Origin of the sequence: Shewanella chilikensis (genome assembly GCF_002836945.1) — a bacterium.
Taxonomy (GTDB): Bacteria; Pseudomonadota; Gammaproteobacteria; order Enterobacterales; family Shewanellaceae; genus Shewanella; species Shewanella chilikensis.
Genome location: NZ_NIJM01000035.1, coordinates 1 through 43,225, shown reverse-complemented (window position 1 = coordinate 43,225; position 43,225 = coordinate 1). Strand labels below are relative to the sequence as shown.

Genomic DNA, 43,225 nt, shown 5'->3' with positions numbered 1-43,225 from the left:
TTGCGGATACGAATTGTCTTCCTAAGACCGCTTGGCCTCCGACTTAGCGAGATCAGCACATCCTGCACCTCCTGCGGGCAGCGGGTGATCTCTTCGATACGCACCAGCTTGCCCTGCTCCATCGCCTGATAGACGGGGCTTTTCAGCAGGGCTTCCAGACTGGGGCCACCGGACAGCAACAGGGCAAAGTTCCAGCTGTACTTGAGCTGCTCCTCCGTAGTGCCTGCTGTGCCCTGAATGAGATACTCACTGCTGCCGCTGATGGCGGCGCTCAATAGCTCAGAAAGCATCGACTTGGCAGTACCGGGTTCACCGACCAGCATCAGGCCGTTGTTGCCCATCAGGCTGACAATGGCCCGCTCCACCAGGGCATCTTCCCCGTAGTATTTGCGGCTGATATCAAGCGCCGCATCGCCGCAGATAAAACGTCGCACCGCCCCGGCCGACATGGCCCAACCCGGTGGAATAACCCCCTTGTCGGCCGCCATCAAGCGTTGCAGTTCATCCCGATAACGCTGCTCGGCATGAGCCCGAATGACTTGTTCCATCCTGTTTGCTTCTCCTTATTGGCTGTCACTGCCAAGGCAGCAGCCTAATCCATCCGTTATCGACCTTTACCAGGGCAGTTTCGATTCCCAGTCAGGATCTGCCACACACTTGTCGCCGACTTCACGATAGTCAACGGCGATGGCATTGAGCAGGTTGACCGGCACCTCGGCCAACGGCAGTTGACGGTAGCGGGCATAACGGCCGCGGGGATTGGTCCGCTCCATGACCTTAATGTCATAGATGGCGGCGGCCTCGTTTTCTTCCGGCACGCAGTTACCGCTGAAGCCGAACTCCACTCTCAGCCCCAGGGTATCGAAACGCTTGAAGTAGTGATCAAAGAAACCGCCGTCTTCCGCTTCACCGCGCTGATAACCTTTCTTGGTCAACAGGCCACGCAGGGTATAGCAGTCGGTCATCCGGCCGCGCAGGTCATTGAGTGCCTCCTGGTCTTCAGTTAGCGTCACTTCGGCACTTCGCAGTTGCTCGAACAGCGGCTTGACCTTGTAATCCTTGAGATGTGAACGCCAGGCATCCAGCGCTGCCTCCGGTAACAGGTTACCGCTCACCAGGCGTATACTCGCCGCAGCGGGCAGTTGCAGCTCTTCATCGTCAATATCGATAAAGGCGCCGTCTTCCGTGGGTCTGAAGGTTTGCCATTGACCATCAATCTCCACCTGCCAGAGGGTGCGCTGCAACAGGCGATACATGACCGGATGCTGATGCAGGTATTGCTGCCAGTCTGCGGCGAGCCAATGCCGCTCTGTGACCATGGCCTCATACAATCTGGCACTTTGCTGTTCAACCACCTGCTTGAGTTCTTTCTTGCAGTTGCTGAACCATTTTTTCACTTCGGCAATATCGCCTTCGTTGTCTGTCTGCCGAGGTTGTGGCAGGCTCTTGAGCAGCTTGCCCTCTTCGTTGAGCAATCTCAGCTTGAGGTCGTCCCCGAGTGCCAGCGCCAAAGTACGGCTGCCGAATTCAAACGGGCTGGGCTGGGTCAGATGTTCGAGCCCGGCCGTCTGCACAGTGCGATCCGCCAGCTCATCCTGAGTCCAGCCGTTACGGGCCGCAATTTGACTGACTTGCGCCCGTGCCAACTCCTGCACCGAGTTGGTACGATAACGCCGCGAAATACTCAGCAGAAACTGAATCGCCACAGGATCGTCCGAGTTGGCCAAGGCCTGCAACATGGCCTCTATCTGTGCCCGCCGCTCATAGCGCTTCTTCATAAAGGGTTGGATCATGCCCAGCAGGGTTTGCGCATCGCCGCCAGCGATCAGGGCCAACATCCCCTTGTCTTTGATGGCCGAGCCCTGGAGCTCATTCTTTTTCTCGGCAAAGCAGGCCTGAAACGCATCCTCAAGGGTCTTGTGTTGATACTCCTGACCCCAGTCGTATTTGGCCCAATGCTGATAAGATTGAAAGGTCTGCTGCTGATGCGCCTTGGCATATTCCAATGCCTCATCATCCGAAGGACCACTTGTATCCTGGGCGATAAATGCCGCCAGAATAAAATGCCCCAGGCGCTGACGGCTTTCACTATCCAGCAGCGACAGATAGTGACTCAGCAATGGGTTGCCCTGAGGCTGCTTGAGTTTCACCGCCAAGACTACCCACCAGAACACAAGTTCGGGTTCGACCGGGCTGCCGTCTTCAAAACGGCATGCGAGCAGCGATTCACGCGGGAACCAATCCATGGACTTGGGTGGCGCCTTTTTAAGGCCGGCCTTGGCTTCAGCCAGCAGCGCTTCCTTGCCGAGAAACTGGCTGATATCGGCGCCGGTTTGCAACAAGGCTTCCAGCAACACTACCCGGGTTGGCATATCTTTCTCTTTATTCAGCGCCTGGCTCAATGCCTCCTGCGCCGAAGCCGCCTTGAGGCGACCCAGCCAAGTGGCGGCCAGCACCCGGTTATCCTTGCTGCCGGAGGCCAGCTCGGGAGTGATAAGGCTGATATCGGCGCCGTGGCGTTCGGCGCAGTACTGAGCCGCCGCCTGTATAGCTTTGCGGCCATTGAAGGCATGTTCATGAACCTTCCTTTGCCAGTGTTGCGGCAGCTTGGGAAATTCGGCCAGAATCGCCAAGGTCTGTATCAATACCTGATTGGCATCGTGTCGATAGGTTCCATTGAGCACCCGGCCATTGAGACCATGCTCTATATAGTCGGGGTTTTCGGCAAAGAAGGGCCAGATCAGCAGTTGTTCACAGGCGGCCGGCAACCAGTCATCTTCCCGGCCTTCGTAGCCAAACAGGGCTTCAATCAAGGCCGCGGCGGGTTGATTCTCTTGGTTGCACAGGCTCAAGAGTTGTCGTAAATCCGTCATCCCCTGCAGACTTCTCAGAATATGTTCCTGACCCAGCATATGCTCCCAGGAATGGCAGGAGAGCTCATGGCGTTCCATCCGCAAAATCAGCCTTAGACAGGCCTTGGGGTGTTCGTCGAGATCGGCGTGGCTGATCAGAGAATAAAACCCTGGCAGAGATGATTGCCGGCCTCTTTCGAGGTCCATCAGCGCCGCTTGCAGCTTGGTACTGCTGATCTGCTGCCACTGCTGCAGACTTTTCCGGTAGTCGGCCAAAAAACTTTTTAGGTAGCTGGGGGCATCTGGGTGCTCCGCTGCAGCAATATCTTCTTCGAACTCTTTGATCTCTTTAGCCAACTGCTTTTCACACAGACCGAGCCATTCTTCAGGCACTTTGACGTTATTATCAATGGCCGCAACGGCCGGAATGTCCCAGCTGAACGGCTCACTCTGTTGCTGCCGGGTCGTGTTATCCAGCATTTTCGCCAGTGCCGTTTTCACCGTGGCGGATTTCTCTTCACTGTGCCAGCGCTGCAGCAAGGGGGTCGCTTCAGGATAGCGGCCGGCCACAACCAGCCAGTGGCCACGGGTAGCAGCCTTGGCCGCCGGAAATTCCCGCTCCAGAAACGCCAGCAGCTCTTGTTGCGAGCTTTTTTTCAGCAGTTTCAGGGCCTCTTCACGGACAGTCGCCGAACCATCGGCGGCCAACGCCATGACCAGCGGCAGCTGCGCCGGTGACAGGGTCTGACAGGCTTTATTAAGCAAAGCACAAAAGGTTTCACGGCCGCTGAAATGCAACTGTTTCAACAGCTGCAGATATTCAGGATCTTCACTGAGCTTGAGCCAGTCGGTTCTCTTCCTCAGCGCGGTGCGGAAAGTATCGTGATAATAAGAGTCAGAACCTTCAAGAATAAAGGCTTCCAGCTCATGGGGCGGGTGTTCATATTGCGCAACCAGCGAGGCCAGATAGTCACGACTGGGCAGATCTTTGCCCGCCAAACGGCAACCGTAATACTCTTCCGCCAACTCTTTGAACAGCATCAGCACGCCATTGAGCCAGCCGCTCGAGCTGTTTTGCACGCCGTAGATGCTTATGTCGGGGTTGCAGGCATGACACACCAAGCCGAGACGGCGCATAACGGCCGCTTCATTACAGGCACCGGTTGCCACAAACCGGTTAATGGCATCACGGGCCTGAACCAAGCGTTCATCATTTTGTCCGTAACCATAGGACACACCCGGCCGCGCCAGTGTTTCTCCGGCACTGAGCTGCTGGAGCTGCGACAGACACGCCACAGGTTCACCGCTCAAAATATACTGACTGACGGCTTGTGCCAAACCGGTTTGCTGCTCGTCGATAATCCGGCAAGCGTCTAGCAGTAACTTGTCTGTATTGGGGCGGGTGAGGGCTTCAAGCTTGTTTTTTAATACGTCCAACATCTCTCATATTCCTTGAGTCATTAGCAAATATCTCTTCCTTCCCCCAATAGCAGACATTCAGTAAACACCTGCTTAAGCCGGCGGCCGAGCCTCCTTTTCGGACGAGGAAGGGCAATTCTAACGGAAACGCAAAAATAATATCGCTTATAAAACACTCAGTTACAGTTCGATGCCACCAAGTGTGATCTGCCCTCCCCCGGGATGACGCCATATTACCCATAGAGTGCAATTGATTGGCCAACAGCAAAATCAGTGATATCCGGCAAGGGGTCATGGTCAATGTCTCAAACCTTGTTTGAAAAACAAGCTAGCTAAAGATTGCAAACAAAAGTTACCAATGGTAACTTTGCGCTTGTTACTATAAGTAACTTATTCAGCAAAGTGTCGGTGAATGTTGTTTCAAGGGTATCTGTTTCAAGAGCATCCGTTTCGAGGCCGTCCGTTTCAAGGACAGGCAAAGCAGCCGACCGGCACAGCTTGGTATTTTTTTGCCGTTGCGCCCTAGCCGTAAACGGCCAATAACAACAACAGGAGTTTTAGTGTGGAAAGGTTAACCAAGTGCACTCTGGACAATGCCGATGAACTGGCCAAACCCATATTGCAGGAGATCAAGAGTCGTTACGGCATGATCCCCAACTTCTATTCGGCTCTGGGCATAAATGGTGCGGTCATGAAGGGCTATCTGGAGTTTGAGGCCAATCTGGAAGAACACAGTCTGCTGAGCCTGGCCCAACGGGAGATGATCTCTCTGGCGGTTGCCAACTATAATGGCTGCGAATACTGTGTCAGCGGCCATAGTTTTTCCGGGAAACGTGCCGGACTCAGCCCCGATGCCTGTATCAAGGCGCAGCAAGGCAAGGCCGATAACAACGAAGATCAGTTGCTGCTGGATGTCGCCCTGGCACTACTGCAACACAGAGGCAAGTTGCCTGACTCCTTGCTAACGGCCTGTCTGGATGCCGGGATCAGTGAGGCCAAGGTGATGCAGGTCTGCGCCTGGAGTGGTCTGAATAACTTCAGCAACTGGGTCAACAATACAGTGCAGCCGAAAATCGACTTTCCAAAGGTTCCACTGCAACCCTATACTGAGTGACAAAAGAGAAGCGACAATGCGATGCATTGCCGCTTTTTCAATTTAAATTCAACCAGCTATCTGTGGGGGATACGTGAAGAAGAGAATGTTCAAAGATCAACGCCGGGAACAGTTGCTCGAAGTTGCCTGTGAGATTGTCCGCGAAGCCGGTACCGATGCGCTGACCTTGAACACTCTGGCTCAAAGAGCAGGAGTAACCAAGCCTTTGACCTATCGCCACTTCACCACCCGACAAGGATTGTTGGCACAGATGTACCGCCACTACGACAGTCAATTTGTCGAGGCGGTGAAACAAGCCGAAGCGGAGCAAAAAACCTCACTGGCAGAGCTATGCACTCTGGTCTGCCGTGCCTATCTGGACTGCGCCGTACGCTGCGGCCCCGAGTATGAGGCGATAGTTGCGGCGCTGCGCGGCTATCCCGAGTATCAGAATATCACCACAGATATTCGCGACTTCTTCACCGATTTCTACAGCGAACTCTTTGCCGATTACCTCAATTTGCCAACCCCACAAAGTAAACTGCTGTGCTGGGCCATACATGGCGCCATCAATGAAGTCGCCAGTGCCGTGGCCTGCGGCCATGCCACACCACAAGAAACAATAACCAGGCTAAGCCAACTGCTGCAACGCATGCTCGGCGCCGATAAGATCTGAACCCTGTAATTGGTGTTCAAAGCCGCAGCAAAAAGCAGTTCCCCGGCATACTTTCCTTTTAAAAGCGGGCATCCCTGCCCTGGCCTACCGTAAAGCGGCAGGCCTTAGACGCAGGCCAGGTAGGCAGTCCGGCCATAACCCAAAGCGGCTCTCATCTTCCACTCAAGGCGCGTCATCGTCCCATCAATCCAAGGTTTCCAGCTCCTCGTCGCTCTTGAGATACAGGGCTCGATACAGGGTTGGCAATACCAGCAGAGTCAATGCGGTTGAGCTCAGCAGGCCACCTATCACCACCACGGCCAGCGGCTTTTGGATCTCACTACCGGCACCGGTTGACATCAAGATGGGGATTAGCCCCAGCGCCGAAGTCAGCGCCGTCATCAACACAGGGCGCAGACGGCCGACAGTGCCTTCAAACACCGCCTGATCCAACGACTCGCCGCTGTTGCGCCTCTGGTTGATTGAATCCACCAGCACCACGCCATTGAGCACCGCCACCCCAAACAGAGTGATAAAGCCAATAGAGCTGGGCACAGATAGATAGGTACCGCTGAGCCAGAGCGCCAGCACGCCGCCAATCAATGCCAATGGCACATTGGCCATGATCAGTGCCACCTGCTTGATAGAGCCAAAAGAGAAGTACAGCAACAAGGCAATCAGCGCTACAGAGATAGGCACCACCATACTCAACCTTTGTTGGGCCCGCTGCTGGTTCTCATACTGACCGCCCACCATCACGGTATAGCCGGGCGGTAGTTGTACTTCGGGCACCAGGTTGTAGATATCTTGCACCACGGAACCCATGTCCCGGCCGGAGACGTTAGCCTGCACCACCACTCGCCGCTGCACATCGTCACGGCGAATATTGGGCGGCGCCATCTCTATGCTGACATCGGCCACTTCGCCCAAACGCACCTGAGCCCCATTGGTGGCCACCAGACGCAGATCGGCTATCGCATCCGGACTCTGGCGGAAACGGCTGGCCAAACGCAGGTTGATATCGTAGCGGGCGTTGCCGTCGATCACCTGACCGGCACTGCTGCCGCCTATGCCTGTGCTCACCAGCGACATCACTTCATCGACGCTGATGCCGTAACGTCCCAGAATCGCGTTGTTGGGCCGCACCACCAATTGCGCCTCGCCGGTGATCTGCTCAAGAGACACATCCACGGCGCCGGGCACCTGGGCCACCAGTTTAGACAGTTGCTCGCCTTTTTCCGCCAGCACATCGAGATCCGGACCAAACAGCTTGATGGCCAACTGTGCCTTGACCCCGGACAGGAGTTCATCGACCCGGGTCGCGATCGGTTGGGAAAAGGTCAACAACAATCCGGGGAAGACACTGAGTTTCTGCTCCATCAGGCGTTGCAGTTCGGCGCGGCTGTCTGCAGAAGCCCACTCATCCAACGGCTTGAGACCGATATAGATTTCAATATTGCTCACAGGCTCAGGGTCACCGCCCAGCTCAGGAGCCCCTATGCGTGACAGGGCATACTCCACCTCGGGAAACTCCAGCAGCAGAGCCTCAAGTTTGGGCGCCACATCCAAAGAAGTCTCCAAACTCGCGGTGGGTGCCAGGGTGACCCGCAAGTTGATGGTGCCCTCTTCCAGTTCAGGCACAAATTCCGTACCCAACCTTGGTAGCAGTGACAGGCTCATGCCCAACATGACTACTGCCACCAGCCCCACTTTGCCAGGCGAGGTCAATACCTTTTGCAGCAGCGGGCGGTAGGCCCGCTCAAGCGGTGCCAATACTGGGCTTTGCCGGAAAGTCACCCCCTTGCGGAACAGATAAACGGCCAGCGCCGGCACTACCAGCAGTGCCACCAACAGCGCCGAGATCATCGCAAGGATGATGCTCACCGCCATCGGCTGAAACAGCTTGCCTTCGACCCCTTGCAGGGCAAACAGCGGCGCAAACACCACTATGATGATCGCCGTGGCAAAGAACACCGGGCTGCACACCTCTTTGGCGGCCTGCCATACCCGCATGGCAATCGAGCCTCTGTGTTGGTCTTCTTCGCCATGATAAGGGTCTTCCTCGCCATCGCTGCGCTGCCGCGCCTGGTCTTGGTGGCGCCTATCCGGTTCACTCAGATGTTTGAAGATGTTCTCCACCATCACCACAGAGCCATCCACCAGCATACCTATGGCAATCGCCAAACCACCGAGCGACATCAGGTTGGCCGACATTCCCAGATAGCTCATCACCAGCAATGCCAGCAAAATGGAGACAGGAATCGACAGCAATACCAGCAAGGTGGCCCGTACGTTGACCAGAAACAGTGCCAGGATCACCACGATAAACATAAAGGCCAGCAACAGGGCATCACGCACTGTGGTCACCGCCTTGGTTACCAAGTCTGCCTGATCGTAGAACACCTCGAAGGTGACCCCCTCGGGCAGCGCCTGGCTGATCAACTGCTCACGCTCGGCGATATCATCAATGGTGGCCTTGGTGTTGGCGCCCATCCTCTTAAGCACCACCCCGGCAACCACTTCGCCCAGAGCCTTGGCTTCGCCGTGGTCGTCCCGACGGGTCATGGTGACGGCGCCGACCCGGATTTCACTGCCAAAACCCACCTCGGCCAAGTCAGCAACTGTAACCGGCGTGCCCTGGTATTCACTCACCGGAATGCGGCCTATGGCGTCCAGCCCGGCCTGGCCCGCAGGCAACAGACCATAGCCGCGTACCACGAGTTGCTCCTGACCATTGGGCATAAACCAACCGCCGGCATTGCGGTTGTTGGCATTCAGCGCCTGCTCCAGCTGTGACATCGACAGGCCATAGGCCAACAGCCGATTGGGATCGACCCTGACCTGATACTGACGCACATCACCACCGAAAGAGAGCACATCGGTCACGCCGCCAACCGGCATCAGCAGCAACTTCACCAGATAATCGTTGAGACTGCGCAACTCATCGGCGCCGATATTACTGTCCGGCTCGGCTCGCAGAATATACTGATAAATCTGCCCAAGACCCGAGGTGTTGGGGCCGATTTCCGGCACCCCAACTCCGTCCGGGATCATCTCCTTGGCGGTGGCCAGCTGTTCAAACACCTGCTGGCGGGCAAAGTAGATATCTGTGCCTTCCTCAAACACCACAGTCACTATGGAAAGTCCGGTGCGGGAGAGTGAACGTACTTCTGTCACTGCAGGCAGTGAGTACATGCTGGACTCCACCGGATAAGAGATGAGTTTTTCCACCTCTTCGGCCGCCAGCCCCTCGGCCTCGGTATTGACAGTAACCTGCACATTGGTCACATCGGGAAAGGCATCCAGATTAAGCTTTGGCAGGGCAAACACCCCCACCACCAAAACAACAATCAAGGCCAGCAACACCAGAAAGCGGTTGCGGATAGCCCAATCTATTAACGATTGCAGCATAGTGCTTTCCTCAATGGTTGTGGATGTCGAAGCCGGACTTGGCCAACTCGGATGCCAGGAAGAAGGCGCCGGCGGTAACGACCCGGGTTCCGGGCTCTATGCCGGATACCAGGTTCATGCCGCGCTCACTGGCCAGCAGTTGCACCTCTTTGGCCTCAAAACCATCATCATCTTCGATAAACACCTGCCAGTCGCCATCGCCACTGCGGCTCAATGCCGCATCCGGCAGCATCACACCTTCGCCGCGGGGATCGGGCAAAAACAGTTCGGCAAACTGACCTGCATGCCAACGCACCTGAGTGTTATCCAGCCGCGCCAGCACCCGCTCGGTGCGGGTCACGTTGGACAACTCATGGGAGCGCCCTATCACGCTGGCGCTGACACTGCGATCGCCAATCCGCACCAGAGTCTCGCTGCCTTCACTCAAGCCTTCGGCCTGCGCCGGAGTCAACTCGGCGGCCACCCACAGCGAACGCTCATCGGTCAGTTGCAGCAGTTGGCTACCGGCGCCGAGCAACTGTCCGAGGCGCACCTCATCCTGCTGCACCCGACCATCTATGGGTGCCAACAGCTGATACTGGCCTATCTCCTGGGGACGGCTTTCCAGCGCCTTTATCTGTTGATCCGTCATCTGCAGCGACTTGAGAATGGCGCGTTTTAGACTGACATCGACCTGGGTCTGCAACCTGCGACTGGCACTGACGGCACTCTCGCTCATGCGACTGACCCGGCTCCACTCGGCGGCGGCATTGATATAGTCGGCCTGAGCCTGGGCCACGGCGGCGCCACCCAAGGTCAGCAAGGGCTCACCCGCCTTTACCTCTTGCCCCGGCACCACATGCCGTTCCAACACCCGCACTTCCAGCTGCGGCGTCAGCACCACAGTACGCTCGCGATCCACCAGCAAGGTGGCATTGGCGAAAGCGTTGAGGCTAAAGCCACCGACGCTGACCTCTTGGATCTGAATGCCAGCCAGTTGGCGTTGTTCACTTGAGAGCTGCAGCGCCTGATGCTCATCTTCATGTCCATCTTCGGCGGCGACAGTCAGGGGGCTGGACAGCCCCAACATCAGCGCCAGTAAAGCGGCCTGCAGCCGTGGGTATTGTAGAGTCTTGTTCATTGTCCGGAACCTTAGTCTGTATGGGGCTGTCATTGGACATTCTCCTGGGATACGGCTATTTTCGGCAGTGCGCCGGGCAGTTGCCCCGAAGCGCCCATCCACTCGAGCCAACTTTGATAGAGGGCGGCTTCCAGTTCGAGACCGGCTTGAAAACTGCTGGCCAATTGCCGCCGACTGGTCAAGTAATCGCTGGTGCTGAGATCACCGCTGCGCCAGCGTTGCCCCAAAAGCTCGGCCGCCTTGCGACCGGCCACCAAGGCTTGCTGTTGCCAGTCGAGCCAACTCTGCTTCAATCTGGGTAAGCTGTAGTTGAACTGTTGCTGTTGCTGTTTGAGCGCCATCTCAATGCTTTGGTACTGGGCGCTGGCGGCGGTGACCGCCTCCATTGCCGCCTTAATCGACTCGCTGTAGTCGTTACGCAACTGCAGCGGCACAGAGACCCCAATCCCCAGCTTGTTGTCGGAACCTTCCCTCTCGGCGTTAAGGCTGATATTGGGGTCGGCCGCCGCCTGGGCCTTGGCTTGATTGACTTGCAGCCGCGCCAACTCCAGTTGCAACCCGGCGCTGGTCAGTGTCGGCATGGGCACCTCGGTTGCGGGCAACTCTAGCCGGTCGGCGAAGCTGCCAAAGGGCAGCTCTGCCCGGCCAAAACGCGCCAGAATACGGGTATCGGCATCCAGCAGCGCCTTCTGGGCCAGCGCCAATTCACTGATGGCACTGGCCTGTTCCAACTCCATCAGATTCAGTTCCGTCTGGGACAAATCACCGACCTCGGCTCTTTGCCTGGCTATCTGCAACTGCTGCTCACCATAGTTTTGCTGCGCCCGCACGAACATCAACTTCTTCTGTGCCAGGCTCTGATCGACCAGGGCCTGCAACACCTCGGCATACAAGCGGGAACGTTCGATAGCGATATCACTCTCCAGCAACATCAACTGTGTCAGTGCCAATGCGCTGGCCGCGGCGCGCTTATCGCCCCAGTCAATGGTTTGGCTGAGTGACAGGCTGTAGGTGTCATCTTCCGGGGCATTTTGATAACTCAAGCCCAGCTCTGGGTTGTAGATGGCGCGATCGGCGCCCTTTGCCAGATACTGGGCCTCGCGGATCCTCGCTTCCTGAGCCTGAAACTCGGGTAAGGTTTTCATTCGCTGCATCAGTTGCTCGAGCCAAGCCAATGACACTTCAGACTCGGTGCCGCCAACGAGATAGGAAGTATCCGGCTTATCGGCGGCAAAAGCCGGTTGTGAGGCTAGCGCTCCCAGCCCCAATAGACTCATGGAGACTATAAATTTCAACATAAACTTTCCTTGGGAAAGACCTATATAGCCGCAATAAAATCATGTGGCCAAAGGGTAAACATTAGAGTTAAATCTAAAGTCAATGGTTAATGCTTTGCTTGTTGAATCGAATACTGATCTAGAGTGCTGCGGCTATATCAGCCAAAGCGCATGAGATGAATTAAATAGTCAGGATTAAAGCGGTTAAAGGCTCTGACTGCAGACAGCTCAAGGCAAGCGCCATGGAATACAGGCAAACTGTGCCTGGACACCACAAACACTGAAATCAGTCAATCAAGCTATTGGGGGGCGGTAATCCGGGGTGGAGAAATAGGGTTGGAAAGCGGGCTCCAGACTCTGGGGCCTGGGATGCATCAAGGGAGTCGGGCTCTGCGCCAGAGTCACAGGCAAAGACAGGTGACCACCATGACATTGACAGTCGAGACAGAGATCAAACTGTTGGGATTCAGTATGAGAATGCAGATGACTGTGAGTAACACTGGAAATATCCATCCCGGATGATGTCTCTGACTCACAGGTACAATCGATACACTGGCTGATCACTGTGACTTCGGTGACAAACTTGAGATGAGGATGGTTACTCTCTTCCTCAGCCGGATTGCCCAGATGCAACTGATGCGCGCCAAGATTAGCGGCGCAAAATTGCAGCACCACCAAGGCGATAAGCATATGAGTCAATTTTCGGACAAATACAGTCAAGGATAATTCCGGTTAAGGGTAAAATGGCCCGTGCCCAAATAGACCTACAGGCCAAGATAAAGTTCAGTTATTTAAACACGCAATGCTTGGCGTAATCGGCCGCTTCATTGGCGCTCCAATCACCCTTGGGCTTTTCATCCATCTGCTTACACCAGGCTTCACTGCCCACTTCAGGGGCACAAGCGCTCAATCCAGCGGCAAAAGCCAGCGCCAGAGATGCTGCAAAAATTTTGGATAATGACATCGAAATTTCCTTATCTGAGTTACCTAATCGCCACAGAATAGCAGAATAACCGACTTTACCCTATAGGCGGTTTTGACAACTAGCAGGCCGAACGCTTGGCTATCCAACGAATAGCCTCGTCTTTATGTTCCAGCGGATACCAGGCCAGTTCAGCGCTGACAAAGGGCCCCAACAAGCGTACCGCATTGCCGACCCAGTCAGGGCCACCAACAAATACCAAAGCATCAAATGGAGGCAGTTGCACTTCACCGGCTCCCGAGAGTGAGGCCATCTCCCAGCCTTCCAACAATACATCTGCCTCTATGTAAAGACAGACCTGGCCCCACTCCTGACGGTAACTCTTGATGGCGGGACGCAGATATGTGCGGTAATCCTCGGCAGTGATACGGCCACTGGCAAATAAGCTGATCACGCCTTTGGCAATATCCGGAATTTGACACAACATAAGCAAAGCTCCATTGAACCTTCGATACCTGCTTATGGCACGGTATCTGATGACTATGGGTTATCCCGTACAGGAAGTTTAGTCTTACAAGACTCTACGCATTGTGGAGGAAGTAAACGCTTCCATGGGATGGTAATATAGCGACTGCCTCAAAAAACAGCTATTTTGCCATGATAAAGATCTCAAACCGTGTCCAAGTTTCAGAAAATGAAATCGAATGGCAATTTGTCCGTTCCAGTGGCGCCGGGGGCCAGCACCTGAATAAGGTCTCCACTGCGGCGCAGCTCATCTTCGACATCAAGACCTCATCGCTGCCGGACTTCTACAAGGAAAAGCTGCTAACCAAGACAGATCACCGCATTACTCAAAGCGGCAAGATCATTATCAAATGCCAACAAAGCCGCAGCCAGGACACCAACCGCCAAACTGCACTACAACAGTTTATCGAACTGGTCGCTTCGGTGAGCGAAGTGGCCAAGAAACGTATTCCTACCAAGGCCACCCGCGCCAGCCAAAGGCGCCGGGTCGACAGCAAAAAGCAGCGTGGTGAAGTGAAATCGCTGCGGCAGAACAAGATCCGCTTCTGATAAGACCAGTCTTGCCGCCGGAATAGACAATAATTGCTGGCAACTGAAAGGAATGTGCAGCGATTGTGCGGCTATTGGTCGACAAATTCGACAGCTTTTGCTGAAATCAGGGAGGCACAAATTCAGGTGCGGACTCTCCCTCAAGGCAAGGAAAACAATATGAGCAATCAGGCAAAAATACTCTTGGTGAATGGCCCCAATCTCAACCTGCTTGGTCGCAGAGAGCCGGAACATTACGGCCAGCTGACGCTGGAGCAACTGGTGCAGGGATTGCAGGACAAGGCGCTTGCCGCCGGAGTAAAACTGGAACATATTCAGTCCAATGCCGAATACCAGCTCATAGAAGCTATCCACAACACAGATGCCGGATTTGTGATCATCAACCCGGCCGCCTTTACCCACACCAGCGTGGCACTCAGAGATGCGCTGTTGGGGGTCGCCATTCCTTTCATTGAAGTGCACCTTTCCAATGTGCATGCCAGGGAGCCGTTTCGCCATCATTCCTTTTTTTCCGACAAGGCCAAGGGAGTGATAGTTGGACTGGGGCCAAAGGGTTATGAATTTGCCCTGGAAGCCGCCATAGAAGCTCTCAAACAAGGCTGAGCAGAGGAAGGTCCTGTCACCCTTTAGTACCGAGAATGACGATGGACATACGTAAAATCAAAAAACTGATCGAATTGGTGCAGGAATCCGGCATCAATGAGCTGGAAATTACCGAAGGCCAGGAAGCCGTGCGTATCCGCCGTTTTGGCCCACAACACCCCCAGGCCAGTTTCAGTATTGGTAATGACAGCGTGCAAGTGCTGGCGCCTGTGGCCGGTACCTTTTTACGCAGCGCCGGCGACCATGCCCAGCCACTGGTAGAGGTGGGCACAGAAGTTGAGCCGGGCACAGTACTGGGCTATGTGCAGGCGATGAAAGCCCTTAATCCGGTCAAGGCAGAACAGAGCGGCACAGTTAAAGCCATACTGGCACAAAATGGTGAAGCGGTAGGACTACAGCAAACCCTGTTTGTGTTGGACTAACTTTCCTCAATTTCAGCTTCACCCCATATTGCGGCTGAGTTGGCGCCGCTGCGTATATAAGGACTCCAACTGAGAGCTGATCTCCAACAATTGCTGCCGCTGCAGTTGCTGAGATTCGCTCAAAGCCTCGACGGACATCTCGGCCGCCAGTTTGGGAGCCAAATGCAGTATCTGCTGCTCAGCCTGAGTGACTGATTCTTGCTGTACTTCCTTGATAAACAAGAGCCTGAAGCAATCAAAAAATACAGATAACAACAGACCATCATCTATCTGTGTTTGGCTAAAACGGGGATCATCAGGCCGATAACTGATGGCTGCTACCAAGTTACACAGGGTGGTCAAAGAGGTAGCCCCACCGGACAACTCACAAACCGCAGGGCGGGTTGCCAGGGCCTTAGCCAAATGCTCTGCAAACTCGGCCTTCTGCCACTGGGCTCCCAAAGCATGAATAACACTCACCCCAGACTCCTCTTACCGAAACAATCTTGCAGGCATAGGTATGAGATTAAAATCCTCTGTCAGCTGCAGCAAAAAGTCCCTGGCCAGCAATGCAACTGCAAAATAAAACTCAGTTTGCGCATGCTCGGCAGCCAACTCAAGGCAGCGCTCCGCCCAAGGAAGAAGATGTTGTTGCAGTAATACCTGAGTAAAACGCACTAATCTCTGATTATCCGGCTCTGCAGCCAAGCGTCCAAAACTGGCATCCAACACGCTAAAGAACAGGCCGATATGATCGACAGGATCCCTTGCAGGTAGCTGCAAACTGACATCATGAGCCTGATAAAAATCCATCAACGCCAGAGTGCTTCTGTCGTTCAACACTTGTTCTTCACCCAAATAAACAGAACCATAAGGTACGGCTTTAGGTTCACCGGGACCGAAGAACAGTTGTCCATAGTCAAGTTGCAGATCCAGAAATTGAGTCTCGTCCCATTGCTGCAAATAGTTGGCCAGCGCTTCCCTACCGATCCGGTTACCGTCTCGACCAGCCAGTTCAGGCCAAGTCTCGGCAACTTGGTTGACCTTTAATTCGGTGATCAACTCAGATTTAGGGTAACCGTAAAGCAGATGATGCAGAAGACGTGCCATCCCTTGATATTGAATTAAAACTATATTAGACAAAGACTTAGACATCTTATCTCCTGATGGACAAAACAGGCGCCCATGGGCGCCTGTTTTCCAGTTACACCTCAGTAGGGTTAAGCACCTTGCCGGCACCACTTCCCGCAGGTTGACCATGGCGGTTTGCCTTAATGATCAGGTTAGGGGAAGTAATCGATTCACTGGGCAAGGGGGCGATATGACCATCACCGTCACCATACTTGGCGCGCAAGTTGTCCATGGTATCAAAGTCCAGCGCTCGCATTGGGCAGGACTCAACGCAGACAGGTTGGCGCCCTTCAGCCAAGCGTTCATGACAACCATCGCATTTGGTCATCACTTTACGCTCTCTGTCTATCTGTGGTGCGTCATACGGACAAGCTCTGGCACAGCTTTCACAGCCAATACACAGAGACTCTTCGACATGTACCAAACCATCTTCACGACGCTTGTGCATAGCACCGGTTGGACAGGCTTTGACGCACACAGGTTCACTGCAATGGTTACAGCCAATGGACATATAATAAGCAAATACATCCTGACTATAGGTCTGGGTATTGGGATCCACAGACCAGCTACCACCACAATATTCATAAACCCGGCGCCAGGTAACGCCTTTCAGGCTGGGGACGCCGTTTGCCAAAGGTTTATTATTGGCGCGCAGCAAATCCCCCTGACGGTCTTTGCAAGATACATGACAGGCCTTGCAACCAGTGCACTTGGTGGTATCGACATAAAAGCCGTATTGAGTAGATTGATTCATTTACAAGTGCTCCCTTACGCTTTTTTGATGAGCTGAACACGGTTGGTGTGTTGAGGGTTCCCCTTGGCCACCGGGCTTGGGATATAACGAGTCAGAGTATTGATGGCCCCACCGACATCGATCACTTTTCCGGACAGTCCAATACGGCCGTTGGCATCAGCCAGGTACCAGGCCCCTTGCCCCAATGCCACAACGCCTGGCGCCACTCGAGGAGTGACCCGAACCTTGACCTCAATGGATCCCCGCTCGTTGTACATCTCGACCACATCACCGGCTGTCAACTGATAGGCGGCAGCGTCGATGGGGTTAATCCACACGGCATCTTCCACAGCCTCACGTAACCAAGGCACGTTGTGGTAGCTGGAGTGGGTGCGCCCCTTGGTGTGATAACCGGCAAGTTGCAGCGGGAAGCCTGCATCTATGGCGTCCTGATCCTCATAACCATCCCAAGTCACCGTGTACTGAGGAATGGCTGTAATGGAGTCACCTTTTACCTTGTTCTGCTCCCAGTTTTTGGCGCGCCAAGCCAGCTCTGCAGAATAGATCTCTATCTTGCCTGAAGGCGTAGATAGCGCTTTACCACCATTGACATAGCTATCCAAAGCAACATATTTGTCACCCATATTCTTGCGGAATACCCCTATCTTCTGGGCTTCTTTATAGCTGGCTGGGAATGCCGGACTGACACCTAGGTTAGCGCTGGCACTCTTGGTTTTCTGATAAAGTTCTTCCAACCAATCAGCTTCGGTTTTGCCTTCAGTGAACAGCTGACCAACACCCATTTTCTCTGCGATCATGGCAGCGGCTTCATACATGGACTTGCAATCCCACATAGGTTTTACTGCAGCAGACATGGCGGTCAAATACCCAAGCGAACCTGAGGCATATGAGTCATTCACCAAGTCATTGGACTCCAGCCAACTGGTATCGGGCAGTATGATATCGGCAAACTTGGCCCCTGGAGTCATCCAGCAATCGCAGGAAACGATAAACAAGTCTTCAGCATCACGTAAAATACGCGCTGTGTTATTGATTTCAGCGTGCTGGTTCAGCAAAGAACTATCCGAGGCACTGAACACAAAGTGAATATTGCTGCCCAGTTTCTCATCAGGATCCGCAGTTCCGCGAATACCGTGAGTGCGTGCGGTAAAATTCTCACCGTTTTCAATCGCTTCGGTCCAAGTAAAGAAGGAGATAGCTTCCTTAACCGGGTTGGAACCCGTGGGAATACCAGCACGTGACATGCTGCTCATATAAGGCAGTTCACCATTGGACGCCCCCAGAGTACCCAGCTTACCTGTCAGTACAGAAAGCATATACAGGGCACGCATGCTCTGTTCACCGTTGGCCTGGCGGTTAACCCCGGCGCCGGCCACGATATAGGGAGCCTTGGCATTCATCAGATCTTCGGCCACCTGACGGATATAAGCAGCGCTGATGCCGGTAATTTTCTCGGCCCATTCAGGCGTGCGCGCGCCTTGAGCGGCAAACTTACCAACCCCCATGATGTAATCATGGTAGTTATCGCTGCTGTCCATACAGGCCGCATATTCTTGCTTCCTGGCATCTCCACTGGCAGCGAACAATGCTTTTTGTTTCTCAATGGAGGCCGCGTCATACCCCACTGCATATTCATTGATAAAACCAAGTGAATTGGCATCTACCCAACCAGTGCTGATCATCTCGAAAGCAACAGCTTCGGCAAACGCTGCATCGGTTCCGGGACGAATAGGCAACCACATGGACTCTTTGCCCAACATAGAGTCGGTATAGCGAGGATCTATCATCACCACTTTAAGGCCATTATTCTTCATCAAGGCCTGCAGGTAGTCGTACCCTTCACCCGATCCGGATTGACGAATTTCACTGGGGTTGTAACCAAAGCCCATGAAAAAGTCACTGTGTTCCAGAGTTATGGTCGACGAGCCTTGAGTACTTCCGGTCCCGAAAGTGTGTTTGGCCGCTTCCATCTGCTGAGCCCAAGAGTAGTTGCCATAAGCGTTAAGGCAACCACCTACCAGGTTAAACAAACGGTTAAAACAGGCATTGGAAGCAAAACCATAATAAGCGCCTGAGCCATAGCTACGGAATACAGCCTTGTTACCATATTGGTTAATCACCCGCTGCAAATTATCTGCGATGGTTTGAGTTGCTTCATCCCAAGTGATCGGAACAAACTTGGCTTCTCCCCTTTCACCCACTCGCTTCATTGGTGTTTTCAGGCGATCCGGTGCATATGCACGTTGGCGCAACGAACGACCACGGGCACAGGCACGAATTTGATGAAGACCGTAGACATCTTCTACCTCATGATCTGTTTCTACCCGGGTAATAATGCCATCACGACTGAACACTTTAATCGGACAGTTGGAGCCACAGTTAACCAAGCAGGATGACCAGTTGATCTGCTCTTCACTGACAGGTGGCTTTGGCGGGACAACATTGGCGTCATCAGAGCTGGAATTACAGCCAGACACTGTTGCAGCGCAACCCAGGGCGGCACTCATTTTCAAGAAACTTCTGCGTTCCATTATATTTATCCTCACGATTTAAGTTTGCTCAAGGCAACAGGTAGCTGAAAGAGAACATCAGCTGGTGGGCGTTATAGTTATGATTCAATACGCCCAAAGTAGTCAGGCCGGTGACGGCATCAATACCGACATCGCTGCCATCGGTATCGAAGTAACGCTCGTACCGGTACGACACTTTCAGAGCCATGGCATCATTCAAGTGGTAGCGGCCGTATAGCTCAACACTGTGGTTAAAACTGTAATAGTCATCGTACTGAGCGCTTCCAATACAGGTTTCCCCCTCTGAATCGGCAAATTGATAGTCAGCCCCCAAGGTCAGGCGCTCGTCCAGCAAACCGCTGTAGGCGATGCCTGCCCCTAGGTTAATAAAGCTGTCATCAATGTCGCTGTACCAAGTCGCGCTTTGGTCGCCACTCTGTTTCGATGCGATCCACTGCTGGCCGACGAAACCGTAAACACTCAGTTGTTTGCTCAACTGCATTGTCAGGTTCAGGTCATAGCCATAATCGCGGGATTCAGTAAGACCAATGACTGTTTCTTGATAATCATCAAAGGCATAGTGACTGTTCAGGTCAAGCGTCATCCAGCTCAGCGGTGTGTACTGCAACCCAAGTTCCATTGCGGTCCGGCGTCGATCAGCCAAGTGATACTTACGCAACAGGCTCTGGGTTTCACTGGAGGTCAGCTCGGCCGCCTCATAGCGGCTGCCATCCCGTTCACCAAAACTGGCTTTCAGATCAAGCTTCAGCGGAGTGAAAAGCTGCATGCCCAGCTTGGCCCACAGGTTATGGTCGCGGGTTTCTTCCCGCTCACCATAGCTGCGCTCAAGCTGTTTGAAGTCGTAACCTGTCTGGAGTCGGTAACCCGGTGCCAAACGGTAGCTGGCATTGAGTTTCAGAGCATGACGTTCAGTATCCAGCAAAGGATTTTGCCGGATAGCGCCACTGACGGGATTGAATTCAAGCTGAACAAATTCGGCAACAGTAGAATCATTGTCGCGCTTGCGGTAATCCAATTGTCCACCCAGGCGCAAACGACTATTGACCAAGCTGCTGATGGCCAAGTTTGCATCCAGGGTATCTACCTGACCATCCCAGCTTTGCAGCGGGTTTCCCGTCATCTGGATCAAGCCTTCGTCCTGGATCATCCGTCCGGCAATTGCCCGGCCGCTGATTACCGTGTTGCTCAGCCGGTACTGACCGTTCAGTGTCAGTTGATGGGCCTGATTGTCCGGTGCAGCGCTGTAAACATCACTGGCATAAGGCAGAATTAAGTTGTTGATGTCATTCTTGTATTGACTACCTTGATACGCCAATTCAGTAAACCAATCATCGCCGCTGAGCTGTAACCCGGCCCGCAACTTGTCGTTGCTCTCATCCACCGGCAAAGCGAAGTTGACCGGCCTTGGTGTCATCAAACTGGCACTGCGGTGGCCCTGTTTTTCCTCTCTGTCATAGCGAACATAGCTGCTCAGGTCACCGATTTGGGCCAATTGGCCGAAGTCATAGCGAAAGCCTATTCCAGCCTGTTGCCGCTCCAGTTCCAGATCCAGGTAACGCAGGGTATTATCGGGTTGCAGCATACCCTGGTTATGCCAAAGCCCGGTGCCGACGTTGCCGTTCTCATAACGGGTCAAACTGCGATAATCCAGCGTCATCTGATACTGGCCGGGGCGGCCGCTTTTAAGGCTGACAAAGCCGTTATCCTGACCCAAATTATGGGCCCGCAGTTGGCTGCGATACCCGTTTTCGGTGCGGTAACCAAGGGCAGCATCGACACTGGCAACGACACCATCATGATCATCACCAAAAGCATTACCGCTGTGGATATCATCGCTGTCGTTGTACCCGGCATTCACTGTAGCCTCACCGGCCAAGCCTGGCGTCAGCTGACATTGTCGACATTGAAACGCGGCAGTATTGACCTTGTCTGTATTGGCGCGGCTAACCCCAAAGTCTGCAGCCACAACAGTTCCTGAAGCACCCAGCAGTGCCAAAGTCAACAGATTCAAAGGAAATCTCATCTTCAACACTCCTGATTAACGGGACAGCACACTGCCGGCGGGATGGTTGGAACCATGGATTTGGCTATGGCAGTTCAAGCAGCTTTTGCCGGCACCAAAAGCACTGATACCACTCTGGGATACCGCCCGCGCGGCATGACCATCGTCGGCATGGCATTGTTGGCATAACTGGGGTACCCGGGCTTTCAGCAAGGCTTCGTTCACACTGCCGTGGGCGTTGTGGCAGTTGGCGCAGTTTTCCACCACAGGAGCATGCTCCCACAATACAGGGCCACGCTTGTCGGCATGACATTCATAGCAAGTGGTATTGATACTGCTCTGTTTCAGTGCACTTTCGGTCAAGGAACCATGAGGGTTGTGGCAATCGATACAGGTCATCTGATCCCACTTGAGAGGGTGGGATGAACGCTTGCTCATATCGGCCTTGGCACGGGTATGGCAGCTGGTGCAGGCCTCGTTGATCCGTAAAGGATTCAGCATAGGGTCTTCAGCGGTATGCACCTGATGGCAATCGGCACAGGCTACCTGTTCCAGATTATGCAAACTGTTGTGCCAAGCCATCTGTTCCGTATTCTGGTGACAATCAAGGCAAACACTATTCTGACTTTCAGCTGAGAGCTTGGACTCCGGGCCGAAGCTAATCATAGGTTCTTTACCGCCACGGTTATGTTTTCCCATGGGGCCATGGCAAGCCTCACACTGCAGCCCGGCCATAGGTAAGCGACTATTGTTCATTTCGCCATGGGTTCCTTTAAACAGGGCCATGACTTTAGGATCTTTTTTGTGGCACATCAGACAGGAATCAGCACCTTTTGGGGAATATTTCCCTTCACTGAACTTTTCAGCCAATTGCTGTTCAAGTTCAGCTGCAGTTAAATTATCCCACGGGGTAGCCTGAACCAAGGAAGTTAAAAGCAACAAGACAGCGCTCAGTGTATATAGGCAAAAGTTCCAGCCTTTATTGATAAAATTAATCATTCTCCGGCCTTATCATCTATTTTTTAAACAGGAGACAGCTTTCTCCTAAACACAATTCTAAGGCATCTATTTTGCGAATTATTAAATGTTATATTTCCACATATTAAATTTGGGATAGACATATAAAACAACACAACAACATGACGCGGATCACTCAAAAGCACATAATAAACAATAAATGTCAATAAATTGACCAAAAATAACGTTTTGAACAACAAGAAAAAAATAAAAATCGTTAATTAAAAGGATTAAATCCGAAACAAACATGGCAACAAAAAGGCAACAAAGAAATAGATGCATGATAATCGCATGATTGATATAAATCACAATTCAAATACACTCAAAGAATATGCATCATTAAAACATAAACAACGAATATGAAAATGAAAATCATATAGAACATATATTGTTTCAATTATTGATAAGTATTTTATTATTTAATAAATAACTTTATTTTCAGGATTGGGAATAAGAAAGGCTTTAACAAGCTCCATCATCACTCTGAGTTAACTTGCCGGATTGGATGCAAAGCATGCAAATAAGAGATATTACTTCCGTGAGTATTGAACGCATCTAAGGAAGCTGCGAACAGGTTCAATATGTGCCCTGCGTCGACCAGCAAACCTGGATGCAAGGCATGGTTCGCAGCAAAGACCTGGAACCAACAGTACAACACTCACATCTCTACATAACAAGCCTAACGACAAACACCGCTCAACATCAGATTATCATTAACCAGGAAGCCTCCAAACTGAGTCACAACAGCATTGCCCCTGGAACAAACGCTTCATCATTCTGCGGCCTTTAGACAGGCTTACACCAAGTACTTAAATAAACATGATGGCCTACTTCCTGTCCAAATCCAATCTCAGCATAGTTGCCTAGAAGGGAAGCGGACCATCACATTAAGGAGGAAACACTCTGCTCTGCAGAGCACAACCTGATTAACGCGAGTGAGCAGCCATGCCTGAGCCCCTGATACTCAGACACTCGGAGGCATGGCTGTACGGGAGAATGGTCGCTATCAGGCGCCGAACTTATCAATAGCAGCCCGGGTCATGCCGGCAAAGTCAATCACCTCAAATTCACCCATATCGGCTATCAGGTTCAGGTGGGTGTGAATATTCACCTTTTGCAGATTCCCCAAGTGGCTTTTACCGCCCATAAATAAAAATGGGACAAAGCCGTACATTTCATCCTCGGCCAATTTTCCCAGCTTGGCGATGGCCCTCTCAAGCATGGGCTTATCCTTTTCGTCTTTAGATTCCAAAAAGCTCTTTTGTGTCATACAAAGGCACCAGCGTATGGCTTCATTGGCTTTGCCCGCAGCAATCTGTTCTGGTGCATTGGTGGCGCTGGTGTTAATCCACTGTACGGATGACCTCACCTTAAGGTTGTTACCACCCTTTTCACCCCAGAGTATCAAGTCACCCCAGGCATTGCGGGCAATCACATGGTAGATATCCTGTTCAATAAATACAGTCGGCTCCAGTATTCGCTCCAGGACATCTTCATAGTCTGCCGGGTTCACCAACCAGAGGCCGCCGTCAGCATAGGCCGAAAAGCCGACCGTTTCCCATATCGCCAGTAACAAGTCCGGCAGTACTCCGCGATAGCGCGCCAGCTCCTCGGGGGTTGGAAAGCGTTGATAGCAAGGCTCGCCGAACTTACGCTCGACAAAATAAGACATAAAAAACTGGAGTTTTTCCGTAACTTCTTCACTGTATTCCGGTGTGTCCATCTCTTCCTCACTCTAATTGACCGGGCAGCGCTTGAGCTGCACCTGAAGTTTAATCTTTTGCGCCGCTTCCGGGCCATAACGTTGCAGGGCTTTTTCCATCGCCTCGTCAAGTTGCGCCACACGGCTTTTAGCGCCTGTTTGCCCCTTGGGCCGTTGGGCCCATTGGCTACCAATGGAGGAGTTGACCCGGCTGTTACCCATACGACTGATGTTATCGCCGTAGCCGGCCGCCACCATATCCGGGTCGTGCAGCGCCGCCAAATCCTGCATGATTTCCGTTGCCCGCTTTTCAGCTCGCCGCTCCAATGATTCCAGGAACTCAATATCTTTAAGCTCCCTCTCAGTCAGGTTTTTCTGGTATGACTCAAACAATGACCCAGTCGTTTCTTCCTTAAATGTCTCTCTGAATTTCTTTTGGCTAAGGTGGGCATCGCCGCGCTGCATGTCGCGATAGCGTTAACGATTCTCAAGATATTCGGCCAGGGTCAGGTCATTGAGACCGGCCTCTTGATGTTTGAGCTGATTGGCATAGTGCCTTTCCAAGTCCTCCCGGGAGCCGGGGAATTTGTTAATCATATTATCGGATGGGCGAAAACAGGGCACTGCCACGGGCGGGCGCATTCGCACCAAAGATGGATGCACGCCATCGTCTTCCTGGTGCTCATCTTCCTTGACTTTGTTCTTTTTCTTGTTCTTGTCTTTGTCTTTATTTTTGAGCCTGAGACCATAATTGGGGGTGGTCCCTTCGTCAAGCGGGGGTCAGGTTATCCTGAACATAACTCTGCTCTTTATGGTGGTTACGGCGTTGTTTGTTGGCTTTGGCAATATCCATCAATAGGTTGGATGTTTCTTCGACCAGTTTGCCACCTTTACTGGTGGTGGTCCCGCCAAGGAGCACAGCGCCGGCTGCCGGACCACCGACACCACCAAACAGGGAGCCGACAAAAGTACCGGCGCTGACAATACCGTAGTCGGCGACCCATTGCGTGCCTGAGTAAAACACAATTTCGGTGGATTTATCCTGTGGCAGGGCCAACAGGTAGCGTTCCGGCAGCGACGCCAGTAATGACCGGGTTTCGGCATCGCTGAGCAGTAATATCAACATCTCCATGGCTTCACTGGCCAACTCAAGACCGGCTTCGCCCCTTTGTTGCCACTGTTGCAGTTTCTGCTCCAGCTCATCAATATCACCGGTCGCGATGGCCTCAACCAATGCCGACAAAGTAATGCCTGCCGCATCCATCAACTCACCGAACTCGCCCAGGTCAGGGACATATTCGACAACGCCCCGAGCCGTACCGGTTTTGGCTGACTGATAAACGCGCCAGTACTGAGTCAAACCAGGCAGAGATTCAAACGCTTGCTGTTGCTGACGCAGCTCCGCCAGGTGCGCATCAATCGCATCCCGGAGAGAGGCTTTCATCTCTGGCAGCTTCCCCTCTTCTTTGGCTTGCGCCAAGGCCTGCTCACTTTGGGTTGCCAGTTCAGCAGCCATGCTGTCCAAGGCTGAGTCAAGTTGTTCGTAAAGTGCAGGCAAGGCTTGCTCGGCTTGCGCCTGGTCAGCTTCGCTGCCAAACACGACCCAGGCATGCCCCTTGGGGCAGTTATCCAGCCGGGTTTTACCCTGTTTGTCCAGATTACCTTCGATGATGGTGCCATCTTCAAATTCAACCCGATAAGGCACCTGGATTACTGGCGTACATTCAGCATCATCATAGGTCAGACCCAGCAGCAACTCCCGTCTGGCCTGGCCGAACTTGGGGCTGATAAGCATCGGCAAAGGTTTATCCGGGGCAATTTGAGTCACGCGGGTATCCGGGGTGTAATTAGGTTCAATTGCCGGATGCAAACTGCCATTGGGCTGTTGAAAGTGAGCACTGCTGCCGGCCGTGGCAAAACGTTGCTGAATATGTTTAACGGCTGTGGCAGGAATATCACCACCGCTTACCGGCAAGCTGAAATCATTCTGTTGCTTGGTATACAAAGGCAATTTGGGGCTGTCGGAAAGTAGTAAGGCATCGCCATTTTCCAACTGCTGTTTAACGTGGGATAAACTGCGACCTGGCGGTACCAAGGCTTTCAGGTCATCATCTGACCATTGCCGCCAGGCTGACTCTATTTGCGGTGCATCGCTGAGGTACAACTCGTGAATACTGGCAAGGCGGGCACTTCACATACTACTCTCCTTAGTAAACCCTTTTACCCTGTCCCTGGTGGAGGGAAAATCGCCACCATCATAAATCGTGATAATGTATTTGGCGATAGCCTATTACGACAAAGAGTCTCGTGCGCTATTTCGCAATGATATTTAATCCATGCACACTTACTTTAATCCGTACGCCCACAAAAAAGGCGTCCCATGGACGCCTTTTCGATTGGTTGCAGTGGCAATTACTTTTTGCCCAGCATACCGAAACGCTTGTTGAACTTGTCGATACGACCACCGGTATCAACAACTTTCTGAGTACCAGTGTAGAAAGGGTGACATGCACCGCAAACGTCCAAGTGCAGAGCTTTGCCTGCAGTAGAGTTTACTTTGATGACGTTGCCACAAGTACAAGTTGCAGTGATTTCTGCGTATTCAGGATGGATACCTGGTTTCATTGGGGTTACCTCAAGTTAAGGCCATGTCGCTCTTCCAACCCGAAGTCGGACACCACATGCGGTTAATATCAAAAGTTCAGGGCGCAGAATAGTACAGTATCTACCCAGCGCTGACAAGTAGGCGACTACATCTGCTCGAACTTTTCTTTGGCGACCGTCTTATCTCCATAGGACTGCAGCAAGCTACTACTGGGGCAGTGCAACTTGGCATCACTGCGAAGGTTGCGAATATCACCGCGGCTGAAGGCCTTGGGATTGGCGTCAAAAATAGCCAGCATGGCGCCGTAGACATGGGTATGGCTGCTCTGTGCATAACGGCTGGCCACCCGCCAAAGGGTTTCAGTACCATCAAAATCCAGCATGCATCCCGGCTCACGCGTCTCAATTGGCAGAGCCTTCACCTGAAGGCCCGGCGCTGCAACGGCTTGAGATGCCGAGGGCACACCAAGGCTTTGAGGCTCACTCTGGGGTTGACCGGCGACTGCTTGAACCCTTTGAGCTTGAACGGCTGACGATGGCACGACTTTGCTTGATAAGACTGTGGCTGGCACTTCAGCCCTCGGTGACTCACTCGGCATCTGCTCACCAAAGACCCGGGCACGATTGGAACGCAGCGCCACAGGCACCGAGGTATCGAACAAGGGCAAGCGTTTGAGTTCATGCCAGCGATTGATTCGGTATTCCCGCACCAATAATTCGGCCTGCTTGTCGGTCACTTCATCTATCCCCAGCAGCAGCACCATGTAGCGATTAATGGGTTGCACCATGAGTTTTTCTGATGCACCTCGCTGCCTGACAATAAACTCAAGCCGGGTCATATCCTCACTGTCGGCCACCACGTTGACCTTGAGCATGGGCAAGTGCCCAAGCTCAAACATTCTTTGATTGATACTGACATGGGCGGTTTCTGCTCTGGCAACAGACGTTAGCAAAATGAGTACAAGCATCAGTAAACCCGCTCTCATCCCTATCCTCTCTGTTTGATTTTGAATTACCCAGTTTAGACTATCCGGCTTAGGTTCTCTGGCTTAGGTTCTCTGGCTTAAGTTCTTTGGTTTGGATTCATTAAGTCAGCAGATTCAAGCTGCGGTTTTTGCGGCTTTTTGTTTCCGGGGCTGGTTCTCTCATTCTAGCCTGAGTAAACTGACGGGCAACATGTGCCGTGATCATTTGCGAAAATTCTGACTATGCCGCAGTTTGTCGAAGTTGCCCTTCCCGTTCCCATGCGGCAGAACTTCAGTTACCTGATGCCCAAAGCCTGCCCCTGGCCACTCGAGCCGGGGATGCGGGTGCGGGTGCCTTTTGGCCGCCAGCAACTCATAGGCCTGGTGACAGGCCTGAGTGATGAGTGCGAACTCGAGCCCAAACAGCTCAAGCCGGTATATCAAGTGCTGGACAGCGCGCCTTTGCTGCCACCGGCGCTTTACCAACTGACCCTCTGGGCCGCCAGATATTATTTCTGCAGCCAGGGGCAGATGTTGACCCAGGCCCTGCCGGTGGCGCTGCGCAAGGGTGCCGATGCCGCACCGGAGAAAATCAGTTATCTGTGTCTGACCAGTGCGGGCCAGGAGGCCACGCTGGAGTCGCTGAAACGCGCTCCCGCCCAGCGCAAACTGCTGCAACAGCTCAAACAGGGGGAACTGACCTCTGAAGAGGTCAATGCGCTGGAGCTGAGCAAGAGTGCCATCAAGGGACTGCTGGACAAGGGCTGGGCCGAGCAACGAGAGCGGTCAGTCAGCGCCAATCTTGAATGGCGGCAACAGCTAGAGCTGGGGGAAGAGCCTCACAGACTCAACCCGGAGCAAGCCGTGGCGGTCGCCAGCCTCAATGCCCAGAGCGGCTATCAGTGCAGCTTGCTGGAAGGGATCACAGGCTCAGGCAAGACAGAGGTCTATCTGGCGGTACTGGAAACCATACTCAAGGCTGGCAAGCAGGCGCTGATCCTGGTGCCGGAAATCGGCCTGACGCCGCAAACCATCAACAGGTTCAAACGCAGATTCAAAGTCACGGTTGCCGTGATCCATTCAGGCCTGACCGACAAGCAGCGCCTCGACGCCTGGCGTTTGGCCCGCAGCGGCGAGGCAGCTATCATAATCGGCACTCGCTCGGCGCTGTTCACCCCCATGGCCTGGCCCGGGATCATCATTCTCGATGAGGAACACGACAGCAGTTTCAAACAGCAGGAAGGAGTGGGTTATCACGCCCGGGATCTGGCCGTCATGCGTGGCCACCTGGAGCAGGTTCCTGTGCTGCTGGGCAGCGCGACGCCGTCGCTGGAGAGCCTGCAAAACGCTCTCAGCGGCCGCTATCAACATCTGCAATTGGGAGAGCGGGCCGGCAATGCCCTCAAGGTGCGCCAGGGACTGATAGATATCCGCAACCAACCGCTGCAGGCGGGCATGTCGCAACCGCTGCTGAACGAGATGCGCCTGCATCTGCAGGCCGGCAACCAGGTGTTGCTGTTTCTCAATCGCCGCGGCTTTGCCCCTGCCCTGCTGTGCCACGAATGTGGCCATCTGCACGAGTGCGACCGCTGTGATGCGTTTTTCACCCTGCACCAATCCCTCGGCGAAATTCGCTGCCACCACTGCGGCAACCAGTATGCAATTCCACGCCAGTGCCACAACTGCGGCAGCACCATGTTACAGGGTCAGGGTATAGGCACGGAGCAATTGGAGGCGGCGCTCAGCAAGGAGTTTCCCGAGTATCCCGTGGTGCGAATCGACCGGGATACCACCAGCCGCAAAGGCTCGCTGGAACAGCACTTAAGCGCCATTCATCGCGGCGAATACAAGATATTGGTAGGCACCCAGATGTTGGCCAAGGGACATCACTTTCCCGATGTCACCCTGGTGGGGCTGCTGGATGTGGATGGCGCCCTGTTCAGCGCGGACTTTCGGGCCCCTGAGCGCTTCGGCCAGCTCTATACCCAAGTAGCCGGTCGCGCCGGTCGCGCCAGCAAGCCAGGCACTGTGCTGCTACAGACTCATCAGAGCGACAACCCCTTGCTCAGAGACCTGCTTCACAGAGGCTATGGCGAGTTTGCCCGCAGCCAGCTCAATGAACGCCAGCAGGCACTGTTGCCACCGGCCTGGCATATGGTACTGATCCGCGCCGAATCCCACCGCGCCGAGGATGCCGATGCCTTTCTGGCAGCCTTCGCCGCCATGTTACCCATGGACAAGGATTTTGAAGTGATAGGCCCACTGCCGGCGCCGCTGGATCGCAAGGCCGGCAAGTATCGGCGCCAGTTGTTGGCCCAGGCCAAGGACAGACGCAGGCTGCAACAGGTGTTTGAACAGCTGCTGCCCCAGGCCGAACAGCTGCCCGAGGCCAAGCGCTGCCGCTGGAGTCTGGATCGAGATCCTCAGGATCTGCTGTAACTGATAAGAGTCCGCAGGATCTGCTGTCACTCCCTTGAACAGCTTTAATCCGGCTCAGAATTGACCATGAGGCCCCTGTTTATCCTGCGGCTTGCGCAGCAGCTTATAGGTCAACCAACTGCCGAGTGCCAATACCAGAGTGATCACCGGCGCCGCCATCAACGCCATGGTCAACAGCTTGCTGATCCGCTCCGGCAGAAACGGCATCATATAGCCCAGCGATACCAACAGCCCCACCCAGAAGAAGGCACTCAGAGCCGCAAAAAAATAGAAGGTCTTGATACAGGCCATGCGCACGCCCATCACCAAAGGCAGCAGCGAACGCACCAGCGGCAGGAAACGGGCACAGAAGAGTGCCACCAGCCCATGACGCCCAAGGAGTTTATCCACTGCCGCCAGGCTGTCGGGCGGCACCTTGTAGACCCAGCCCTGCACCCTGGGCAGACGATTGAGCAGCCGCCCCTGAACAAATGCCAAATAGCTGCCGCCTGCGGCCGCTACAAACAGCAACAGATACACCAGCAAGGGGTTAAGGATCCCCATGGCCGCCAGGGTACCTGAAAGAATAACCACACTGTCGCAAGGCAAGGGGGCCGCCGGCAGCAAGGCGCTCTCCAGAAAGATAAAGCTGAAGATGCAAACATAGATACTCAGGGCGATACCCGGAGCATGCAGCGCGGCAAAATCCTGCTGCCAAATGGCTTGTAACACTGTAGCGATGGAGTCCAGCATCTATATCTCCATTGAAACTATCGACGCATGCCGATGGCAAAATCGGCACTTAGGGGAAGACAGGATCGACATCATACTCCCCAAAAATAAAGATCAGCGATTCTTAAACAAAGATTCATCCATCTTTATCAATAACAGTGATCTTAAAAGGTCACAGGCAACAGCAAACCCAGGCAACAACAAAATTTGCTGATAAAACCATACAGGTGATAGCAATGTTACCGCCGAAAGCGCTAGAATGTGCGGTTATTCCCCTTTTAATCTTTATCAGTCAGTGTCGATAAAACGCCAATGAAATCACATATCCAATCTTTGCTTGAACAGACAGTAGCCACTTTGAAACAACAGGGGTTGATCCCCGAAGAGACTGCGCCAAGGATTCAGGTAGACCGAACCAAGGATAAGAGTCACGGCGACTTGGCCACCAACCTGGCCATGATGCTGACCAAAGCTGCCGGCAAGCCACCTCGGGAGCTGGCACAACTGATCATCGACAATCTGCCTGCCTCCGGCCATGTGGCCAAGGTAGAGATAGCCGGCCCCGGCTTTATCAACTTCTTTATTGATGACAATGCCCTGGCCAAACAGCTGCAGGCGGCACTGGCCGACGAGCATCTGGGAGTGAGTCTGCCCAAGTCGCAAACCGTGGTAGTGGACTACTCCTCCCCTAACCTCGCCAAAGAGATGCATGTGGGCCACCTGCGCTCCACCATCATTGGCGACAGCGTTGTGCGGGCGCTGGAGTTTCTCGGTCACAAGGTGATCCGCCAAAACCACGTCGGCGACTGGGGTACCCAGTTCGGCATGTTGCTGGCCTATATGGAAGAGCTGCGGGCACAAAATGGCGAAAACGCCAACCTGGAGCTGTCGGATCTGGAAAGCTTCTATCGCGCCGCCAAACTGCGTTTCGACGAGTCGGCCGAATTTGCCACCCGCGCCCGCCAGTTGGTGGTCGAGCTGCAATCCGGTGACGAGTACTGCAACAAGCTGTGGCGTGAGTTCAACGATATCTCCCTGAGCCACTGCCATGACGTATATCAGCGCCTGGGCGTCAGCCTGACCCGCGCCGATGTCCATGGTGAAAGCGCTTACAACGACGATCTGGAACAGGTGGTCAAAGATCTGGATGCCCAAGGCTTGCTATCTGAAAGTAACGGCGCCAAGGTGGTATTCCAGGAAGAATTCCGTAACAAAGACGGTGAAGCCCTGCCGGTGATCATTCAGAAGGCCGACGGCGGCTATCTCTATGCCACCACAGACCTGGCGGCCATGCGCTATCGCTCGGGTACCCTGCATGCCGATCGCGCTCTCTACTTCGTGGATCTGCGCCAGGCGCTGCACTTCCAGCAAGTGTTCAGCCTGGCCCGCACCGCAGGTTTTGTGCGCCCGGAAATGACACTGGAACACATGGGCTTTGGCACCATGAACGGTGAAGACGGCCGCCCATTCAAGACCCGCAGCGGCGGGGTGGTGAAACTGGTGGACCTGCTCGATGAAGCCAATGTCAGGGCGCTGGAGCTGGTACGCAGCAAGAACCCCGACATGGACGAAGCCACCCTGGCCGAAATCGCCCGAGTGGTGGGTATCGCCTCAGTGAAATACGCCGATCTGTCAAAGAACCGCGCCAGCGACTATATCTTCAGCTTCGATCAGATGCTGAGCTTTGAAGGCAACACAGCGCCATACCTGCTGTACGCCTACACCCGGGTAGCCGGGATCTTCAAGCGGGCCGAAGGTGTGGATCTGAGCAATGCCGTTATCGCTCTGGAACACGACAAGGAAAAAGAGCTGGGCAACAAACTGGCCCAATTCGGTGAAATCCTTGCCCGTATGGTCGACAAGGGCCAACCCCATGTGCTTTGTGGTTATCTGTTTGAACTGGCCGGTGCCTTCTCCAGCTTCTACGAAGCCTGCCCTGTGTTGGCGGCCGATAACGAAACCCAGAAGCACAGCCGTCTGCTGCTGTCTCAGTTGACCGCCAAGACCCTCAAGCAGGGCCTGTCACTGCTGGGTATCGAGACCCTGGAGCGCATGTAATCCATGGGACGCGATTACGCCAATAGCAAGCCCAAGCCCCGCAAGCCAGCCAAGCGGGGCGCTCGCAAGCAGCCGCAGCCCAGGCAAGGCTTTCCTGTGCTGTTGCTTGTGGTGGTAGTTACCGTGGTGGCCGGCTTTGGCTATTTCCTCTGGAGCCTGAAGAGCAGCGCCCCCGAGGCCGAAGTGGTTCAGCCTCAGCCACAGACTAAGCCGGTTCCCCAGAAGAAAGACCCCAACGCCCTACCGCCCAAGCCCAAAGAGGAGTGGACCTACCTCAAGGAGCTGGAAAACAAGCAGGTAGAAGTGGATCTGCCGGAAGAGAGCAACAAGCCATCTCGCCCTTATCAGATGCAATGCGGTTCTTTCCGGGTGCAGTCCCAGGCCGACGAGATGAAAGCCGTGATCGCCTTCCAGGGGCTAGAAGCCCAGGTGCGCAAGGTACAAGGTACCAGCGGTGTCTGGTACAAGGTGGTACTCGGCCCTTATGACAGCAAGCGCGATGCCGAGCGGCAGCGCCACGTGCTGCAAAGAGCCGGTCTCAACGGCTGTATGATCTGGTTCTGGGAAGATTAAACTCCCCTCCTCAATTTAAAGGCTGCAAACAATAAGATTTGCAGCCTTTTTGTTTTTCAGCACGAAAGCCGCTGCCGGGCACTTGATATTCCCGCCCCCAACCCCATATAGAAAACTATCACCTCATTAGTTGGCCTTGCTGTGCCCCAATGGGCCGTTTCATGCAGCAGACCCTGGGGATTTGACCCATGACGGACGCGCCGTCCGCCCGAGAAGAGGATCTATCGTGACCACTATCGTATCTGTACGCCGTAATAATCAGGTTGTTGTCGCCGGCGACGGCCAAGTGTCTCTGGGCAACACTGTGATGAAAGGCAATGCCCGCAAAGTACGCCGCCTGTACCACAATAAAGTATTGGCCGGTTTTGCCGGTGGCACCGCCGATGCCTTTACCCTGTTTGAACGCTTCGAGGCCAAACTGGAGATGCATCAGGGGCATTTGATGAAGTCGGCGGTCGAACTGGCCAAAGACTGGCGCAGCGACAGAGCCTTGAGAAAACTCGAAGCCATGTTGGTGGTGGCCGATCATGAAAGCTCACTTATCATCACAGGTAACGGCGATGTGGTGCAACCGGAGCATGATCTTATCGCCATAGGCTCTGGTGGCAACTATGCCCAGGCCGCAGCGTTGGCGCTGCTGGAGAACACCGAACTGGGTGCCCGTGATATTGCCGAGAAGGCGCTGACCATAGCCGGTGATATCTGCGTATTTACCAACCAGTTCAAGACTATAGAAGAACTGAATTACTGATCCCGAGCGTGAGGAAGCATTATGTCTGAAATGACACCCCGCGAAATCGTCCACGAACTGGACGCGCACATCATAGGCCAACAGAAGGCCAAACGCTCTGTCGCAGTAGCCCTGCGTAACCGCTGGCGCCGCATGCAGCTGGATGCCGGCTTGCGCCAGGAAGTGACCCCGAAGAATATTCTGATGATAGGCCCAACCGGTGTCGGTAAGACAGAGATCGCCCGCCGTCTGGCCAAGCTGGCCAATGCGCCTTTCATCAAGGTTGAAGCGACCAAGTTCACCGAAGTAGGCTATGTGGGTAAGGAAGTGGAGCAGATCATCCGCGATCTCACCGACGCCGCGGTCAAACTGACCCGCGAGCAGCAGATGAAGAAGTGCCGCTCCCTCGCCGAAGAAGCCGCCGAGGAGCGAGTTCTCGATGCCCTGCTGCCCAAGCCAAAGAACGATTGGGATCAGGAAACCGAGGACAAGTCCCACACCCGCCAGGTGTTCCGCAAGAAACTGCGTGAAGGCCAGTTGGACGACAAAGAGATCGAAATCGATGTCTCGGCGCCGCAAATTGGCGTCGAAATCATGTCGCCTCCCGGCATGGAAGAGATGACCAACCAGCTGCAGAGCCTGTTCCAGAACATGGGTCAGGGCCAGAGCAAGCGCAAGAAACTCAAGATCAAGGATGCCTACAAGCAACTGGTCGAAGAGGAAGCCGCTAAGCTGGTCAACCAGGAAGATCTCAAAGAGCAGGCCATTGAGCTGGTCGAGCAACACGGCATAGTGTTCCTCGATGAGATAGACAAAATCTGTAAGCGCGGCGAAACCTCAGGCCCGGACGTGTCCCGCGAAGGGGTACAGCGTGATCTATTGCCGTTGGTGGAAGGCTGCACAGTCAACACCAAGCACGGCATGGTGAAGACAGACCACATTCTGTTTATCGCCTCCGGCGCCTTCCAGATGAGTAAGCCATCGGATCTGATCCCCGAGCTGCAGGGCCGTCTGCCGATTCGGGTCGAGCTGGATGCCCTGACCGCCTCCGACTTCAAACGGATCCTCACCGAGCCCCACGCCTCGCTCACCGAGCAGTATGTGGCCTTGATGGGCACCGAAGGAGTCAGCATCGAATTTACCGAGTCAGGTATCGACCGTATCGCCCAGGCCGCCTGGCAAGTCAACGAGCGTACCGAAAACATCGGCGCCCGTCGTCTGCACACTGTGATGGAGAGGCTGATGGAAGACATCTCTTTCGAGGCCAGCGACAAGTCCGGCAGCAAGTTTGTTATCGATGCCGAATATGTCGATGCTCACCTGGACAACCTGGTTCAGGATGAAGATCTGAGTCGCTTCATTCTGTAAGCCGGTCTTAACACTGAAAATCAAAAAAGCCGCCTTAACAAAGGCGGCTTTCAATACAACCCAAATGGGTTACTTACCTTTTCCTCTGCGGCTTAACTCGGGTGTTACTGTGATGAGTTCAGAGCAGATATTGCTGCCGGCTTCACATACCTTGTATTCAAAGCTTTCGGCACTGCTGTTGAAACGCTCCTTGTAACTGCCTCTATCTCGGGTACTGTCGATCAGTTGACCATCGCGATAAATATCGATAGCCCGGGCTGACGAGCCACTCCAAGTCAAGTTGACATTCACCTTGCTACCATCTGTACTGCCTGCACCACTGAGGCTGATGGCCGCGGCAACACTCACCTGCTTGCTGATGCTGTGGCTGGCGCCGCTGTTATCTGTCACTGTCAGCGTCACTTCATAGCTGCCGCCTGTGGCATAACTGTGGCTTGGATTGGCCTGTGATGAAATATTGCCATCACCGAAGTCCCAAGCCCAAGCAACCACTGCCCCATCGTTATCACCGGACGCATCGACGAAGTTCACGTCCAGATGATTAACCTGGAAGCTGAACTCGGCGGTAGGCAGCTCATTCACAGGGGCCGCTTCTACTGTCAGGGTCACCAGGGCCTCACCGTTGGCAGCCTGGCTATCGACTGCGCTGGCCGTCACTGTATGCTGGCCTACGCTGAGGCTGTTGATGCTGAAAGACGCGCCTTGACCAATCAGGCCATCCAGATCGGATGTCCATTCCAGGGTATTGGCCACATCACCATCTTCGGCATCGTTGGCGGAACCCACAAAGACCACTGTGTCACCCTCGATAAAACTGCTGCCCCCCACTGGAGCACTAATACCAACAACCGGAGCTGCGTTAACAGGTGTACTACCAATACCGTCGTGGGTAAAAGTCAAACTCCATTTGTTCAGTCGACCTGCGTCACCGCTCCATTCATCCCTAATGACCAACTGCCAAACACCTGTGGCTACTTCTCCATTAAACTCAACAGGATAGAATGTTTTAATCAGATCGCGGTAGTTATCGTTCGGACCGCGCACATCGAAGATCTCAACCGTAGTACCATTCGGGGACACCAAATGGATCAACAAGTCATTGTTGAAGCCATGCATAATATCCACAAACAGGCTCATGTCCTTGATCTTCACACCGAGGGGAACATTAATCTCAGCTACCACACTTCCCATATCAGGGATGGATTGAACCCTGGTGTCCTCATAGGAAACAACGGTGCCGTCACTAACAACATACAGAAAGAACTCGCGACTACTCGTAACCCCCTGACTGTCAGAGGCTGTCACTGTAATCTGGTGAGTGCCCTGGCTCAAATCTGAGCGGGAGAAGTTGCCACCCGTGCCAATCTGGCCATCGAGACTGGAGGTCCACACCAGTGAGGCGCGGACATCACCATCTTCGGAGTCGGTTGCATCGGCAACAAAGTTGATCACATCACCCGGAAGATACAGAGCGTTTTGCAGATTCGCGCCAATGGACACTGTAGGTGGCAGGTTGGTGCCCGGCTGAGATCCACCTGTGACATCCATGCTCCAGCTGTTGAGAGTACCGGTATCACGGAATCCTGAATCTGTGATATGAAGAATCCAATCACCTGAAGCCTCTTCCAGATCAAAGTCTTCCACCGCATAACTGGCTACCAGGTTATCGGCACTGCCGCCGGTGCGATTATGCAGGGGAACTGTGCGGCCACTGGGGGAGGCGAGAGTGACAGTGAGGTCGCCTATGTAGGTGTGGGTTATATCCACATTCACCACCAGATCGGTCAGGGTCAGACTCATCGGCACATTGATAACACTGCTTACACCATCAACATTATCATCGGGAATCGCTACCGGATTGTCATTGCTGTAAGTAGTGCTGAAGGTACCTGCAGGGTACACCAGCAGACTGACATCGATGCTCTTGTGGATATCACCGTCAACGGCATTGATGGTGATGATGTGATTGCCCAGGGTAGTATTGGCATCGGTGGATACCGTCATTGTGGTGCGACCATCGGCCGGCACAGTGCTGCTGGAGAAGGTCACGGCCGCATTCAGTCCAGCCGGTACCTCAGCGCTGAAACTGGCGTTGCCGTTATATCCGCCCACGGCGTTCATGTCGATATCAAAGGTTACAGACGAATCTTGGTTCACAGTGCGACTGGCAGGACTCACCAACAGATAATAACCAGGGCCACCGGCACCGGCCATGTTCAAAGCACTCTCCAGGTTCAAGCGCTTACCTGTCACGGTTTTGCCTTCCAATGCGGCAATGGGGTCGCCAGAAGACATTAGGATATTCTTGACATCGGCCGTAGTCAGAGTCGGATCGGCGGCCAAAATCAAGGCCGCGGCGCCAGCCACATGGGGGGTTGCCATGGAAGTACCGCTCAGGGTGTTATAGTCATTGCCCGGAATAGTGGAGTAGACGTCAGAGCCGGGGGCCCCCATATCCACTGTGTTCAGACCCCACTGAGAGAAGTAAGACATTTCATCATCGCGAGTAGTAGAGGCAATGGCCATCACATTGGGTACATCATGGTTGGCCGGCCAGCTGTCATTGACATCATTATCAATAGCATCATTACCGGCAGCAGCGACAAACAGAATATCGGCATTGTTGGCGGCCGTAATAGCATCCTCCAAAGCCTGGCTGAACGCCCCGCCGCCCCAGGAGTTGTTCAATACTCGGATATTCACGCCACGGTTTTTCAAATCAACCATGTAATCAATACACTGAATACCATCGGCCGTAGTACCGCCTTGGCTACCCAGGAAAGAACAACCTACCATGGCAGTATTCCAGTTGACCCCAACGACTCCAGAGCCATTGTTGCCGGTTGCCCCTATGGTTCCCGCAACATGCGTACCATGGTAATGAGTGTCCTGCGGATTACCGTTATCATTGATGGCTGAAATACCGTGAATATCATCAATATAACCGTTGCCATCGTCGTCAATGCCATTATTGGGGACTTCATTGGGATTCACCCAAATATTGTCGCGCAAATCCGGGTGTGTGTAGTCAAAACCTGTATCTATCACCCCAACGACTACCTCTCGCGAGCCCATTTCCATCTCCCAGGCCTGCTCCGCATTGATTTTTGGCATACCCCACAACTGGCCGTAGCTTGGATCGTTGGGGATAACCGAAGGATAAAATCTGTGGTTGAGTTCAGCGTATTCGATGTGGGGGTTGTGCTTGAGCCGTTCCACCATAGCGCGGGCATCCAGCCCCCGGGGAACCGTGAGTTCAGCCAATCGACCTTTGGCAATATGGCGAAAACGATCATCAACGCCATCATTGTTTTTATCTTTGAATGAGGCTCCGAATTGAGCCATTAACTGCTTACGGTCCGCTTTCTTTGCGGTTTCTTTGAATTTAACAATAACAGAGGCATTATCGAAATCTTGTTTGGGTTCCAGCTTCTTGGCGGCAAGCGACGGAACCGTGACTGCCATCAGGGAAGTAGAGAGCATGGCCAAAGTCAATCGGCTCAAGCGAGTGTGCGGCTTTCTCATTTGTAGTCTCCTGTGATTAAGAGTGCTCGCTATAATCGTTATGTATGCGAACACATACAATCTAGACACAGAATAAACAAATTTCAAACAAAAAAATAAACTTTTTTAACATTGGCAATTTCACGCCATCACTCCAAGAAAAGTGGATTATCAGCAGCCAAAAGCCGCTAAGGATCACCAGGATAAAGAAAAGAAGCACGCTAAGATCCGCTTAAGAACAGAAAGGAATGTTATAAAATGTATCTAAAAAAATACAATGCGAGGGCAAAATATATTTAGCAGGAACAAGAAGTTAACAGGGCCAAACGAGTTCGAATCTGGCTCCACCCAATGGACTGTCACCGACATTAATTTGCCCCCGGCCATTTTCGGCCAGTCGGCGGGCTATGGCCAACCCCAAACCTATACCACCAGTGGCTCGGGTTCGACTGGGATCGAGACGGATGAAAGGTTCAAAAATCCGTTCTCTTTCTGCAATCGGTACCCCGGGGCCATCATCGTCCACTATGATATTCACCTGCCCTTGTTCAAGCTGACAACTGATCCGAACCTCTCGATGACAGTGTCTCAATGCATTGGAGAGCAAGTTGTTGATTGCCCATTCCAAATGCTTCTTACTGGCGATGACGGATATTTCAGGATCAACTGGCGTTAAGGTGATCTTTTTCTCGGGGAATAAGGGATGCTGCCTTGCTACCAGCGTCTGTAACAAGGGGGCCAGCGACAAAGATTCTGTCGGCGCTCGCCTCGGACTTCCTTCCGCTTTAATCAGCTTGACGATTTCACGGATCAGCTCATCCAACTCTTCCAGGCCCCGCAGAACCCTGTCTTCCAATTGCGGCCTTTCGTCCACCTCGGCTTCTATAAGCATATCGAAAGCCAGTTGCACCCTCGCCAGCGGGGCCCTAAATTCGTGCGCCACCGCCTGCATGAGATCGCTTTGCATCTTTATCGAACGTTGTAAGGCTTGATTTACCCTGGTTTGGCTGTGACGACTATAGAGCAGCAGCAGAATAGCCGCTGCCGCTATCAGCGCCACGATCCAAATATTGCGGGTAAATTTTTGTTGCTTGATAACCTCTTGTTGCAAGGCTTTTTCGCCTTCCAGCAAAGTAATTTGTCGCTGGCGTTTTTCATCTTCAAATGAACTGCGCAGCCATGCCAGACGTTCACTGGAATTGGCATTAAAAAGCGCATCATTGATACTTTTAAACTCTTTATGGTTGATCAGTGCCTGGCGATAATTGCCTTTACGTTCATGTATTTTTGACAAGAGTTCATAGGTATCTCTGAGCTGCCCGCGATCGCCGCTGGCAAGTGCCAATTGCAATGCCTGCTCGGCTCTTTCTCGCGCGACATCCACATCATTGGCCGCCAAAAAATAATTGGCAAGACTCAACCTTCCCTGGGCTTGTAAGGCAACCAGCCCCAATCGGTCTGCGGTGGCCAGGCCTCGTTCCAGATAGCGCCGAGCAATGGGATACTCTCCCATTTCCAAGGCTAGCTTACCAAGACTCATCAAGGCCGTGGCAGTAACGTTACCGTCTTTGAGCTCTTCACCATAGGCCAAAGCTTGCTCCATGGCTGTCTTGGCCGCCACCTTTCTGTTCAGTTTTTGCTGCACTGTACCGAGAGCGGTCAGCGCCTGCGCCATTCCGGTTTTGTCATCCAAGGCCTCGAATCCCTGCAATCCCAATTGCAACTGCGCCATGGCTTCTTGCAAATCACCTATTTGTTCATAAGTGATCCCCATATTGTGATGCAATTCCGCCACACCTGACTTATCGTCCAGCAGCTCCCGGATCCGCAGAGACTCCTGTTGATTTGCCAGCGCTTCACCAAAATCGCCCAAGGTTGCATGAATGCCCGCGATATTGTTCAGCGCCATTGCCAATGCTCTGGAATCGTCCAACCCCCTATGTAGGTCCCTGGCCTTGGTAAAACATTCCAGCGCCAACTGATATTCAGCCTTATCACTGTAGATAAGGCCCATATTGTTGTAGGTGGTCGCTTCAAAGGAGCTGTTTTTCAGGCTTTCAGCCACAGCAAGCGCTCTCTGATAATAGGTCAGAGCCTTATCCAACTGACTCTGACGCCAATAAATCAATCCAGCGACATTAAGCGGTACCACCAAGATCTCTGCTTGCGGCTGTCCCTCGGCCAAAGTCAACGCAGCTTCGCCAAAGTCCGCAGCCTCGGCAAACTCCCCCAACATCATTTTCGCCCAGGCCAGGTTGCTGAGCGCCATCACCTCGGAACCTGGATCCGGCTCAACTTCCAGTAGTCGCAGAGCCTGTGTGCTATAGTCTATGGTTTTGAGCGGGTCTTGATGGCGTGAGGCAGCAGCCAAATCAAGCAATTCGAGGATTTGACTATGCTCATCCGAGACCACAGATGAACGATTCGGATCGTGACAAGATGGCAGCAATATCAGCAGTAACAGCCCCAAGATCCAGGGCATTAACGCCCCAGAGCGGCCTTGAAACCTGGAAACTGCCAAGAAGGCTTTCATCTCAACTCAGAGTCAGTACGTAGCCTTGGCCACGTATCGTTTTGATTAGGGACGGCTCTTTAGGGTCATCATCCATCTTGCGTCGCAGATGGGAAATTCGAAGATCTATAGTGCGCGGCGTGCTGTCATAACCCAGCTCTTTAAAGTGTTCGCAGATTGCATCCCTAGCAAGAGTCCGGCCGGCATGTTTGCTCAAAAGCCACAGCAGTTCAAACTCGGCCAGGGTAAGTTCAAGTTCTTGGTTATTCAAACTTGCAACCCGCTCCAGCTTATCCAGACGCAAACCATTGACAGCCAAATGGGTTTCACTCTGATTTACTCTTGGCTCCTGAACTTGGCTTTCTTGCCGTTCCGAGCGGCGCAGCAAACTGCGAATACGCGCCAACAGCACCCGGGAACGAACGGGTTTGGCAATATAGTCATCCGCACCGGTTTCGAGCCCGGCAACTTCATCAATATCATCCCCTAACCCGGTTAACATCAGAATAGGGCCGGAATAACGACTACGAACTTCGCGACAGATAGAAAGTCCATCCATCTCTGGCAGCATGACATCCAACACCACCAACCGGGGGCGTTCATCAATAATGCGTCTGGCGGCATTTACACCATTGGCTTCGGTTCTAACCTCAAAGCCATTCTTGGTCAAAAAGCCACTCAGCAGCTCTGTTAATTCCTGATCGTCATCAACCAACAGGATAAATTCACTCAAATCCATGATGTCACATCCCCGAAAGCCATGAATTTAATTGTATGTAATTATGTACAAAATTCAAACTTTGTATCTCAAATGTGATTAATACTTCTCGGGCTAAGGGCCAAAAAAAGTGGCCCGAGAGCGACTCCAGATACAAAGTTCAGCTTGGCACAAAATCCAAAGCTGACCAGCGAGAATGTCAGCATCAAGCCGAGCAACGGCAGATTTTAAACAGGCACAGTAGTCAAACTTTGCCTCAAACCCGGTAATTCTTTATCATCCCCTCCTTTGCCCAAGCTGGAACCCAAGCGATGAAACTGACTCTGCTGACTCAAGAGCTGTACAGCAAGCTCTACCGGGATATTCACGAATTCCGTATCACCTTCGATCTGCCGGTCGACTCTCCTGACACTCTGGATGCCAAGGCCGACACGCTGCACACCTCGCTTATCAGCGAAGAGCTGACCGAACTGACCGAGGCCGCCGACAAGGTTGAACAGGCCGACGCCATAGTCGACAGCGTGTATGTATTGATGGGCCGCCTGGTACACTTGGGTTGCACCCAAGTCGGGGAGCGACTGGAGATCAGCTACCTGATAGATCTGCTGCTGCAGGTTGCCGCCAACAAGGCTATCGACTTTGAGCCTTGCTGGGATGAGGTGCATGCCAGCAACATGAGCAAGGTGTGCCGCAATGAGCAGGAACTGGCAGATACCGTGGCCCACTATGCCAAGCAAGGGGTGGAAATTGTCGGTAGCCGTCAAGGTGACTTCTTGATAGCCAAGTGCGCCAAGGATGTGGAAATGACCGGCAAGACAGTGCGCCAGGGCAAGGTACTCAAGTCTGTTTATTATCGTCCGGCCAACCTCAAGGATCTGGTGTAACGCTCGGCGATCAATCCTAAACTGGTCCTCGGCTTTGGAGAACCAAACAGGTTCCCAACCGTTCGCCCAAAAAAAGCAGACCCCAGGTCTAATGCCGTTCACTTAGTGTGAACGGCATTTTTCTTAGGCTTAATGGGATACTTGTTTTTACTCATTTTTAACGCACGTGGATAGGCTCTATCCCGTTTCCCATCA

35 protein-coding genes are annotated in these 43,225 nt (G+C 53.3%); 11 read left to right on the top strand and 24 right to left on the bottom strand.

The genetic code is table 11. The features are described 5' to 3' along the window. Both CX651_RS13630 and CX651_RS13625 read right to left on the bottom strand, forming a co-directional pair. A partial coding sequence (locus CX651_RS13630) for an AAA family ATPase (protein WP_157822688.1) occupies nt 1–548 on the bottom strand: 548 nt, incomplete at its 3' end. Nucleotides 549–614: 66 nt separating this feature from the next. Continuing rightward, on the bottom strand, nt 615–4,292 hold the full coding sequence (locus tag CX651_RS13625) for a DUF4132 domain-containing protein (RefSeq protein WP_101056490.1): 3,678 nt from the start codon (nt 4,290–4,292) through the stop codon (nt 615–617). 541 nt (nt 4,293–4,833) lie between these two features. Between CX651_RS13625 and CX651_RS13620 the strand changes: the two genes are divergently transcribed. Beyond that, a complete protein-coding gene (locus CX651_RS13620; protein WP_101056489.1) occupies nt 4,834–5,385 on the top strand; it encodes a carboxymuconolactone decarboxylase family protein in 552 nt (183 codons plus the stop codon). An 85-nt stretch (nt 5,386–5,470) separates the two neighbouring features. Beyond that, complete coding sequence (locus tag CX651_RS13615; RefSeq protein WP_101056488.1) at nt 5,471–6,040, top strand: TetR/AcrR family transcriptional regulator; 570 nt, start codon at nt 5,471–5,473, stop codon at nt 6,038–6,040. Between the two features lie 183 nt (nt 6,041–6,223). On the opposite strand, the gene CX651_RS13610 is transcribed toward CX651_RS13615, so the two are convergent. The 6 genes from CX651_RS13610 to CX651_RS13585 all read right to left on the bottom strand — a co-directional run bounded on the left by CX651_RS13610 (nt 6,224) and on the right by CX651_RS13585 (nt 13,236). Beyond that, nucleotides 6,224–9,430, bottom strand: a complete 3,207-nt coding sequence (locus CX651_RS13610; protein WP_101056487.1) for an efflux RND transporter permease subunit — start codon at nt 9,428–9,430, stop codon at nt 6,224–6,226. Between the two features lie 10 nt (nt 9,431–9,440). Beyond that, on the bottom strand, nt 9,441–10,499 hold the full coding sequence (locus CX651_RS13605) for an efflux RND transporter periplasmic adaptor subunit (RefSeq protein ID WP_226564672.1): 1,059 nt from the start codon (nt 10,497–10,499) through the stop codon (nt 9,441–9,443). A gap of 80 nt (nt 10,500–10,579) precedes the next feature. Beyond that, nucleotides 10,580–11,848 (bottom strand): TolC family protein, encoded by a 1,269-nt coding sequence (locus tag CX651_RS13600; RefSeq protein WP_101056485.1) that lies wholly within the window; start codon nt 11,846–11,848, stop codon nt 10,580–10,582. A 273-nt stretch (nt 11,849–12,121) separates the two neighbouring features. Next, on the bottom strand, nt 12,122–12,517 hold the full coding sequence (locus CX651_RS13595) for a hypothetical protein (protein WP_101056491.1): 396 nt from the start codon (nt 12,515–12,517) through the stop codon (nt 12,122–12,124). 97 nt (nt 12,518–12,614) lie between these two features. Next, nucleotides 12,615–12,791: a DUF3012 domain-containing protein gene (locus CX651_RS13590; RefSeq protein WP_039034819.1), complete on the bottom strand. Its 177-nt coding sequence runs from the start codon at nt 12,789–12,791 to the stop codon at nt 12,615–12,617. 79 nt (nt 12,792–12,870) lie between these two features. Beyond that, entirely contained in the window at nt 12,871–13,236 is a 366-nt protein-coding gene (locus tag CX651_RS13585) for a SpoIIAA family protein (protein WP_025009267.1), read from the bottom strand. Nucleotides 13,237–13,406: 170 nt separating this feature from the next. On the opposite strand from CX651_RS13585, the gene arfB reads away from it, so the two are divergent. The 3 genes from arfB (at nt 13,407) to CX651_RS13570 (ending at nt 14,848) form a co-directional block, all read left to right on the top strand. Then, nucleotides 13,407–13,823 (top strand): alternative ribosome rescue aminoacyl-tRNA hydrolase ArfB, encoded by a 417-nt coding sequence (arfB, locus tag CX651_RS13580; protein ID WP_101056484.1) that lies wholly within the window; start codon nt 13,407–13,409, stop codon nt 13,821–13,823. 159 nt (nt 13,824–13,982) lie between these two features. Beyond that, nucleotides 13,983–14,426 carry a type II 3-dehydroquinate dehydratase gene (gene aroQ / locus CX651_RS13575; RefSeq protein ID WP_101056483.1) on the top strand — a complete coding sequence of 148 codons (444 nt, stop codon included), beginning with the start codon at nt 13,983–13,985 and terminating at the stop codon, nt 14,424–14,426. Nucleotides 14,427–14,467: 41 nt separating this feature from the next. Beyond that, nucleotides 14,468–14,848 (top strand): acetyl-CoA carboxylase biotin carboxyl carrier protein, encoded by a 381-nt coding sequence (locus tag CX651_RS13570; protein WP_101056482.1) that lies wholly within the window; start codon nt 14,468–14,470, stop codon nt 14,846–14,848. Nucleotides 14,849–14,866: 18 nt separating this feature from the next. Here CX651_RS13570 and CX651_RS13565 read toward each other — a convergent pair whose 3' ends face one another. From CX651_RS13565 to CX651_RS13515, 12 genes are all read right to left on the bottom strand, one after another. After that, nucleotides 14,867–15,307: a hypothetical protein gene (locus CX651_RS13565; protein WP_101056481.1), complete on the bottom strand. Its 441-nt coding sequence runs from the start codon at nt 15,305–15,307 to the stop codon at nt 14,867–14,869. 12 nt (nt 15,308–15,319) lie between these two features. Continuing rightward, the gene (locus tag CX651_RS13560) at nt 15,320–15,982 is read right to left on the bottom strand and encodes a TorD/DmsD family molecular chaperone (RefSeq protein WP_101056480.1); all 663 of its coding nucleotides are present in this window, start codon (nt 15,980–15,982) and stop codon (nt 15,320–15,322) included. Between the two features lie 49 nt (nt 15,983–16,031). Then, a complete protein-coding gene (locus CX651_RS13555) occupies nt 16,032–16,712 on the bottom strand; it encodes a DMSO/selenate family reductase complex B subunit (RefSeq protein ID WP_039034824.1) in 681 nt (226 codons plus the stop codon). 14 nt (nt 16,713–16,726) lie between these two features. Then, on the bottom strand, nt 16,727–19,243 hold the full coding sequence (locus CX651_RS13550) for a DMSO/selenate family reductase complex A subunit (protein WP_101056479.1): 2,517 nt from the start codon (nt 19,241–19,243) through the stop codon (nt 16,727–16,729). A gap of 28 nt (nt 19,244–19,271) precedes the next feature. Next, nucleotides 19,272–21,266 carry an MtrB/PioB family decaheme-associated outer membrane protein gene (locus CX651_RS13545; protein WP_101056478.1) on the bottom strand — a complete coding sequence of 665 codons (1,995 nt, stop codon included), beginning with the start codon at nt 21,264–21,266 and terminating at the stop codon, nt 19,272–19,274. Between the two features lie 15 nt (nt 21,267–21,281). Next, nucleotides 21,282–22,244 carry a DmsE family decaheme c-type cytochrome gene (locus CX651_RS13540; RefSeq protein ID WP_101056477.1) on the bottom strand — a complete coding sequence of 321 codons (963 nt, stop codon included), beginning with the start codon at nt 22,242–22,244 and terminating at the stop codon, nt 21,282–21,284. A 1,024-nt stretch (nt 22,245–23,268) separates the two neighbouring features. Continuing rightward, nucleotides 23,269–23,985: a GAD-like domain-containing protein gene (locus CX651_RS13535; protein WP_101056476.1), complete on the bottom strand. Its 717-nt coding sequence runs from the start codon at nt 23,983–23,985 to the stop codon at nt 23,269–23,271. A 12-nt stretch (nt 23,986–23,997) separates the two neighbouring features. After that, nucleotides 23,998–24,429 carry a polymorphic toxin type 15 domain-containing protein gene (locus CX651_RS13530; RefSeq protein ID WP_101056475.1) on the bottom strand — a complete coding sequence of 144 codons (432 nt, stop codon included), beginning with the start codon at nt 24,427–24,429 and terminating at the stop codon, nt 23,998–24,000. A 12-nt stretch (nt 24,430–24,441) separates the two neighbouring features. Further along, on the bottom strand, nt 24,442–24,627 hold the full coding sequence (locus CX651_RS19880; protein WP_146226017.1) for a hypothetical protein: 186 nt from the start codon (nt 24,625–24,627) through the stop codon (nt 24,442–24,444). A 106-nt stretch (nt 24,628–24,733) separates the two neighbouring features. Continuing rightward, the gene (locus tag CX651_RS13525; RefSeq protein WP_101056474.1) at nt 24,734–26,128 is read right to left on the bottom strand and encodes an OmpH family outer membrane protein; all 1,395 of its coding nucleotides are present in this window, start codon (nt 26,126–26,128) and stop codon (nt 24,734–24,736) included. A 248-nt stretch (nt 26,129–26,376) separates the two neighbouring features. Further along, nucleotides 26,377–26,589: a 50S ribosomal protein L31 gene (gene rpmE, locus CX651_RS13520; protein WP_025009259.1), complete on the bottom strand. Its 213-nt coding sequence runs from the start codon at nt 26,587–26,589 to the stop codon at nt 26,377–26,379. 125 nt (nt 26,590–26,714) lie between these two features. Then, nucleotides 26,715–27,536, bottom strand: coding sequence for a FimV/HubP family polar landmark protein (locus tag CX651_RS13515; protein ID WP_157822686.1), 822 nt, complete (start codon nt 27,534–27,536; stop codon nt 26,715–26,717). Nucleotides 27,537–27,776: 240 nt separating this feature from the next. On the opposite strand from CX651_RS13515, the gene priA reads away from it, so the two are divergent. Continuing rightward, nucleotides 27,777–29,972, top strand: a complete 2,196-nt coding sequence (gene priA, locus CX651_RS13510; protein ID WP_101056472.1) for a primosomal protein N' — start codon at nt 27,777–27,779, stop codon at nt 29,970–29,972. A 54-nt stretch (nt 29,973–30,026) separates the two neighbouring features. On the opposite strand, the gene CX651_RS13505 is transcribed toward priA, so the two are convergent. Then, nucleotides 30,027–30,704 carry a DedA family protein gene (locus tag CX651_RS13505; protein ID WP_101056471.1) on the bottom strand — a complete coding sequence of 226 codons (678 nt, stop codon included), beginning with the start codon at nt 30,702–30,704 and terminating at the stop codon, nt 30,027–30,029. A 291-nt stretch (nt 30,705–30,995) separates the two neighbouring features. Here CX651_RS13505 and argS point away from each other — a divergent pair, with 291 nt between their 5' ends. The 4 genes from argS to hslU all read left to right on the top strand — a co-directional run bounded on the left by argS (nt 30,996) and on the right by hslU (nt 35,412). Next, the gene (gene argS / locus CX651_RS13500; protein ID WP_101056470.1) at nt 30,996–32,741 is read left to right on the top strand and encodes an arginine--tRNA ligase; all 1,746 of its coding nucleotides are present in this window, start codon (nt 30,996–30,998) and stop codon (nt 32,739–32,741) included. 3 nt (nt 32,742–32,744) lie between these two features. Then, nucleotides 32,745–33,314 carry an SPOR domain-containing protein gene (locus CX651_RS13495; RefSeq protein ID WP_101056469.1) on the top strand — a complete coding sequence of 190 codons (570 nt, stop codon included), beginning with the start codon at nt 32,745–32,747 and terminating at the stop codon, nt 33,312–33,314. 226 nt (nt 33,315–33,540) lie between these two features. Then, entirely contained in the window at nt 33,541–34,065 is a 525-nt protein-coding gene (gene hslV, locus CX651_RS13490; RefSeq protein WP_100142986.1) for an ATP-dependent protease subunit HslV, read from the top strand. 21 nt (nt 34,066–34,086) lie between these two features. Then, entirely contained in the window at nt 34,087–35,412 is a 1,326-nt protein-coding gene (hslU, locus tag CX651_RS13485; RefSeq protein WP_100142985.1) for an HslU--HslV peptidase ATPase subunit, read from the top strand. 69 nt (nt 35,413–35,481) lie between these two features. On the opposite strand, the gene CX651_RS13480 is transcribed toward hslU, so the two are convergent. From CX651_RS13480 to CX651_RS13470, 3 genes are all read right to left on the bottom strand, one after another. Beyond that, a complete protein-coding gene (locus CX651_RS13480; RefSeq protein WP_101056468.1) occupies nt 35,482–38,937 on the bottom strand; it encodes a S8 family serine peptidase in 3,456 nt (1,151 codons plus the stop codon). Between the two features lie 292 nt (nt 38,938–39,229). Further along, nucleotides 39,230–41,398, bottom strand: coding sequence for a tetratricopeptide repeat protein (locus CX651_RS13475; RefSeq protein WP_167398142.1), 2,169 nt, complete (start codon nt 41,396–41,398; stop codon nt 39,230–39,232). 52 nt (nt 41,399–41,450) lie between these two features. Continuing rightward, entirely contained in the window at nt 41,451–42,167 is a 717-nt protein-coding gene (locus tag CX651_RS13470; RefSeq protein ID WP_101056466.1) for a response regulator transcription factor, read from the bottom strand. A 290-nt stretch (nt 42,168–42,457) separates the two neighbouring features. Between CX651_RS13470 and CX651_RS13465 the strand changes: the two genes are divergently transcribed. Continuing rightward, a complete protein-coding gene (locus CX651_RS13465; protein WP_101056465.1) occupies nt 42,458–43,030 on the top strand; it encodes a nucleoside triphosphate pyrophosphohydrolase family protein in 573 nt (190 codons plus the stop codon). Nucleotides 43,031–43,225: the final 195 nt, after the last annotated feature.

What these genes read in the sequence shown, in the direction of transcription:
- CX651_RS13475 (WP_167398142.1), bottom strand. Translation starts at nt 41,398, where the DNA reads ATGCCCTGGATCTTGGGGCTGTTACTGCTGATATTGCTGCCATCTTGT.
- CX651_RS13495 (WP_101056469.1), top strand. Translation starts at nt 32,745, where the DNA reads ATGGGACGCGATTACGCCAATAGCAAGCCCAAGCCCCGCAAGCCAGCC.
- priA (WP_101056472.1), top strand. Translation starts at nt 27,777, where the DNA reads ATGCCGCAGTTTGTCGAAGTTGCCCTTCCCGTTCCCATGCGGCAGAAC.
- CX651_RS13595 (WP_101056491.1), bottom strand. Translation starts at nt 12,517, where the DNA reads ATGCTTATCGCCTTGGTGGTGCTGCAATTTTGCGCCGCTAATCTTGGC.
- CX651_RS13590 (WP_039034819.1), bottom strand. Translation starts at nt 12,791, where the DNA reads ATGTCATTATCCAAAATTTTTGCAGCATCTCTGGCGCTGGCTTTTGCC.
- CX651_RS13505 (WP_101056471.1), bottom strand. Translation starts at nt 30,704, where the DNA reads ATGCTGGACTCCATCGCTACAGTGTTACAAGCCATTTGGCAGCAGGAT.
- CX651_RS13465 (WP_101056465.1), top strand. Translation starts at nt 42,458, where the DNA reads ATGAAACTGACTCTGCTGACTCAAGAGCTGTACAGCAAGCTCTACCGG.
- hslU (WP_100142985.1), top strand. Translation starts at nt 34,087, where the DNA reads ATGTCTGAAATGACACCCCGCGAAATCGTCCACGAACTGGACGCGCAC.
- CX651_RS13530 (WP_101056475.1), bottom strand. Translation starts at nt 24,429, where the DNA reads ATGCAGCGCGGCGATGCCCACCTTAGCCAAAAGAAATTCAGAGAGACA.
- CX651_RS13600 (WP_101056485.1), bottom strand. Translation starts at nt 11,848, where the DNA reads ATGTTGAAATTTATAGTCTCCATGAGTCTATTGGGGCTGGGAGCGCTA.
- CX651_RS13480 (WP_101056468.1), bottom strand. Translation starts at nt 38,937, where the DNA reads ATGAGAAAGCCGCACACTCGCTTGAGCCGATTGACTTTGGCCATGCTC.
- CX651_RS13545 (WP_101056478.1), bottom strand. Translation starts at nt 21,266, where the DNA reads ATGAGATTTCCTTTGAATCTGTTGACTTTGGCACTGCTGGGTGCTTCA.
- CX651_RS13585 (WP_025009267.1), bottom strand. Translation starts at nt 13,236, where the DNA reads ATGTTGTGTCAAATTCCGGATATTGCCAAAGGCGTGATCAGCTTATTT.
- CX651_RS13540 (WP_101056477.1), bottom strand. Translation starts at nt 22,244, where the DNA reads ATGATTAATTTTATCAATAAAGGCTGGAACTTTTGCCTATATACACTG.
- arfB (WP_101056484.1), top strand. Translation starts at nt 13,407, where the DNA reads ATGATAAAGATCTCAAACCGTGTCCAAGTTTCAGAAAATGAAATCGAA.
- CX651_RS13610 (WP_101056487.1), bottom strand. Translation starts at nt 9,430, where the DNA reads ATGCTGCAATCGTTAATAGATTGGGCTATCCGCAACCGCTTTCTGGTG.
- CX651_RS13570 (WP_101056482.1), top strand. Translation starts at nt 14,468, where the DNA reads ATGGACATACGTAAAATCAAAAAACTGATCGAATTGGTGCAGGAATCC.
- CX651_RS13555 (WP_039034824.1), bottom strand. Translation starts at nt 16,712, where the DNA reads ATGAATCAATCTACTCAATACGGCTTTTATGTCGATACCACCAAGTGC.
- rpmE (WP_025009259.1), bottom strand. Translation starts at nt 26,589, where the DNA reads ATGAAACCAGGTATCCATCCTGAATACGCAGAAATCACTGCAACTTGT.
- CX651_RS13625 (WP_101056490.1), bottom strand. Translation starts at nt 4,292, where the DNA reads ATGTTGGACGTATTAAAAAACAAGCTTGAAGCCCTCACCCGCCCCAAT.
- CX651_RS13560 (WP_101056480.1), bottom strand. Translation starts at nt 15,982, where the DNA reads ATGTCTAAGTCTTTGTCTAATATAGTTTTAATTCAATATCAAGGGATG.
- CX651_RS13605 (WP_226564672.1), bottom strand. Translation starts at nt 10,499, where the DNA reads ATGTTGGGGCTGTCCAGCCCCCTGACTGTCGCCGCCGAAGATGGACAT.
- CX651_RS13615 (WP_101056488.1), top strand. Translation starts at nt 5,471, where the DNA reads ATGTTCAAAGATCAACGCCGGGAACAGTTGCTCGAAGTTGCCTGTGAG.
- CX651_RS13535 (WP_101056476.1), bottom strand. Translation starts at nt 23,985, where the DNA reads ATGGACACACCGGAATACAGTGAAGAAGTTACGGAAAAACTCCAGTTT.
- CX651_RS13550 (WP_101056479.1), bottom strand. Translation starts at nt 19,243, where the DNA reads ATGGAACGCAGAAGTTTCTTGAAAATGAGTGCCGCCCTGGGTTGCGCT.
- CX651_RS13470 (WP_101056466.1), bottom strand. Translation starts at nt 42,167, where the DNA reads ATGGATTTGAGTGAATTTATCCTGTTGGTTGATGACGATCAGGAATTA.
- aroQ (WP_101056483.1), top strand. Translation starts at nt 13,983, where the DNA reads ATGAGCAATCAGGCAAAAATACTCTTGGTGAATGGCCCCAATCTCAAC.
- CX651_RS13515 (WP_157822686.1), bottom strand. Translation starts at nt 27,536, where the DNA reads ATGCTTGTACTCATTTTGCTAACGTCTGTTGCCAGAGCAGAAACCGCC.
- argS (WP_101056470.1), top strand. Translation starts at nt 30,996, where the DNA reads ATGAAATCACATATCCAATCTTTGCTTGAACAGACAGTAGCCACTTTG.